Below are 55,797 nucleotides of genomic sequence, written 5' to 3'. Positions count from 1 at the left end.
TTGTTGCTTGACCATATCAAATCGCAATTTTCTGATTTTTTTTGGTATAATGGTCCCTATGAAAATAGTATCTGGAACCTATGGGGGACGTCCCCTCAAAACACTTGAAGGAAAAACAACCAGGCCGACTTCTGATAAGGTCAGAGGGGCTATGTTCAATATGATTGGTCCTTACTTTGATGGTGGAAGAGTGCTGGATCTCTATGCAGGAAGCGGTGGGCTCTCTATCGAAGCCGTTTCTCGAGGCATGTCAGAGGCTGTTCTAGTAGAAAGAGATTGCAGAGCGCAGGAGATTGTAGTAGCCAATATTGCCATGACCAAGGAAAAGGAACGGTTTCAACTGCTAAAAATGGAGGCCAAGCAGGCCTTGGGACTTCTAACGGGCACCTTTGACCTAGTTTTCTTGGATCCTCCTTATGCCAAGGAAGAGATTGTTCGCGATATCGAAACCTTGTGCGAGCGCCAACTCTTGTCAGAGGAGATCATGATTGTGTGCGAAACTGATAAACACGTAGAACTTCCTGAGGAAATCGGACAAGTGGGAATCTGGAAAGAAAAAATCTATGGAATTAGTAAGGTAACAGTATATGTCAGATAGAAATGGATTGTTTACAGGATCGTTTGATCCGATTACCATTGGGCATGTGCAATTGATCGAGCGAGCTAGTCGCTTGTTTGACCGTGTCTATGTCGGAATTTTTTATAATCCGGAAAAAGTCGGACTCTTTTCTATTGAGCAGCGCGTGCGCATGGTGAAAGGGGCCTTGGCTCATTTGGAAAATGTTGAAATTGTGACGTCGACTCAAGAGTTGGCTGTGACAGTGGCGCGCAATCTTGGGGTCATCACCTTGATCCGGGGCTTGCGCAATGCACAGGATCTAGTATACGAAGCCAATATGGATTATTTTAACCACCAGTTGGCGCCTGAATTGGAGACGGTTTATCTCTATGCCCAGCCTCCTTACCAGGCCATTAGTTCAACGCGTATTCGAGAGTTGCTGGCTTTTCAGCAAGATATCTCACCTTATGTACCAAAGAGTGTAATGGAGGAAATCAAAGATGACACAAGCGAATAAACCAAGCTTGCCCACTAAAAAGAAAAAAGGACGATTGAAAGAATACCGATGGCCGATTGCAGGCGTTCTTTTCTTGCTCCTCTTGCTAGCTGCTTTTGTGATTCGCCTTCCCTATTATATTGAAATGCCAGGAACGGCCGAAGACATTCGATCGGTCATGACAGTGGATGGAAAAATGGATACCAAGTCAGGATCTTATGACTTTGTAACCGTGGCAGTGAAAGAAGCAACCCCGGCTGATTTGATCTATGCTTGGGCGACACCTTTTACAGATATCTACTCTGCCAAGGATATGACAGGTGGTAGTTCGAGCCAAGAATTTACGCGGATTAACCAATTCTATATGGAAACCTCGCAAAATATGGCTATCTACCAAGGGTTAAAGACAGCTGGAAAAGAAACCCAGATGGACTTTCTTGGTGTTTATGTCATGCAGGTAGCAGATGATTCGACCTTTAAGGGAATCTTGAACATTGCAGATACCGTAACCGGTGTGAATGGCAAGACCTTTAAGAGTTCCAAAGAATTGATTGATTATGTTGGTTCTCAAAAAATTGGCGACCCCGTTTCGGTGACCTATATTGAGGATGGACAAACCAAGACCGCAGACGGAAAGATCATCAAATTATCCAACGGGAAAAACGGGATCGGGATTAGCCTGATCGACCGGACTGAAGCCAAAGGCGATGTTCCTGTCCAGTTTGCGACTCAAGGGATTGGTGGACCAAGTGCCGGCATGATGTTTAGCCTAGCCATCTACACCCAAGTGGCTGATCCAGATCTTCGTCAGGGACGCCATATTGCAGGGACAGGAACCATTAACCAAGATGGAACGGTTGGTGATATCGGTGGGATTGACAAGAAAGTCGTCGCAGCCGATAAAGAAGGAGCAGAAATTTTCTTTGCCCCTAATAACCCTGTTTCCAAAGAAGAAAAGAAAGCCAATCCCAAGGCCAAATCGAACTATGAAACAGCTAAAGAAGCAGCAAAACAAATTCATTCGAAGATGAAAATTGTACCCGTCAAAACCCTTCAAGATGCCATTGATTATTTGAAAAAGAAGTAGAAGTATCTTGCTAGATCAGTCTCGTACTTGAAAGTACGAGGTAGAGTTGGCAGATAGGAAGAATCACCTTCTAATCAAATTCAAGTTTTTGCTTATCAATCTCTCTATTTTTAGAGGGATTTTTTCTTTATACTGGTATCAGAAAGAAAGGGAGGTAGTGAAATGATTCAAACCAGTTTGTTTTCCATTTCAGTATTCTTAGCGGGAGTTCTATCCTTTTTCTCCCCATGTATTTTGCCACTGATGCCAGTCTATGTAGGGATTCTATTGGATTCTGAACGTGTGAAAACTGTTCGAATTTTTGGAAGAGAAATTTCTTGGTATGGCTTGGTGAAGACTCTTTGTTTTATCGCAGGTCTATCAACTGTTTTCCTGATTCTAGGATACGGTGCAGGGGCCCTTGGGCAGGTGCTTTATGCTCCATGGTTTCGCTATCTGCTAGGAGGGATTGTGATCCTATTAGGGATTCACCAAATGGAAGTGATCAATCTGAGACAACTCCAAAAACAAAAGACCATCCAACTCAAAAAGAATCGGGAGCGCAATGAATTCTTCAATGCTTTTCTGATAGGGGTCACCTTTAGTTTTGGTTGGACCCCTTGTGTCGGACCAGTTTTGAGTTCGGTTCTAGCCATTGCCGCTTCTGGAGGAAATGGTGCTTTGCAAGGCGCTCTCCTGATGCTGGTCTATACATTAGGCTTGGCGCTCCCCTTCTTAGTCTTGGCTCTAGCTTCTAGCTGGGTTCTACAACATTTTGCTAAACTCAAGCCCCACATGGGAACCTTGAAAAAAATTGGTGGTGCCCTCATCATCTTGATGGGTATCTTGCTGATGCTTGGAAATCTTAATAGCCTCGCATCCCTGTTTCACTAATCTTGAATGATTAAAGGAGAAAAATCATGAAAAAAATTCTTGCACTTTCTATTGCTACACTTAGCATCGTCACTTTAGCAGCTTGTTCTGGACAGAAATCAGATTCAGACATGAAAAAAACGGACGATAGTAGTATGATGAAGAAGGACGATATGAAGAAGGACGATATGAAGAAGGACGATATGAAGAAGGACGATATGAAGGATTCATCCATGTCCGATGATAAAATGAAAAAAGAAGACATGAAAGATTCATCTATGATGTCTGACAGCAGTTCGGAAATGAAGGACGATATGAAAAAAGATGAGATGAAATCTAGCGATTCAGAAATGAAAAATGAAAAGAGTGAATCATCTGATATGAAATCAGACAAGGAATGAAAGAAGGGAGAGGTCATCTGAGGATGACTTTCTCCTTGTTTAAAGAGGTGATAATGATGAAAAAATTAGCTTTACTAGCTACAGGATTTGTATGCGCTGGACTTTTGGGGGCTTGTTCGAGTCAAGGAATGGCTACTTCCAATAAGGATATGGGCCAACAAACAGCCAAAGCTGGGGATAGGCAAACATCTGGCAAGAAAGTGAAGGATTTTAACCTGCAAGGAGTGGATGGCAAGACCTACCGCTTATCCGATTACAAGGGAAAGAAAGTTTACCTCAAATTTTGGGCTTCCTGGTGCTCTATTTGCCTGTCGACATTAGAGGATACCAATGAGTTGGCAAAGGAAGAGGCAGGTAAGGATTATGTGGTTTTATCTGTTGTAGCACCAACCTTTAATGGCGAAAAATCAGCAGCAGATTTCAAAAATTGGTACCAGTCTTTGGACTACAAGGATTTCCCAGTCTTGCTAGATAGTAAAGGGGAGCTACTCAAAGAGTATGGGATTCGTTCTTATCCATCGGCTCTCTTTATCAATAGTGATGGGACGTTATCAAAGAGCCAGATTGGCTTTATGAATAAAGAGGATATCCTCAAGACCCTAGAGAACATGCAGTAAGGAGATAGACAATGGAAACAAAGTGGAAAGTGTTTGCTATCCTTCTCGTTGGCTTACTATCGATTGGTTTCTTTTTCTTTAGTAAGGGAGCAAACGGAATGGATCGATCAGAAACAAGTACGGAGAGTATCAAAAAAGCATCGATGAGTCAGACTCCAGTAGCCAAAAAGGAAACAAAGGAAACGGTTGATCCAAAGGATCAGCGTGAAATTTATTTGGCTGGTGGTTGCTTCTGGGGCGTAGAGGAATATTTCTCCCGTGTTCCAGGTGTGATCGATGCTGTATCAGGTTACGCCAACGGAAAGGGAGAAACGACCAAGTATGAATTGGTCCCTCAAACAGGCCATGCTGAAACAGTTCACATCACCTACAATGTCAAGAAGGTATCTCTGAAAGAATTGCTCCTGCATTATTTCCGGATTATCGACCCAACGTCGAAGAATCGACAAGGAAATGATCAAGGGACTCAATACCGAACAGGTGTCTATTATGTCTCCCAAGAAGACCTTCCAACCATTAACCAAGTCTTTGAAGAAGAAGCAAAAAAATACGACAAACCGTTAGCAGTGGAAAAAGAGCCACTGACCAATTTCATCAAGGCTGAGGACTACCACCAGGATTATCTAAAGAAACATCCGAATGGGTACTGCCATATCGATGTCAATCAGGCTTCTTATCCTGTTATTGAGGCTAGTCGCTACTCTAAGCCAAGCGATGAGGAGATCAAAAAGAAGTTATCTCCTGAAGAGTATGCGGTGACACAAAAAAATGATACCGAACGGGCCTTCTCCAATCGTTACTGGGATCAGTTTGATGCCGGTATTTATGTAGATATCGTGACCGGTGAGCCCCTCTTTTCTTCTAAGGATAAATTTGATTCGGGTTGTGGTTGGCCAAGTTTCAGTCGGCCTATTAGTCCTGATGTGGCCATCTATAAGGAGGATAAGAGTTTCAATATGACCCGGACAGAAGTTCGGAGCCGTGTAGGAAATTCTCATCTGGGCCATGTTTTTACCGATGGTCCCAAGGAAAAAGGCGGTCTTCGCTATTGCATCAATAGTTTGTCTATTACCTTCATCCCCAAAGCAGAAATGAAAGAAAAGGGCTACGGTTATTTATTGGACTATGTCTGAGACAATTCAGCCCATAATTTGCTATAATAAGTATAGCAAAAAACAAGTGGGTGAAAGACATGTATGCGATCATGATTGTGGAAGATGAAGAGCTTATTCGGCAGGGTCTGACTTCCTTAGTGGATTATGAACAGTTTGGAATGACCGTCATCAACCAGGCTAAAAATGGGCGTGAGGCTTGGGAGAAGTTTCAAGAGCAACCAGCCGATATCCTTCTAACCGATATCAATATGCCACAAATGAATGGCTTGGATCTGGCTCATCTCGTCAAAGAACAATCTCCGTCTTGCCATATCATTTTTTTGACAGGTTATGATGACTTTGAGTTTGCAAGGAAAGCCATCAAGTTAGGTGCAGATGATTATTTGCTGAAGCCTTTTTCAAAAGATGATATTGAAGAGATGTTAGCAAAGGTGAAAGGAAAACTTGATCAAGAGCGTAAGAAAGCGCAAGTCGAAGATTTGGTCAGTCAGGGTTATTCGACAGACTTGGAAGAAGCCATTCATGCTCGTTTAGCAGACTCTCAGTTAACTCTAAAGGATCTGGCCTATCAACTTGGTTTCAGTCCCTCTTATCTAAGTGTATTGATCAAGAAAAAATTGGGACTCCCCTTCCAAGACTACCTCATTCAAGAGCGAATGAAGAAGGCTCAACTCTTGCTTCTCACGACAGATTTAAAAATTTATGAGATCGCCGATCAGGTTGGTTTTGAAGATATGAACTATTTTTCTCAACGCTTTAAGCAGGTTGTTGGGGTGACACCAAGGCAGTACAAAAAAGGAGAGCATGAATGAAACGATATCCCTTGCTGATTCAGCTGGTCCTCTACTTTTTTCTCTTCATTCTCCTACTTTTTGGTCTTATTGGTGGCCTCTATTATCAAACGAGTTCAGGGACGATCCGCCAGCAAACGGAGCGGACGACAAGAAATAGTATCGATCAAAGCAGTCAGTTTATCACCTCCTATCTAAAAAAATTAAAGCAGACCACAACGGTACTTAGCAAGGAACAGGCTGTTCGCCAATTTGCCCAAGACAAGAGTGCGAATCAAGAAACAGTTCAGCACTTGATGCGAACGATGATTGAAACGGATCCGGACCTGGTCTCTGCGGTCTTGGTGACCAAGGATGGACGTCTGGTAGCGACAGATTCCAAAATCAGCATGCAGACTTCCTCAGATATGATGAATGAAAGTTGGTATCAAGAGGCGATTAAGGAAAGAGCCATGCCAGTTTTGACGCCAGCTCGAAAGGAATCCTTGACCTCGGAAAAAGAAAAATGGGTGGTTTCTATTACCCAAGAAGTGGTCGATCAGGCTGGTCAAAATCTCGGAGTAGTACGCTTGGATATTGGCTACGATAGCCTTCAGGCTTACTTGGATCACCTGCAACTAGGGAAGCAAGGCTTTAGTTTTATCATTAATCAAAAGCATGAGTTTGTCTATCATCCTAAAAAAGCGGTCTATTCCTCCAGCCAAGAAATGCAAGCCATGCAGCCCTATATTGCTGTGACAGATGGCTATACAAAAGGAGGACAGAATTTTATCTATCAGGTTCCGATTCCAGATAGCGATTGGACCTTGATTGGAGTGGCTTCACTTGAAGGACTTCAGATGCTGCAGTCGCAACTCCTGTACTCTTTCATTGGTCTAGGATTACTAGCTTTGATCATGTGTTTGATAGGGATCGGCTTTGTTCTGCGTTTGTGGATCAAACCCTTACAAGACCTTCAGACTATCATTTTGAGGATTGGAGCAGGAGATGCTCACGTGAGGGCTGCAGCCAAAGGATCTCCAGAATTGGTGGCCCTCGCTCAAGCGTTTAATGCCATGTTGGACCAAATCGATAACCTCATGCAACAGGTCAAGGAAGAGGAACAGAACGCACGGCGGTACGAGTTGCGGGCACTTTCTGCTCAGATAAATCCGCATTTCCTCTACAATACCTTGGATACGATTGTCTGGATGGCGGAGTTTAATGATAGTCGGCGCGTGGTCGACATCACCAAGTCTCTGGCTCAATATTTTCGACTGGCTCTCAACCAAGGCCAGGAACAAATCCTACTGAGAGATGAAATCGACCATGTCCGCCAATACCTTTTCATTCAGAAGCAACGTTATGGTGAAAAGCTCAACTATGAAATTCTAGAAGATGAACGGTTGGGCGATTATCAGCTTCCTAAATTGGTACTTCAACCCTTAGTGGAAAATGCGATTTACCATGGCATTAAAGAGATCGATCGGCCAGGTCTCATTCGAGTGACAACTGAAGTCAGTGGGGACTACGCCTGCGTATCGATTTTTGACAATGGACGAGGCTTTGACCGATCAGAATCAACAGACCAAACCCTTCTTCGTTTAGGAGGTGTTGGCTTGAAAAATGTGGACCAACGATTGCATCTTCAATTTGGCGAAGCCTATCATATGGAGATTGATTCTAAGGCCAATAGCTATACGAAAATCACTCTTTATTTGCCCCTTTCATCCGGCAATGAATATTCATAGAGAGTGGGACAGAAATCGGTAATTCGTTAGAATTCGATTTCGTCGTCCCGCCTCCGCACAGTTGAGTAGGGCTGTAAAAGCTGATGAAATCAGCGTAGTAGAGCCCACTCAACCACTGCGTCTTACTCGACAATCCAAAAACAATTGAGAGGCTAGGACTTCTGTCCCTCTCTCTTTTTGCTCTCAAAGGAATTTCGACTCTTTTCTAGTCAAATCTGACGCAAGTCATCAAATTTATGATAAAATAAAGTGTTACAGTAAATAGATTTTGATGAAGGAACACTATGCGAAAAGAGATTGACCCTGAATTATATAATTACAATAAATTTCCTGGACCTGTCTTTCATCAGGTAGGAGACCAAATCCATTCAGAAAACCTCTCCTTTGAGCTGTTGAAAAATGAGAAGGAAGCATTTGATGCGACCGTTTTTGGTCAGCGATTTTCTGAGATTTTAACTAAGTTTGATTACATTGTTGGTGATTGGAGCAATGAGCAGTTGCGCTTGCGTGGCTTTTATAAGGAAGAGCGCGATGTTGCAACGATGGATAAACTAAGTCGCTTAGACGATTATTTGTTAGAATATTGTAGCTATGGTTGTGCTTATTTTGTCCTTGAAAATAAGGAACCTCATCGTGCTTCCTTTGATAAGAAATCACCGGTCAAAAAAGCTCAATCAGAAGAAAGAGAGCCTAAGAAGCGTTCGCGCAATCGCAAACAAAAAGATCGTTTCCAAAAACGAGAACGCGACAAGGGACAACCAGCCAAAAACTCGAAAAAAACAAGACCGTCTGCTGAGACTAAAAAGACAACGAAGACAGACAACAAACGTCATTTTGTGATTCGACAAAAAGAGGAGTAAGAAAGAATGAAACCATCCATTTATAGTTTAACACGCCAAGATATGATTGATTGGGCGGAAGAGAACGGCGAAAAGAAATTCCGTGCAGCACAAATCTGGGAATGGCTCTATCGCAAACGCGTCCAGTCCTTCGAAGAAATGACCAACCTTTCTAAGGACTTGATTGCAAAGTTAAATGATCAATTCGTCGTCAACCCACTCAAGCAACGAATCGTGCAAGAGTCAGCAGACGGAACGGTTAAGTATCTTTTTGAATTGCCAGATGGCATGTTGATTGAAACCGTCTTGATGCGTCAGCACTATGGTTTATCTGTCTGTGTAACGACTCAAGTAGGATGCAATATCGGTTGTACCTTCTGTGCTTCTGGTTTGATCAAAAAACAACGCGATTTGAACAATGGGGAAATCGTGTCTCAAATCATGTTGGTTCAAAAATACTTTGACGAACGTGGCCAAGATGAACGGGTCAGCCATATCGTTGTCATGGGGATCGGAGAACCATTTGACAACTATAACAATGTCTTGAAATTTATCCGGACGGTCAACGATGACAAGGGATTAGCGATTGGTGCTCGTCATATTACCGTGTCAACTTCTGGTTTGGCTCATAAAATTCGTGACTTTGCAAATGAAGGTGTGCAGGTCAATTTGGCAGTGTCCCTTCATGCTCCAAACAATGACTTGCGCTCTAGCATCATGAAGATCAACCGGGCCTTTCCAATTGAAAAATTGTTTGCGGCGATTGAATACTATATTGAGACTACGAACCGTCGGGTGACCTTTGAGTACATCATGTTGAATGAAGTCAATGATGGAGTCGAGCAAGCCTTAGAGTTGGCAGAATTGCTCAAGAATATCAAGAAATTGTCTTATGTTAACTTGATTCCTTACAATCCTGTCAGTGAGCATGACCAATATAGCCGGAGTCCAAAAGAACGGGTCATGGCCTTCTATGATACCTTGAAAAAACAAGGTGTTAACTGTGTAGTGCGTCAAGAGCACGGTACAGATATTGATGCTGCCTGTGGCCAATTGCGTTCAAATACCATGAAACGGGACCGGGAGAAAGCGATTGTTGAACATGCTCAACCTTAAACAAGGGCTGATGGATCATACAGAACTAACAAAAAGAGGAAGAAGGCTGTTACGGAGTGGCAGCTTCTTCTATTTTATCCTCTTGTGTTTGATGTGTTTTTTGCCCCAACAGCCAGAGCCAGGTATGGAAACACCGGGTATTCAACATTTCGGTCGCATCGTCGTCCTGCTGGTTCCTCTTAATTCGGTGATGAATCTTGGCCAGATCACCAGTGTCCTCCAACTCATTAAGGTCATTCTCCAAAACATAGCCAATATCTTTTTGTTAAGCCCGCTAGTCTTTCAACTCCTCTGGCTATGGCCCTGGTTGAGGAGTCGCAAACGGGTCTTGTGCTTCGGTTTTGCGATGAGCTTGTGGATTGAATGCAGCCAAGTTCTGTTAGATCTCTTGTTTGATGCCAATCGTGTCTTTGAGCTAGATGATTTGTGGACCAATACCTTAGGAGCTTACCTAGCCTATCTGGGCTTTCAGTATTGCAGAGCACGATTGCTAGCAAAAAATGGGGAAATGTAAAATCCGAACATTTTAGTGTCTTTTTGAAATTTTTGTTGACAAAGTCAGAAGCGGGAGCTATAATAGCTTCAAGACATCAGAAAAGTAGAGATTTTTCTCACTTCCAGGGAGCTTGTGGTGATTGCGAACAAGCAGTGGTGAATCTTGAAATGGGCTGATGCGTTTATGATAATGAATTTGAAACAATAAAAATTCGGTGAGCACACCTTATCGTGCACCCTGTTGTTAGACAGGTCAGAGATGTAGGAGAAAGAATATCTTCCTACAATTGAGGTGGCACCGCGGTATCGAATCGTCCTCACACAGATTTTTCTGTGTGAGGTTTTTTGTATCTCAAAGGAACCCAGTGAGACTGCAGCTCAAAGGGCCCGCGAGAGAAAAAGATCATAAACAGGATTGAAGATATAGAAAAGAGGACACAATCATGACAGAAACAAAAGGCTATTTCGGACAATTTGGTGGATCTTTCGTACCAGAACCCATTCAAAACTTGCTCAATCAATTAGAGGAAACTTTTGAACAATATAAAAATGATCCAGAATTTATCGCAGAATACAAACATTATTTGAAAGACTATTCTGGACGGGAAACACCGCTCTACTTTGCGGAAAGTTTGACGGAGCATTTAGGTGGGGCAAAAATTTATTTGAAGCGCGAAGACTTGAATCACCTAGGTTCACATAAATTGAATAACGTTTTGGGGCAAATCCTCTTGGCTAAACGCATGGGCAAAACGCGCGTGATTGCTGAAACAGGAGCCGGTCAACACGGTGTAGCTACAGCAGCTGCGGCAGCTAAGTTCGGTATGGCCTGTGATGTCTACATGGGGGCAGAAGACGTGGAACGCCAACGCTTGAATGTCTTCCGCATGGAAATGATGGGGGCAACCGTCCATGCGGTTGAAACCGGGACTAAGACCTTGAAAGACGCCGTTGATGCTGCGTTTGGAGCATGGATGGCGGATTTGGATGCCTTTTACGTATTAGGTTCTGCTGTTGGCCCTCACCCTTACCCAACCATTGTGCATGAATTCCAAAAGGTAATCAGTGAAGAGTCTAAACGTCAAATCTTGGAAAAAGAAGGTCGTTTGCCGGATTATGTGATTGCCTGTGTCGGTGGTGGCTCTAATGCCATTGGTGCCTTTTCTGAATATGTCGCAGAAGAGGAAGTCGGATTGATTGGGGTAGAAGCAGCTGGACATGGCTTGGACACCGATCAACACGCAGCGACCATGACCAAAGGGACTATCGGTGTGGTTGATGGTATGAAGACCTATGCAGTCTTTGGCGAAGACGGAAAAGTAGCGCCAGTTTACTCGATCTCTGCTGGTTTGGACTACCCAGGGGTTGGCCCGGAGCATGCTTTCTTTAAAGATTCTGGTCGTGTCGAATATGTAGCAGCGACAGATGATGAAGCAGTAGAAGCCCTTCTTCTTCTCAGTAAGACAGAAGGAATTCTCCCAGCCATTGAAAGCTCACACGCGATTGCAGAAGCGGTTAAACGTGCTCCAAAACTGGATAAAGACAAGATCATCATCATCAATGTTTCCGGACGTGGGGATAAGGATGTGGCTGCCATCGCCGATTATCTAGAAGCGAAGGTTGCAAAGTAAGAAGAACTTATCTGCAAAATATCGTATAAAGCAGTAAAGCGTGATAACTGAGAAAGAGACAGGGAACAAAGGGGATCCGGTCTCTTTCTTTTTTGAGAGCAAAGACGAGAATGCCTAAGATGGATGCGATCTGAATGAGAATGAGGATCTTGGTAGAAGAAAAGCTTAGCGAAAAGGTAGCTAGTAAGAGAAAATCTCCTGCTCCTATTCCGATAAAGAAAAAGTGAGCTCCGATCGCAAGGAGTAAAAAGACCAGCATGAAGAGATTACTACCGGATAAAAAGAGGACCAAGGCATGGAGACAGCACCAGATGAATAAAGGGTATTCCATAAAGCGTAGGTCATAGATGGCTAAAACGGCAGCTCCCAGTAGTGTTAGAAGTTGAGGCAGAGAAAGGAAACCATTGGCGCAGGCTAAAAAAAGTAGGCCACTCCAGACCTCAAAAAGGCAGTACCAAAATGGGTAGGTCTGATGACAATAGCGGCAGCGAAAACGATGGAGTAGTTGCGAGATAATAGGGATGAGATCCCAAACGCCAAGGACGTGCTGGCAGTGATCACAATGACTGCGAGGAGCAAGAATGGATTGGTTTGGGAAACGATCGACAACTAGTCCCAAAAAAGAGGCGATACAAGTACCGATGGTAAAAAAATAAAAGTTGATCATACTTATTTATTCGTAAAGCAATCGGAAAATGTCATCATTTGCTTGAAAATCTTGTAAAGCCTTTCTAAATTTGATACAATAATGAACATGAAAAACCTGTATGATGTTCAACAATTTTTAAAACGTTTTGGAATCATCATTTACGTAGGGAAGCGCCTCTATGACATCGAATTGATGAAAATTGAGCTTCAACGTCTTTATGATGCAGGCCTGATGGAGCGGCTCGATTATTTAGAAGCCGACACCGTTTTAAGAAGAGAACACAAGCAAGAATTAGAATTTTTGAAAAAGAGTGAGGTAGAGTGATGGGAAATATCATTGTTTGGTTGGCTATTTTAGGAGCATTTGGATGGATGGCGTTTAATTATTTTCGCATCCGTAAAGCTGCTAAATTTGTGGACAATGCTACTTTTGAAGAGCTGATTCGTAAAGGTCAGTTGATTGACTTGCGAGAGCCAGCTGAGTTTCATGCCAAGCATATTTTAGGAGCACGCAACATTCCTTCTACTCAGTTGAAGTTGAGTCTTGCAGCCTTGCGCAAAGATAAACCAATTTTGCTCTATGAAAATAGCCGTAGTTCGCGTGTAACCAATGCGGCTCTCTATCTTAAGAAGCAGGGCTATACAGACATTTATGTCTTGTCTTATGGTCTCGATTCTTGGAATGGGAAAGTGAAAAAAGACGCCTAATAAAAAGAGCTCTAACTGCACAATGTATGTGGTTAGAGCTTTTTTATCTCGTTTTTTCAAGGTAATCTTTGACCCATGTGAGCTCTACCTCATTCAAAGGTCGGCTTTCTCCAGGGGCTAACTGAGGATCCAAGGTGAAGGGGCCAAAAGACAAGCGTTTTAAGGTCATTACTTTGACCCCAATGGCTAAAAACATCTTTTTCACTTGGTGGTATTTTCCTTCTGAGATTCGGACCTGGGCCTTGCTGTAGCTGGGGGTACTTTCTAGAATGGTCAAGGAAGCCGGCTTGCAGATAGGACCGTCTGTGAATGAAATCCCATTCTGAAATTGCTCGATGTGGGCTGCGTAAAGCGAACCATTGACTTCTACCTCATAGACTTTCTCCACATGGTATTGAGGATGGAGCAGTTGAAAGCCTAAGGGACCATTATCTGTGAGGAGGAGCAGACCACTGGTATCGCGATCGAGGCGACCAAGTGGATAGAGGTCGAGGTACTCTTGCTGGGGGTCTACTAGCTCGATCACCGTTAGATGGTGGGCGTCTCTTTTGGCGGTCACGGCTCCAATTGGTTTATGGAGCATGTAGTAGTGGTGACGCGGTTCTTGAATGATTCGTTCTCCGATTTGAATCTGTTGGAGTCCAGGGTCGATGTTTTGGGATAGCTTTTGAGCTGGTAGGTGATCGACCAAGATTTGCCTTCGGGCCAAAAGTTGTTTGATGTCTTTACGAGCGTACTGATGGTCTGCCATCAATTGATCTAATCTCATGGGAGCCTCTTTTTCTGAAAGTCTAATAATCAGTGTATCATGAAAAGAAAAGGAAATCGAGTCGGAGAAAAGAAATAAAGATGAAAACATTTACAACTAGCTGAACTGTGTTTTTTAGATAGGACTGTGGTATAATTGTTCAGTTAGAAATATTATTTAAATTTTATAGAGGAAATCATGACAAAATTAAGAGAAGATATTCGTAACGTTGCGATCATTGCCCACGTTGACCATGGTAAAACAACCTTGGTAGACGAATTGTTGAAACAATCGCACACCTTGGATGAACGTAAAGAATTGCAAGAACGTGCAATGGACTCAAACGATCTTGAAAAAGAACGTGGGATCACGATTCTTGCTAAAAATACAGCCGTTGCTTATAACGGAACTCGAATCAATATCATGGACACACCGGGACACGCGGACTTCGGTGGAGAAGTGGAACGGATCATGAAAATGGTTGACGGAGTTGTATTGGTCGTTGATGCCTACGAAGGAACCATGCCTCAGACGCGTTTCGTATTGAAAAAAGCCTTGGAACAAGATCTTGTTCCGATCGTTGTAGTCAACAAAATCGATAAACCATCTGCTCGTCCAGAAGAAGTTGTAGACGAAGTTCTTGAACTCTTCATCGAATTGGGTGCGGATGATGACCAATTGGAATTCCCGGTTGTTTATGCATCAGCGATTAACGGAACATCTTCACTTTCAGACGATCCAGCTGATCAAGAGCACACAATGGCACCGATCTTTGATACTATCATTGATCACATCCCAGCTCCAGTTGATAACTCAGATGAGCCTCTTCAATTCCAAGTATCCCTGCTTGATTACAACGACTTCGTTGGACGTATCGGTATCGGACGTGTCTTCCGTGGTACTGTAAAAGTTGGGGACCAAGTAACCCTTTCTAAATTGGATGGAACGACTAAGAACTTCCGTGTTACCAAACTCTTTGGTTTCTTTGGTTTAGAACGTCGTGAGATTCAAGAAGCTAAAGCGGGTGACTTGATTGCTATCTCTGGTATGGAAGATATCTTCGTTGGAGAAACCATCACACCGACAGACGCAGTTGAAGCTCTTCCAATCCTTCACATCGATGAACCGACGCTTCAAATGACCTTCTTGGTTAACAACTCACCATTTGCTGGTCGCGAAGGAAAATGGGTAACCTCTCGTAAAGTTGAAGAACGCTTGCAAGCGGAATTGCAAACAGACGTCTCTCTTCGTGTTGACCCAACTGATTCACCTGATAAATGGACCGTTTCAGGACGTGGGGAATTGCACTTGTCTATCTTGATCGAAACCATGCGTCGTGAAGGATACGAATTGCAAGTATCTCGTCCAGAAGTTATCATCAAAGAAATTGATGGTGTCAAATGCGAACCGTTTGAACGCGTGCAAATTGATACACCAGAAGAATACCAAGGATCTGTTATCCAAAGTCTTTCTGAACGTAAAGGTGAAATGTTGGATATGATCTCAACTGGTAACGGTCAAACTCGTTTGGTCTTCCTTGTTCCAGCGCGTGGTTTGATTGGATACTCAACAGAGTTCTTGTCAATGACACGTGGTTACGGAATCATGAACCACACCTTTGACCAATACTTGCCAGTGATTCCAGGAGAAATCGGTGGACGTCACCGTGGTGCTCTTGTTTCAATCGATAACGGAAAAGCAACCACTTACTCTATCATGTCTATCGAAGAACGTGGTACGATCTTTGTCAATCCAGGTACAGAAGTTTACGAAGGAATGATCATCGGGGAAAACTCTCGTGAGAACGACTTGACCGTAAACATTACGAAAGCTAAACAAATGACCAACGTTCGTTCAGCTACTAAGGACCAAACAGCGGTTATCAAGACTCCTCGTATCTTGACCTTGGAAGAATCTCTTGAGTTCTTGAACGACGATGAGTACATGGAAGTAACGCCTGAATCTATCCGTTTGCGGAAACAAATCTTGAACAAAGCAGAACGCGAAAAAGCAAATAAAAAGAAAAAATCAGCAGCTGCTGAATAATACGGAAAGAAAGGAGAAACAAAATGGTCTATTTTATCTTAGGGATTTTGATTCTCCTTTTTTACCTTTTTATGACCCCCAAAAGTATTCGTGGTACCTTAAACAGTGTCACAATGGTGGTCTTAATCGTCTCCATTATCGTACTGACTTGTCTCGCCATTTTTCAGATATTCCAACTACCGTCTGAGTTTTTTGTCGGTGCCTTTCTTGCCTTTGTTGGCTACCTGGCTTTGGTGGATATTTCCAAAATGACGACCAAACAGAAAAAATAAACGCTGACGTGATTTTTAAAGCCCTTTGGGCTTTTTAATTTTGCTAAAAAAAGGTAAAATAGAGAGTGATAAAAATGGAGCGAAGAAATCATGAAATTTGTGAAACAATTTGAAAATAAAAAGGTTCTTGTATTAGGTTTGGCTAAGTCAGGCGAGTCAGCTGCCCGTTTGTTGGATCGCTTAGGAGCGATTGTGACCGTCAATGATGGCAAACCTTTTGAAGAAAATCCAGCAGCACAAAGTTTACTGGAAGAAGGGATTAAAGTTGTGACAGGAGGTCACCCTTTGGAATTGTTGGATGAAGACTTTGCAGTCATGGTCAAAAATCCAGGAATCCCTTATTCTAATCCAATGGTTGAAAAAGCGCTTGAAAAAGGCATTCCCGTCCTCACTGAAGTGGAATTGGCCTATCTGATTTCGGATGCGCCAATTATTGGGATTACAGGATCAAACGGAAAAACGACGACGACAACCATGATCGGGGAAGTCTTGACGGCTGCCGGTCAAGGTGGTCTATTGTCTGGAAATATCGGTTTTCCAGCTAGTCAAGTTGCACAAACAGCAACAGAAAAGGATGTTCTGGTCATGGAATTGTCTTCTTTCCAATTGATGGGAATTGAAGCCTTCCATCCAGAGATTGCAGTGATTACCAACCTCATGCCGACCCATATCGACTATCATGGTTCTTTTGAAAATTATGTAGCTGCCAAATGGAATCTTCAAAAGAATATGACAGAAAAAGATGTCATTGTCTTGAACTTCAATCAAGACCTGGCCAAAGAACTCGCTACAAAAACCAAGGCAAGGGTCCTTCCATTTTCAACGGTTGAAAAAGTGGATGGGGCTTATTTGGAAGATGGACTTCTCAAGTTTAAGGGAGAAGTTGTTATGCGAGCAGATGAACTGGGAGTTCCAGGTAGCCACAATGTAGAGAATGCCTTGGCAACGATTGCGGTCGCAAAAGTCCGGGGAGTAGAGAATGAGGTCATTAAAGAAACCTTGTCAGCCTTTGGAGGAGTGAAACACCGTCTTCAATATGTGGATGAGATTCAAGGTGTCAAATTCTACAATGATAGCAAATCGACTAATATTCTAGCAACACAAAAAGCTCTTTCTGGTTTTGATAACAGCAAGGTGATCTTGATTGCAGGGGGGCTCGATCGTGGCAATGAATTTGATGAATTGGTGCCTCACATTACTGGTTTAAAGGAAATGGTGATTCTAGGGGAATCAGCTCCTCGAGTGAAACGCGCAGCAGATAAAGCTGGCGTCTCTTATGTTGATGCGGCAGATGTAGCGGATGCTACAAAGAAAGCCTTCGACTTGGCTAGCCCTGGAGATGTTGTGCTACTAAGTCCTGCCAATGCTAGCTGGGATATGTATCCGAATTTTGAAGTGCGTGGGGATGAATTTCTTGCTACAGTAAAAGGGTTGAAATAAGATGAAAAAAATAATGTTTACTGGTGGGGGAACCGTGGGACATGTGACCCTTAATCTCCTCTTGATTCCAAAATTTATCGAAGATGGATGGGAAGTCCATTATATTGGGGACAAAAAAGGAATCGAATACCAAGAGATAAAAAAGTCTGGCTTAGACGTGCGCTTCCATTCAATTGCAACGGGGAAATTGCGCCGCTATTTCTCTTTCCAAAATATGATGGATGTGTTCAAGGTGGCTTGGGGAACGCTCCAGTCCATTGCAATCCTGCTTCGTGTGCGTCCACAAGTTCTCTTCTCAAAAGGGGGATTTGTCTCTGTGCCACCAGTGATCGCAGCTAGATTCACGCGTGTCCCTGTCTATATCCATGAGTCCGATCTCTCGATGGGATTGGCCAATAAAATTTCTTATAAATTCGCCACCAAGATGTACACAACTTTTGAGCAAGCACATGGTTTGACAAAGAGTGCGCATATCGGTGCAGTAACCAAGGTTACAGATCATATTCCGACAACTTCTGAAGAATTAGAAGAAAAAACAAAAGGTTTCCGAAAAGACTTGCCGACCCTTCTCTTTGTCGGAGGATCAGCCGGTGCGCGTGTCTTTAATGAATTTGTGACAGAGCACAAAGCAGAGCTCTTGCAGCACTACAATATCATCAATTTGACGGGCGATTTAACATTGAATCAGGCTGAGGGTGGCTTGTATCGAGTGGATTATGTAACCGATCAGTATTTGCCCATGCTCCAGAAGGCTGATTTAGTGGTGACTAGGGGTGGAGCCAATACCTTATTTGAACTCTTAGCCATGAACAAACTCCACCTGATCGTACCGCTAGGAAAAGAAGCCAGCCGTGGCGATCAGATTGAAAATGCCCAATATTTTGTGGATAAAGGTTATGCAGAGCAATTGCAGGAAGATCAATTAACGCTCGAAACCTTTAATGAAACCATTCAAGAAATGTTGAAGCAAAGCCAAGTCTACCACCAAGCAATGGAAAAATCGACAGAACTCCTTTCACTAGACGATTTTTATGGCCTGCTTCAAAAAGATATCAGTAAGGGAAAAGATGACGGACGACAATAAAAAAACGCCAACGGATGACAAAGTTACAGAATTGTCAGCCTGGCAAAAAAGAAACAAAGAATATTTAGAAAAAAAAGCGCTTGAAAAAGCGGAAGAAGCTGAGACAGAGAAAATTGAAAGCGAAGAAGCAAAAGAAGACGAAGACCTTTCAGAAAAAGAAACAGCTTCCGTCTCAGAGGAAGAATCTGAAGAAATAGAAGAGTCTGAAGAGGAAGATGAATCTGAGGCCGAAGAGGATCCAGATGCGGATGGAGAAAGTTCAGAAGGAGAAGAGGATGATCCGGCTGTAAAGGAGCTAAATCCTTCAGAGAAACAAGAGAAAAAGCCTTCATTTTTTAAAGGCTTAAAGACGAAAAAACCAAAGAAGGAACCGACGGTGGCAAAACGCCATATCTATCGTGCCCTTCCGGTTATCGGAATCAGCTTGATTGTCGCCCTTCTCTCAATCTACTTTTTAAGCCCCTTATCCACACAGAAAGTGATTGAATTTTCAGGGAACAAAGCGGTTGATCAGCAACTCTTGTATGAAAAAAGTCGCATCAAAGAGGAAGATTATACTCTGACGACCTTCCTTCATAAATCGGTCTATGAACAAAATATGAAAACGGCTAGTCCATGGATCAAAGAGGTTCACATGCATTATCAATTTCCTGTGACTTTTAAAGTCAATATCGTGGAACACAAAGTGGTTGCCTATTATGTGACCGGAGAAGACCACTATCCAGTATTGGAAAATGGAGAAGTAGTGGAGACAGTAACTCCAGCTTCGGAATTGCCGTCCTCCTATATTAGCTTAAAATTCTCAGATCGAGAATTGGTTAGACAATTTGTCCAAGAAATGAAGTCTATTTCTTCTTCCATTACTGATAAAATTGTTTCGGTTGATCTGACACCGAGTAAGGTCACCAAGGATCTGGTGACCATCACCATGAAAAACGATAATAAAATCTTGGTGCCTGTTTCCCAAATTACCCGCAAGCTTCCTTATTATAAGGCGATCAGTAAGCAATTAGACGATGATTCCACCATTGATATGGAGGCTGGAGTCTTCAGCTATAGTGAACAATCCATCGCAGATGCCAAAGAGCAAGCTGAAAAAGAAAAGGCTGAAAGTACAGAAAAGCAAGAAGAACATTCTGAGGAAGCAAGCCAAGAACAGAATCAAGAACAGAATCCAGAAGGAGAAAATTCTTCTGGGAATGAGTAAAGCCCATAAATTATCTCAAATAATTGAAGAAAAAATGTCCATTTTAGGCTTCTTTGTGATATAATGAAGTTTGGATAGTTCCAACTAAAAGGGCTATAAATAGATGTAAAGTGAAAACAAATAAAGAGAGAGGACTGGTGTAATGGCTAGAGACGGCTTTTTTACAGGTTTAGATATCGGTACTAGTTCAATAAAAGTATTGGTGGCAGAACATGTCAATGGAGAAATGAATGTAATTGGAGTCAGCAATGCAAAAAGTGCTGGCGTCAAAGATGGAATTATAGTAGATATCGAAGCTGCTTCAAATGCAATTAAAAATGCAATCAGCCAAGCTGAAGAAAAAGCAGGGATTTCAATCAATCTAGTCAATGTTGGGTTGCCTGCAAACTTACTACAAATCGAAGCAACTCAAGGAATGATTCCAGTCACAAGTGATTCGAAAGAAATCACAGATGCAGATGTTGAAAATGTTGTCAAATCTGCACTCACAAAAAGTATGACACCGGATCGTGAAGTAATCACCTTCATTCCTGAGGAATTCACAGTTGATGGTTTCCAAGGAATCCGCGATCCACGCGGAATGATGGGGATCCGACTTGAAATGCGTGGCCTTCTTTATACAGGACCTCGTACAATCTTGCACAATTTGCGTAAAACTGTTGAACGTGCAGGCTTACAAGTTGAAAACATCATCATTTCACCGCTTGCGATGATCAAAACAGTCTTGAATGAAGGCGAACGTGAATTCGGAGCAACGGTGATCGATATGGGTGGTGGCCAAACAACGGTGGCATCTGTTCGTAGCCAAGAACTTCAATTTACAAATATCTACCAAGAAGGTGGCGATTATGTTACCAAAGATATTTCTAAAGTATTGAAAACTTCTCAAAAATTGGCAGAAGGCTTGAAGTTCAACTATGGTGAAGCCTATGTGCCATCTGCTGGAAACGAAGTCTTCCATGTAGAAGTCATCGGTGAAGTAGAGCCAGTTGAAGTGACTGAGAAGTACTTGGCTGAAATCATTTCAGCACGTATCAAACACATCTTTGAGCAAATCAAGCAAGACCTTGAGAGAAGACATCTGTTGGATCTTCCTGGTGGAATTGTGATTATCGGTGGAGGAGCGATCCTTCCTGGTGTTGAGGAATTGGCTCAAGAAGTCTTTGGTGTAAATGTGAAATTGTTTGTTCCAAATCAAATTGGAATTCGCAATCCAGCTTTTGCCCATGTAATTAGCTTGTCTGAATATGCAGGCAATTTGACAGATGTGGATATTATTGCTCAAGCTGCGGTTCATGGAGACGAAGTCTTGCGTCAACAACCGATTCAATTTGATCGTCCAGTGCAACCACAAGTACAACCACAACCTGCTGCTCCAGCACAACCGGTAGTACCTGCATACAATGCTGAGAAGATTGAATCTCCAGTGGATGCTCGAGAAATTCCAGCAGCAAGCAATGATAGCAAACAAGAACCAAAAGCTACATTCACAGACCGAATGAAAAATTTGATCGGTAATATGTTTGATTAAGGAGTGTAAGTATTTATGACATTTTCATTTGACACAGCAGCGGCACAAGGTGCAGTAATTAAAGTAATCGGTGTCGGTGGCGGTGGCGGTAACGCCATCAATCGTATGATTGACGAAGGCGTTGCCGGTGTAGAATTCATCGCGGCTAATACAGATGTTCAAGCACTTTCAAGTGCAAAAGCTGAAACAGTTATCCAATTGGGTCCAAAATTGACTCGTGGATTGGGTGCTGGAGGTCAACCTGAAGTTGGTCGTAAGGCAGCTGAAGAAAGCGAAGAAGTGTTAACAGAAGCTTTGCAAGGTGCAGACATGGTCTTCATCACTGCAGGGATGGGTGGAGGATCTGGTACAGGTGCTGCACCAGTCATCGCTCGTATTGCCAAAGCTGTAGGTGCTTTGACAGTAGCCGTTGTGACTCGTCCATTCGGGTTTGAAGGTTCAAAACGTGGCAACTTCGCTATAGAAGGGATCAACGAACTTCGCGAACATGTAGATACATTGTTGATTATTTCTAATAACAACTTGCTTGAAATTGTAGACAAGAAGACACCGCTTCTTGAAGCTTTGAGTGAAGCAGATAACGTTCTTCGTCAAGGTGTTCAAGGGATCACTGACTTGATCACAAGTCCTGGATTGATCAACCTTGACTTTGCAGACGTGAAGACTGTTATGGAAAACAAAGGGAATGCCCTCATGGGTATTGGTGTTGGTAGCGGTGAAGAACGCGTTATCGAAGCGGCTCGTAAAGCCATTTACTCTCCACTTCTTGAAACTACAATTGATGGTGCAGAAGACGTGATCGTCAACGTAACAGGTGGTTTGGATATGACATTGATCGAAGCTGAAGAAGCTTCAGAAATTGTGAACCAAGCTGCAGGTCACGGAGTGAATATCTGGTTGGGTACATCTATTGATGAATCTCTTAAAGATGAAATCCGCGTGACGGTTGTTGCAACTGGTGTCCGTCAAGACAAGGTAGAACGCGTTAGCGGAATTGCTTCCTCACAACGTCCTTATAAAACAGGACCACGTGAACAACGCCCACAAGCTGCACCATTTGACCGTGAATTTGATTTGAAACAAGATGTTGAATTGCCAACAACTCCAAGTCGTCCAGCGGTAGAACCAAACCGTGGCTCAGCCTTTGGTGATTGGGATATTCGTCGTGAGAATATCGCCCGCCAAACTGAACCAACATCAACACATCAAGTTGATCGTTACGTAGATTCATCTTCAGATGATGATGAATTGGAAACACCACCATTCTTCCGGAATCGTTAATCATGAATCTGGTAGAGAATGCTGATCTTGTTCGGCAACAAGTAGAAACAGCAAGAAACAAAGCTAACCGTCAAGATCAAGTTAATGTGATAGCTATCACCAAGTATGTGGATGTTGCTACAACAGAAGCACTGGTGAAAACAGGTATCCAACATATCGGTGAAAATCGTGTCGATAAATTCCTAGAAAAGTATCAAGCTCTAAAAGAGTATGATCTCACTTGGCACTTGATTGGGAGCCTCCAACGGCGGAAAGTAAAAGATGTGATTAATCTCGTCGATTACTTTCATGCCTTGGATTCGGTGAAACTGGCTCAAGAAATTCAAAAGCGAGCAGAACACCCGATCAAGTGTTTCCTCCAAGTGAACATTTCTGGTGAAGAAAGTAAGCATGGATTTGCACCCGATGAACTGGATGATGTTTTAGCGGAAATCGCACAGCTGGACAAAATTGAAATTGTTGGTTTAATGACGATGGCTCCTTTTGAGGCTAGTCAAAAAGAGTTGCAGGATATTTTTTCAAAAACTCACCAACTTCAGAAACAACTAGAAAAGAAACAATTAAAAAATATGCCTTTTTCAGAACTAAGTATGGGTATGAGTCGTGACTTTGAAGTAGCCATTGCGAACGGAGCGACTTATGTTAGAATTGGGACATCATTTTTTAAATAGGAAAGAACTATGTCATTAAAAGATAAATTTAACAACTTTATTGACTACTTCACAGAAGACGGTGAAGAAGTAGAAGTTCGCGAGGCAAAAGCAGCTGGGGCGGAAACTCAACCAGTTCCACAGCCACAGCCGACTCCTCAAGTGACTTCTCCACGTCCACAGATTAGTCAAAGAGAACCAGTAAAACCAAAACCGACTCCTGTCGCACATGTTACGACTCCAGTGTCTACAGCGGCAGTGAAGGAACCTGTTCCAACAACGAAAAATACATCTGAAAATATTACTCGCTTGCATGAACGTCAACGTGAATTGGCTGCTAATCGTGCGAATACAGATGAAAAGATTACCATTGATGTACGCTATCCCCGCAAATACGAGGAAGCGACTGAAATTGTTGATCTATTACTATCTAATGAGAGTATCTTGATTGACTTCCAATATATGACAGAAGTACAAGCACGTCGTTGTTTAGATTATTTGGATGGGGCTCGTTATGTTTTAGCAGGAAATCTTCGTCGTGTTGCAAGTACCATGTACTTGTTGACTCCAATTAATGTAGTCGTTAACATTGAAGATATCCGCCTTCCAAATGATGTGGAAGTGACAGAATTTGACTATGATATGAAACGTAATCGTTAAGATGATTATCTTTCAATACTTATCAAATATCATTCAAATCTATTCCATCATTCTTGTCATCTATGCCTTACTATCTTGGTTCCCTGGGGCACCTCAGAGTACTCTTGGACAAATGGTTCACCGCCTAGTTGAACCATTTTTGAGCCTTTTTAGAAAGTTACCATTGCAGTTTGGGGGCTTGGATTTTACAGTTCTAGTAGCACTTTTGGTCTTGAACTTGATGAATCAGTTATTAGCCCGCTTGTTCCTATTTTTGATTGGATAGAATATGATGGGACAGACAGAGATTTATCAACATTTCAATCGCGAAGATCACGAATTCATTGATCGCTGTATTGAATTGTCTGAAAGAGTGGTGGAACGCTATTCTGTTGAGGTGACGGGTTTTTTAAACCCTCATCAGGTCACTATTTTACGAAATGTTGCGGCAAGCTACCAATTACAGGTCTTTGCTTCCAGTGATGAGCAGAAAATGGAGTATGCCAAGGTTATTGTTGCTCCGGATTATTACCAATTGGATCCAAGTGACTTTGATCTGGCCCTATTGGAAATGGTCTATGCTTCAAAATTTCATCACTTGACCCATTCCCAGGTACTGGGGACCATTGTTCACCAATTGGGTGTGGAGCGCAAGTCCTTTGGAGATATTCTGACGAGTGATGGAAAGATCCAAGTATTTGTTGAACAGCGTTTTGTTCCCTATTTCATGGATCACATCCAGAAAATTTCTCGGGTACCTGTTAAGCTGAGGGAAGTTCCTCTATCTGAACAAATGATCATAGAGGAAGAAAGCCAGCAGCGAGATATTCTCGTGTCGAGTTATCGGTTAGACAAGGTGATTGCTGGGACCTTCAAGCTTTCGCGCTCACAAGCTAGTCAGTTGATTAGTTCTGGTCTAGTGAAAGTTAACTATGCGACTACTTCCAATGTTAGCTATGCTGTAGGTCTGAATGATTTAGTTAGTGTCCGACGCTTTGGGCGTCTTAAAATTGTTTCTGAAAATGGTATTTCAAAGAGTGGAAAATATAAAGTAACTGTTGAAGTACTCTTAAGTAAAAAATGAGGAGGAGTTATGGCTCTTACTGCTTTAGAAATTAAAGATAAAACTTTTGGCGTTAAATTTAGAGGGTATGATGCGAACGAAGTAGAAGAATTTCTAGATATCGTTGTTCGCGATTATGAAGATCTTGTTCGTTTAAATCATGATCAAGAAGCAAAAATTCAAGCTCTTGAAGAACGCTTAAACTATTTTGATGAAATGAAAGATTCATTGAGTCAATCTGTTTTGATTGCACAAGATACTGCGGAACGTGTGAAACAAGCCGCTAACGAACGTTCTGAAAATATTGTTCGTCAAGCTGAACAAGATGCACAACACTTAGTAGATGAAGCAAAACAAAAAGCAAATGAAATCCTTCGTCATGCAACGGATAATGCCAAGAAGGTTGCCGTTGAAACAGAGGAATTGAAGAACAAGACACGCGTCTTCCATCAACGTTTGAAATCAACAATCGAAAGCCAATTGAGCATTATCGATACACCTGAATGGGATGAAATTCTTCGTCCAACAGCTATGTACATTCAAACAAGTGATGAAGCTTTCCGTGAAATTGTGGAGAAAGCTTTGGGTGAATCAGTTCACCATCATCATGCAGAAGATGATAACATTGATTTGACTCGTCAATTCTCTCCAGCTGAAATCGAAGAATTGCAAAAACGCATCGAAGCTGCTAATTTAGAATTGGGTGCAACACAAGCGTTTGAAGGTTTGAATGAAAAAGTTCAATCCGCTTTAGAAGAAGCAGAGCACGCTCGTCATGAAAATGAAGAAGTTGTTGCGGTTGAAGAAACTGTTCAACCTGAAGATGATGTAAGACGTGAATCTGTCAATATTTTATAATTTTGTAAAAACAGGTCCATTAATGATAGGTCTAGCGAGCAGATGATGGTGGAAGATCTGCACTCCCTCTTAATGGATGATCCTTTTACAGTATTCGTTCTGAACCTTTGAGTAAGAACGGACGTTTCCCTCGTTACGGGATGAGAGGAGAAGGTCGCTTGCGACTTCTCGAACAAAGGTGGTACCACGAGCAATCGTCCTTTTTAGGATGCTCGTGTTTTTTTATAGCTTTTAAATCAATAAGGAGACACAATGAAACTTAAAGAAACATTGAATCTTGGGAAAACAGCCTTTCCAATGCGGGCTGGTCTTCCAACGAAAGAGCCCGTTTGGCAAAAGGAATGGGAAGATGCAAAACTCTATCAACGCCGTCAAGTGTTGAATGAAGGGAAACCGCATTTTACCCTTCATGATGGCCCTCCCTATGCCAACGGAAACATTCACGTAGGACATGCTATGAACAAGATTTCAAAAGATATCATTGTTCGTTCTAAGTCTATGTCAGGTTTTTATGCACCGTACATCCCAGGTTGGGATACCCATGGTTTGCCAATTGAGCAAGTCTTGGCTAAACAAGGTGTGAAACGTAAAGAAATGGACTTGGTTGAGTATCTGAAACTCTGCCGTGAATACGCTCTTTCTCAAGTAGATAAACAACGCGAAGACTTTAAACGCTTGGGTGTTTCAGGTGATTGGGATCATCCTTATGTAACCTTGACGCCTGACTATGAAGCAGCGCAAATCCGCGTCTTTGGTGAGATGGCTAACAAGGGCTATATCTACCGTGGAGCTAAGCCAGTTTACTGGTCTTGGTCTTCTGAATCAGCCCTTGCTGAAGCGGAAATTGAATACCATGATTTGGTTTCTACTTCCCTTTACTATGCCAACAAGGTTAAAGATGGTAAGGGTGTCCTAGATACAGACACTTACATCGTTGTCTGGACAACAACTCCATTTACTATCACTGCTTCTCGTGGTTTGACTGTTGGTGCAGATATTGATTATGTATTGGTGCAACCAGCCGGTGAAACTCGTAAATTTGTTGTCGCTTCAGAATTGTTGAACAGCTTATCTGAGAAATTCGGTTGGGCTGATGTTCAAGTTTTGGCGACTTATCGCGGTTCAGAATTGAACCAAATCGTGACAGAGCACCCATGGGACACTGCTGTAGATGAGCTCGTTATTCTTGGTGACCACGTTACAACAGATTCTGGTACAGGTATCGTCCATACAGCCCCTGGTTTTGGTGAGGACGACTACAATGTCGGTGTTGCCAATGGTTTGGAAGTCTTTGTTACGGTTAACGAACGCGGTATTATGATGGAGAATGCTGGTCCTGATTTTGCAGGTCAGTTCTACGACAAGGTTGTACCAACTGTTATTGAGAAACTTGGAGATTTGCTTCTTGCTCAAGAAGAAATCTCTCACTCCTACCCATTTGACTGGCGGACGAAAAAACCAATCATCTGGCGTGCAGTTCCACAGTGGTTCGCTTCTGTATCAAAATTCCGTCAAGATATCTTGGACGAAATTGAAAAAGTGAAATTCCACTCAGAATGGGGGAAAGTGCGTCTTTATAACATGATTCGTGACCGTGGTGACTGGGTCATCTCTCGTCAACGTGCCTGGGGTGTGCCCCTTCCAATCTTCTATGCAGAAGACGGAACACCAATCATGACAGCTGAAACCATCGAACATGTAGCTCAACTCTTTGAAGAGCATGGTTCGATCATTTGGTGGCAGCGTGAAACGAAAGACCTCTTGCCAGAAGGATTTACGCATCCAGGTTCACCGAATGGCGAATTTACAAAAGAAACAGATATCATGGACGTCTGGTTTGACTCAGGTTCATCATGGAATGGGGTTGTGGTTAATCGTCCAGAACTCAAATACCCAGCTGATCTTTACCTTGAAGGTTCAGACCAATACCGTGGTTGGTTCAACTCATCTCTTATCACATCTGTGGCGAACCATGGTGTTGCACCATACAAACAAATCTTATCTCAAGGTTTCGCTTTGGATGGTAAAGGTGAGAAGATGTCTAAATCTCTTGGAAATACCATTGCTCCAAGTGATGTTGAAAAGCAATTTGGTGCTGAAATCTTGCGTCTCTGGGTAACCAGTGTAGACTCAAGTAATGACGTGCGTATCTCAATGGATATCTTGAGTCAAGTTTCTGAGACTTACCGTAAGATCCGGAATACTCTTCGTTTCTTGATCGCGAACACTTCTGACTTTAACCCGGCTGAGGATACAGTTGCTTACGACGAGCTTCGTTCAGTTGACAAGTACATGACGATTCGCTTTAACCAGCTTGTCAAGACTATCCGTGATGCTTATGAAAACTTTGAGTTCTTGACGATCTACAAGGCGCTAGTTAACTTTATCAACGTTGATTTGTCTGCCTTCTACTTGGATTTTGCCAAGGATGTTGTATACATCGAAGGAGCTAAATCACTTGAACGCCGTCAAATGCAAACGGTCTTCTATGATATTTTGGTGAAAATCACGAAACTCTTGACGCCAATTCTTCCTCACACTGCTGAAGAAATCTGGTCCTATCTTGAGTTTGAAGCGGAAGACTTCGTTCAATTGTCAGAATTGCCAGAAGCAGAAACGTTTGCCAACCAAGAAGAAATCTTGGATACTTGGTCAGCCTTCATGGACTTCCGTGGTCAAGCGCAAAAAGCCTTGGAAGAAGCGCGGAATGAAAAAGTGATTGGTAAATCACTTGAAGCTCATTTGACAGTTTATCCAAATGAAGTTGTGAAAACCCTTCTTGGAGCTGTAGATAGCAATGTTGCCCAACTCTTGATTGTTTCTGAATTAACTATCGCAGAAGGCCCAGCTCCAGAAGGTGCAGTTACCTTTGAAGATGTAGCCTTCACAGTTGAACGTGCAACTGGTGAAGTTTGTGACCGTTGCCGTCGCATCGATCCAACAACGGCTGAACGTCACTACCACGCAACCATCTGTGATCACTGTGCAAGCATCGTCGAAGAGAACTTTGCGGACGCAGTCGCAGAAGGATTTGAAGCTAAATAAGAGCCATTATTAGAAGTTCCATAAAGGAACTTCTTTTTTAATGGCTAGAATGGTGTAGAGATTCATCCATTAAGGAAATAAAAAAAGTAAGGCAAATTGGCCTTACTTTGTAATTGGAAAGGAAATTTCAATTAGTTTATCGGAGTAGAGGGTTTTAATAGTGGATTGGTCAATGATTTGAAGATCAATCTTACGTTTTAAAAAGAACTCACGAATTTTTTCTACTTCAGTTTCACGAATAGCTCGGTGTTTGTTACTGATCAATAATTCATAGTGTGTTGGGGCCTGTGTAAAAACAACATCGGTATTGCCCGCAGAATAAACCTCGACAAGCAAGGCGTCAGTGCTGGCAAGTTGGCTTTTGACCAGTGCAGCATGACTATTTGTGGTATTAATGAGCTTCATATGAGTTCCTCCTAACCTCTATCTTCATTTATTATAGCGCTTTTTTATTTTTTGTGAAAGAATTCCTTTATTTTTTGTGGGTATTTTTCCACTGTTCAATGCCCCATTTGTGACTGCCACGTTTAAGTTTTTCAATAGCTTCATCTACAGGAAACCAAGCAAGATTGTTAAAATCTTCCAGTGGTTTTTGAGCCTCTGTATAGTATACCACTTCATAAATATAGGCAGGATTGTAGTAGTAGGTGTCGCGATGACTGGAATAGAAATACTCATCTGCTTGGCCATAGTATTGCCCTAAAACAGCGGTAAAGCCTAATTCTTCGATCAGTTCCCGTTTCAGAGCTTGCAAGTGATCTTCACCTGCCTCGATTTCCCCGCCAGGTAAGAACCAAGCCCCATTTGGAGCTTGAACGAGGATGATCTGATCCTTGTCCTTATTGGGAATAACAGCGTAGACACCATAGCGATTGACGTAGGTAACGTCTTGTTTCTTATCACCAAAACTAGGAATGGTCATGCTTTTCTCTTTTCTTATTTTTTCATCATTATAACATATTTTTTAGCAAAAATCTGGAGGGAAAAAAGAAAGAGAGTGGGAAAAAAGTCCTAGCCTCTTAATTGTTTTTGGATTGTCGATCAAGACGCAGTGGTTGAGTGGGCTCTACTACGCTGATTTCATCAGTTTTTACAGCCCTACTCAACTGTGCGGAGGTGGGACGACGAAATCGAATTCTAACGAATTACCGATTTCTGTCCCACTCTCTGAATGTACATTTACTGATTATGATTCTGACTTCTTTTCGGCCGTCTTGTGAACAGCTTTGATGCTAATATTCCCATTGCTGGTCATGACGGCTTTGAGTTGTTTTTCACTTGGATGTTCCAGGTAATAATCGGTAATGGCATCTTCGATATGGTCTTGGATGGTACGACGGAGTGGGCGGGCCCCCATTTTTGGATCGTATCCCAGATCGACCAATTTTTCTTTGACCTTCTCTGTCACATCCAGATGAATCTCATTTTGTGCGAGACGTTGATTGACTTCATCGAGCATGAGGGTAACGATTTGAAGAAGGTTTTCTTTTGATAGAGGTTGGAATTCAATGATGCCATCAAAACGGTTCATGAATTCAGGGCTAAAGAAGTTACCGAGTTCTCCAAGTACAGAGTTGGTTCGACCTTCGCGAGCAGCTCCAAAACCAACATTGGCCTCAGCTTTGCCGGTTCCAGCATTAGAGGTCATGATGATAATGGTATCTTTAAAGCTGACGGTCCGGCCTTGACCATCTGTCAAACGGCCATCATCCAAGACTTGCAAAAACATGTGCATGACGTCTGGATGGGCTTTTTCCACTTCATCCAACAACACGAGGGAGTAAGGATTGCGACGGACTTTTTCAGTTAGTTGTCCAGCTTCATCGTAGCCCACATAGCCCGGAGGAGCTCCGACTAGTTTCGCTACGCTATGTTTTTCCATGTATTCACTCATATCAAAGCGGATCATATTATCTGCAGAGCCAAAGAGCTCGATCGCCAATTGTTTAGACAGTTCGGTCTTCCCGACACCGGTTGGTCCGACAAAGAGGAAGCTTCCGATCGGACGGTTAGGCGATCCTAGGCCGACACGATTGCGTCGAATGGCTTTTGCAATTTTATCTACTGCATCATCTTGACCGATCACATGAGCTTTCAAATCAGAAGCCAGATTGATTAATTGAGACTGTTCTTTTTCTTTCAAATCGCCAACAGGAATATTAGTCTTTTGTTCAACGATGTGTTCAATAGTTTTTTCGCTGATGACAGGGGTTTCCTGATCGGTGACATGTTGACCTTGCATTTCCTTGTATTTCGCGATTTGGTCACGGAAGTAGGCTGCTTTTTCAAAGTCTTCTTCGCGGGTTGCTTGAGCTTTGAGGTTTTCAGCTTCAATCAAGCGCTGATCAATCACTTTTGGATCCACAAAGTTCAGAGTCAGGTTCATCTTAGACCCCGCTTCATCCAACAAATCAATGGCCTTGTCTGGCAGGAAGCGATCTTGGATGTAGCGGTTTGAAAGAATAGCTGCTGCTTCGATAGCTCCGTCTGTATAGTGGACGTGGTGGTAGTCTTCGTATTTTTTCTGGATACCCTTGAGGATGGTGATGGTTTCTTCAACCGTTGGCTCATCGACTTTAACAGGCTGCATCCTACGTTCCAAGGCCGCATCTTTTTCAATGATACGGTATTCATTGAGGGTAGTAGCACCGACTAATTGGAGTTCTCCACGCGCCAAGGCTGGTTTGAGGATATTTCCAGCGTCCATATTGCCCTCACCAGCTGATCCTGCGCCAACAATTTCATGGATTTCGTCGATGAACAAAATCACATCTTCGCGTTGACGAATTTCATCCATTAATTTTTGCATGCGTTCTTCGAATTGACCACGGATGCCTGTGCCCTGAACGAGGCTGACGACGTCTAGGCGGATGACTTCTTTTCCTTGCAATTTATGTGGAACGTCGCCATCGACGATTTTTTGAGCCAGGCCTTCCACAACAGCAGTCTTTCCGACCCCAGGTTCTCCAATCAGAACCGGATTGTTCTTGGTTCGACGGTTGAGAATTTCGATGACACGGATAATCTCCTCGTCACGGCCAATGACAGGGTCAATATCCCCTTTGCGGGCAATTTCTGTGACATTGATGCCGAACTCTTCTAACAGTCCTTTTGGCTTTTGAGGGCGTGCTTGACGAGGGTCTTGACCACCACCACGGTTATTGTTTTGGCCGTAGCCGCCACCTCCATAACTGCCTCCAGATTGAGTTGGAGGAGTTTGAGGTTCTTGCGGACTTTGGAAGTTTCCAAGGTTATTGAAGAAATCTTCAAAAGGATCTCCAGTCAGTTGGCTCCGTTGGGTCATGCCTTTCAAGAAGCTGTTATTTGGGTCTGTTTTCATAATTTTATAGCAATTTTGACAGAGGTCTACTTGCTGCTGACGTCCATTTACATTTGTATATAAATGGATGGTTGATTCATTTATTTTACAATTTTGACAAAGCATATACATACCTCACAGTAGGTTTTTGATGGTTTTCCATCAAGAGACGAGCCTATTTTTAAAAGGTCAAAAATAGTCAAAGTTTTATAGTTTCATTATATCAGTATTCTAGAAGTTTGCAAGAATTTGCTACGGAATGTCGCTCAGGAGTGAAGAAGAGAGTAAATCAATGGAAAAATGTGAATTTTTATTGGAAGAGCTTTCTCTTTTATGATAAAATAGGAGAGTAGAAAGTAAAGAGGAGAAATAAAATGGAATCACATTTAGTACGGATTATCAACCGTTTGGAGACGATGACAAAAGACGGTGGAAACTTAAAACGTAATTTTGAACGTAACGGTGTTGTTGTCGCTGAAGTAGCCTACAACCACAATGAAGAAGAAGGTTCAACCTTTACACTTCGTGATGTCAAAGCGCGTGAAACCTATACATTTGATAGCATTGATTTAATTGCAATGGAAATTTATGAATTACTTTACTAAGTAGCTGAGTGGATGAGTTTGGGGTGGTCTCAAGCTCATTTTTTGTCCATCTGGTTATAGTTTTCGTCTATAGGAAATTCTAAATAGGAACAGTTAGGTTTGAGAGTTGAAATCTGCTATAATAGAGAGGACTATTTTCATTACTTGACTAGAAAGAGAATTGATATGACGACACTCATTGATGGGAAGGCGCTCGCTACAAAATTACAGGGTGAGATTGCGAATAAAACAGCACGATTAAAAGAAGAGACAGGAGTTGTGCCTGGACTCGTTGTGATTTTAGTAGGAGAGAATCCAGCTAGTCAGGTTTATGTCCGTAATAAAGAACGTTCTGCTATTGCGGCAGGCTTTCGGAGTGAAGTGAGACGACTTCCTGAAAGCATCAGCCAAGCTGAATTATTAGAAGTGATCGAACACTACAATCAAGATCCCCTTTGGCATGGGATTTTGGTGCAGTTGCCACTGCCTAAGCATATCGATGCGGATGCAGTCCTTTTAGCCATTGATCCGACAAAAGATGTGGATGGCTTTCATCCATTGAATATGGGACGCTTGTGGGCTGGAAATCCTCTCATGGTGCCTTCAACTCCCGCTGGGATCATGGAGATGTTCAAAGAGTACGGGATTGATCTAGAAGGGAAGCGAGCAGTCGTGATTGGTCGTTCCAATATCGTTGGAAAACCAATGGCACAGTTGCTCCTCGCCAAAAATGCGACGGTAACCTTGACCCATTCTCGGACCCATCATCTGCCTAAAATTGCTAGAAGAGCAGATATCTTGGTTGTTGCGATCGGTCGTGCGAAATTTGTAACAGCAAACTTCGTGAAAGAAGGTGCCGTCGTCATTGACGTTGGAATGAATCGCGATGAGAATGGCAAATTGTGTGGGGATGTCGATTTTGAATCCGTTGCCCCTTTGGCCAGTCATATTACTCCGGTACCAGGAGGGGTTGGTCCTATGACCGTCACCATGCTGATGGAGCAGACCTACGAAGCAGCTGTTCTTGCCTTAAAAAAATGAAAGTGTGAACAAGATGAAGTTTGTATTTGATTTAGATGGAACCCTGTCATTCGATGGTGTCACTATCGATGATGAAATCAAACAGGTCTTATTGAGAGCAGAAGAATTTGGCCATGAAGTTGCCTTTGCTTCTGCACGTTCTTACCGGGACTGCTTGGGCCTTTTAGGGGACCCATTGAGTCAGCAACTCGTGATTGGCTTAAATGGTGGATTGGCCTATCGTCAGGGGCAATTGGTATATGAGGAACAATTGGACAAGGATGTGTATCGTGAAGTCCTTGGCTTTTGCCGCCATTACAATCTACCATTTTTTGTGGATGATACCTTTGATTATAGCGGACAGATTTTGGAAAAGATTCCTTTTGTTGCTAATGTAGACCCTCTCAAGAAAGCCCAGTATCGTTCGTTAGAGGAGCTGACAGATCCGATTAAGGTCGTGATCTATATGGGTGGCCATGAGGAGCTCGTGGATGAGATTATCGGGCGGATCGAAAAGACAGATAAGGCCCATATCCGCTATCATGCGCATGAAAAATGCATCTATCTCAATCCAGCAGACACGCATAAAGCGACAACGGTAGAAGAACTCTGTGGAGAGAATTTCGTGGCTTTTGGCAATGATCAAAATGATATCGAGCTCTTTGAAAAAGCTCTTTATGCAGTTCAGATTGGTGATTTTCCAGCCCTTCAGCCTTATGCGGATGATCAATTAGTGGCCAAACAAAATCAGCCACAAGCTGTGGCTGCTAAGATCTTGCAAGTCTTCGCAGAATTTAGAGGAAAATAAAAGAAGGAGGGGGAGTCGTGGCTTCTCCTTTTTCGCTAGAAATGAGGAAGGTATGAAAACAATTCAAAAAGATGAGATTCAGCGTGTCATTGTGAAGCGAGAGGCAAGATCTTATAAGGGCGATTTTGGTCGCCTGCTCTTGGTTGGCGGGACTTACCCCTATGGGGGAGCTATTATTATGGCGGCGTTTGCTGCGGTTCATAGTGGTGCGGGGTTGGTCACTATCGCAACAGATCCTGATAATCTGACAGCCCTTCATAGCCATCTTCCTGAAGCTATGGGCTTTGATCTAGCCGATCACCAACTCCTTTGTGAGCAAATTCAAAAAGCCGGTGTGATTCTTGTCGGTCCAGGCTTAAAGGAAGCAAGAGAAAACCATGCAATCTTGAATATGATTTTTGAACAAGTCTCTAGCCAGCAGGTCTTGATCTTAGATGGAGGAGCTATTAGTCTTTTTGCAGCCTCTCAGTTTGACCTGCCAGAGGCTCAGTTGGTCTTTACCCCTCATCAAAAAGAATGGGAAAAACTGTCAGGGATTGATCTAGCAAGCCAGACTGAAGATAGAAGCCGAGAAGCGGTTCAAAGTTTTCCTAAAGGAACTGTCATTGTAGAAAAAGGGCCTCACACCCGCATTTGGACAAGTGGGCAAGAAGAGGGCTATCAGCTAGATGTTGGAGGCCCCTATCAAGCAACAGGTGGGATGGGGGATACCTTGGCAGGGATGATCGCAGGGTTTGCGGGTCAATTTCCACAGGTCAGTCTCTATGAGCGCGTGGTGGTTGCGACCTATCTCCATTCAGCCATTGCAGAAGACTTGAGCAAGGAGGCTTATGTGGTTCTACCGACGACCATCAGCCAAGAAATCCCCAAATGGATGAAGAAGTGGAGTGACAAAGATCAGGTTATCAGCATTGAAAATAGAAAATAGGTGAAAAAGATGAAGGAAAGCATTCGAAAAGTAAATCAGTATATCGATGAAAACAGGGAGAAGGTTGACCAGCAATATAGAGGAGCATTTCATTTGCTACCTCCAATCGGCTGGATGAACGATCCAAATGGTTTTGTTTACTTCCGTGGGGAATATCATTTGTTTTACCAATTCTATCCCTATGATAGTGTTTGGGGTCCCATGCATTGGGGGCATGCCAAATCAAAAGATCTTCTCCATTGGGAAGAATTGCCAGTAGCTTTAGCACCAAGTGAAAGCTATGATAAGGATGGCTGCTTCTCGGGTAGTGCTATTGTGAAAGATGACAAGCTCTATTTGCTGTATACGGGTCATGTAGACGATGAGGAAAAGCGCGAGGAGACTCAGTGTCTTGCGGTTTCGACAGATGGCATTACCTTTGAAAAGTTGCCTACTAATCCAGTGATCCATGCTCAACATATTGAGGGGATCGCAGATATTGCAGATTTTCGTGATCCTAAAGTATTTGAATATCAAGGAAGCTATTACGCTGTCGTTGCTTCTAAGACGCCAGATGACAGAGGTCAAATTCTTCTATTTGCATCAAGTAATCTAATAGATTGGACCTTTACATCACTCCTTCTAGAAGGTGAAAAAGGGCAAGGGATTATGTGGGAGTGTCCCGATTTCTTCCCTTTAGATGGCAAATGGGTCTTGATCCTGTCTCCCATTGAAATGGAAAGGCAGCAAGAAAAATACTGGAACATAAATTCGACGGTTGCCTTTATCGGTGACATGAATTGGGAAACAGGGCACTTTCATGTCGATTCCTATGATGAAATGGATGGCGGTTTGGATTTCTATGCCCCTCAAACTTGTCAAGGACCAAATGGTGAACGATACCTGGTTGCCTGGATGCAAATGTGGCACCGGTCTATCCCCAGTCATGATTTAGCTCATGGGTGGGCAGGTAGTATGACTCTTCCAAGAAAATTGTCTCTGAAAGACGGACGATTGGTTCAGGAGTTACCTGAGTCAGTGAACGAACACTTTTTTGTAGAGCATGCCTCTGAAACCATTGTTAAAGGTAATCAGATCACGATTCCGGCTAGAGGGAAACAAACCTTGTTTGAGCTAGATGCCAAACCGGGTCGCTCGTTTATCCTTGGATATGGCGATGAAACCGATCCTGATAGTGTCTTGCAATTGGTTTACGACGCCTCTCAAAAACGCTTTAGCTTAAGTCGAGACCAATTTGGGCACCCCATTTCTGGAAAAGAAAATCCAGTATTTCAATCGAGATGGATTCAGTTAAATGCTGAAAAGGATCATCATTTTTCGATCATTCGCGATACCAACTCCATCGAAGTATTCGTGGATGGCAAAACTCTCTCGATGACCTTTTATGAAACGACTAAGAATCCCGTCTATACTCTCACGGCAGATGAAGGGGTCAATTGGGTCGTGAAAACCTATCAAAAATAGGAAATCAATAGCCTCCTAAAGAAGAAAATTTGGGAATTGGCCTCATGACCGATCTGACTCTTTTTCCAGAATATCCAAATCTTGTCAAAATTCCGCTGGTTGAAGAGGAAAAAACAGTCTTCTATATTAGCTATGCCTATCCAAATGAAGGGGAACCTCAAGCGCTTCTTAGCTCCTTTATTGAACGGTTAGAGAAGTGTGAAAAATAGGGAAGCTGGTGTTAAACAGACAAGTAGAGGGTAACTTGAATAAAATGAGGCTTGTAGAGAAAGGAAATTCATGATTTCGCTTTGTCTGCCAGCCTTTTTTGGTGTTTTTTGGTATAATTAAACTTGATCATATTCTGCAGAAAGGAGTTCCTATGTCCAACTATTTATCCGTATCAAGTTTGACCAAATATTTGAAATTAAAATTTGATAAGGATCCCTATTTGGAAAGGGTTTATCTGACAGGGCAGGTCTCCAATTTCCGAAAACGTCCCAACCACCAGTATTTTTCATTAAAAGATGAAAAAGCGGTCATTCAGGCAACGGTCTGGGCTGGGGTTTATCGAAGCTTTGGTTTTGAGCTAGAAGAAGGCATGAAGATCAATGTCATCGGTCGCATTCAGCTCTATGAGCCAAGTGGGAGTTATTCCATTGTCATTGAAAAGGCTGAGCCAGATGGAGTAGGGGCCTTGGCCATCCAATTTGAGCAACTCAAGAAAAAGTTGACCGAAGAAGGGCTCTTTCAGGATCGGTGGAAGCAAGCTCTGCCACAATTTCCAAGAAAGATCGGGGTCATCACCAGTCAAAGTGGGGCCGTGATTCGCGATATTATCACAACGGTGAGCCGACGCTTTCCTGGTGTAGAGATTGTGCTCTACCCGACCAAGGTTCAGGGTGAAGGAGCTTCTAGTGAGGTGGTTGCTAATATTCAAAGGGCCAACCAACGGGATGATTTGGATGTTTTGATTATCGGTCGTGGGGGTGGTTCGATTGAAGATCTCTGGGCCTTTAATGAAGAAGCAGTGGTGCGAGCCATCTTTGAATCGCGGATTCCGATTATCTCCAGTGTTGGACATGAGACAGATACGACTCTGGCCGATTTTGTAGCAGACCGACGAGCCGCTACTCCGACAGCCGCTGCTGAATTGGCCACTCCAGTAACCAAATTGGATCTCTTGTCCCATTTACAAAAGCAGGAAAATCGCATGGCAACAGCGATGTCCAATCGCTTGGCCTATAATCGTGAACGCTTGGCCAAATTAAGTCAATCGGTTATTTTTAGACAGCCTGAAAGACTCTATGATGGCTACCTGCAAAAGATTGACCAGTTGAAATTGCGCTTGAAACAAGGGATGCGCGATGCTTATGGACAAGGGGCGAATCAGCTGCAAGGGCTGAGTCATCGCCTAGAAGCTATGTCTCCTTTGCATCGCATCGAGCGCTACCAAGATCGCCTGCTCCAAGATAAGAGAATCTTAACCAACCGAATGGAACAAGTCCTAAAAGAGCAAAAGATCAAGGTGCAAGGCTTATCAGAAGCTCTCTTGATGCTCGATACCAGTCGGATTATTGCGCGTGGCTATGCCATGGTTAAGCAAGACGATCAGGTCCTAGACTCGGTTGCGAAAGTAAAAGAAGGGGACCCGCTATCACTCATCATGAGAGATGGCCAGTTAGAAGTAGAGGTAAAACATGTCGAAAGAAAAGAAATTTGAAGAAAATTTAGCAGATTTGGAAGCCATCGTCCAAAAATTGGAGAGTGGAGATGTGGCTCTTGAAGAAGCCATTACAGAATTCCAAAAAGGAATGAAGTTGTCAAAAGAATTGCAAGATACCTTGGATCAAGCAGAGAAAACCTTGGTCAAGGTCATGCAAGCAGATGGTACTGAAGCGGATCTAGCATGAGACAAGAAGAAAAACGAAATAGAGTAGAGCAAGCGGTTCGCTCTTTTTATGAGAAGAAAGCCGTTGCCCCCCATTTAGTGGAGTCGGTCCTTTATTCGATCCAGGCAGGTGGAAAACGCCTGCGCCCCTTGCTCCTTCTAGAATTGTTAGAGGCCTTTGGACAGGAATTGACAGAGGCTCATTTTCAAGTGGCAGGGGCTTTGGAGATGATCCACACAGGAAGCCTTATTCACGATGATCTGCCAGCCATGGACAATGACGATTACCGTCGGGGGCAATTGACCAATCACAAGAAATTCGGAGAAGACCTGGCGATTTTAGCAGGGGATGCGCTTTTTCTCGATCCCTTTGGGATGATAGCTGCGAGTGCCCTTCCTGATGCGGTCAAGGTCTCCTTGATTCTTGAATTGTCAGATGCTTCCGGTAGTCGTGGAATGGTAGCTGGCCAAGTCCTTGATATGGAAGGGGAACACAAACAGCTCACGCTAACAGAGTTGCAAACCATCCATGCCAATAAGACAGGACGCCTCCTTGCCTATCCTTTTATCGCAGCAGGTTTGATTTTAGAGTTGCAAGCAGACTTTGCTCAGCTCTTAGAAAAAATTGGGAAAAAATTAGGCCTGGCTTTTCAAGTGCGGGATGATATTTTGGATCTGGTCGCTGATTTTGAAGCTTTGGGTAAGACCCCTCAAAAGGACTTAGTAGCTGAAAAATCGACCTATCCAGCCCTGTTGGGATTGGAAGAATCAAAAGCTTTGCTGACAAGTGAATTAGACGCTTGCGAGGACTTGTTGGATCAGATTACAACTGCTTGCGACTTTGATCCGCGAGCGATCAAGAAATTAATAGAAGGATTACGAATAGATGGCTAAGGAAAGAGTGGATGTATTAGCCTATAAACAAGGCCTATTTGATACCCGCGAACAAGCCAAAAGAGGGGTGATGGCAGGTCTTGTCGTTGCCGTCATCAATGGTGAGCGCTTCGATAAACCGGGTGAAAAAATTGATGAAGCAACCGAGTTGAAATTAAAGGGTGAAAAGCTCAAATATGTCAGCCGGGGCGGTCTTAAATTAGAAAAAGCCCTGAACCAATTTGGTTTATCTGTAGAAGGTAAAATTGCGATTGATATTGGAGCTTCTACAGGTGGCTTTACAGATGTCATGCTGCAAAACGGAGCCAGCCAGGTCTTTTCGGTGGATGTCGGGACCAATCAGTTGGCCTGGAAATTGCGCAATGATCCTCGAGTGGTCTCGATGGAACAGTTCAATTTCCGCTATGCCGAGCCAGATGATTTTGAAGCGACACCGAGCTTTGCGAGTATCGATGTCAGCTTTATTTCCTTGGACTTGATTCTGCCAGCCCTTCACCGGATTTTGGCAGAAAATGGACAAGTCGTGGCCTTGGTCAAACCTCAGTTTGAGGCAGGACGCGAACAGATCGGGAAAAATGGGATCATTAAGGATCCTAAGATTCATTTAGCAGTTCTTGAAAAGGTCGCTACTTTTGCAGGGACACATGGCTTTGCGGTAATGGGAGTAGATTATTCCCCTATCCAAGGAGGCCATGGCAACATCGAATTTTTGATGTATCTAGAAAAAAAAGAAGAGAAAACAAAGCCGACTACAGAGCAGCTGGAGGCTGTTGTGGAGCTGGCACACAAGGAATTTAAACATGAAGAGTAAGAATATCAGATTAGAAAAAATTCGTCGCTTTATACGTGATCATGAGGTAGGGACCCAAGAAGAGATCGTCGAACATTTGAAAGAAGAAGGCATCTCAGCAACCCAAGCGACAGTATCACGGGATATCAAAGAATTGGGCATCGTAAAACGCCCTTTAAAAGATATGACTTATGTCTATGAATTGCCACGCAAGCATCACCAAGGAATCGGGATGATTGAAAGCAATATCTTGTCTCATCGCCGAATGGGTGAATATGTTAATTTCACCATGGTTCCGGGGACAGCGCCTTTAGTTAAACGTCGCTTGCGGGAGATTTATAAGGAGCATATCTTTAGTATTGTTGCAGATGATGACACGATCTTACTGATCGCCTATTCAGCTCCAGAAGCAGAGAATATCCTCAAATCAATCTTTGGGTGGTAAGAGCCTATGCTATTAGAAATTTCGATTAAGAACTTTGCCATTATCGAAGAGATTTCCTTAAATTTTGAAAAGGGAATGACGGTACTGACAGGGGAAACAGGTGCAGGGAAATCCATCATTATCGATGCTATGAACATGATGCTGGGAAGCCGTGCAACGACGGATGTCATTCGACACGGAGCCCCAAAAGCGGAAATCGAAGGTCTCTTCACCGTTGAGAGCAATCGCCACCTGACAGCTCTTTTTGAAGAGCAAGGACTAGAGTGGACCGATGAATTGATCATTCGCCGAGAGATCCTGCAAAATGGACGAAGTGTCAGTCGGATCAATGGTCAAATGGTGAATTTGTCTGTCTTAAAGGCAGTCGGTCAACATTTGGTGGATATCCATGGCCAGCATGATCAGGAAGAACTCATGCGGCCCCAATTGCATATCGCTATGCTGGATGAATTTGGGGATGCAGCCTTTTTCCAAACCAAAGACGCTTATCGTCAGACATTTGAAGACTACAAACGCCTGCGCAAACAAGTAGTGGAACTCCAGCGCAACCAGCAGGAAAACAAGGCTCGTATCGAGATGTTGGAGTTTCAGATTGCAGAGATTGAGGCAGCTGCCTTGGAAGTGGATGAGGACCTGCGTCTGGAGCAAGAACGCCAACGCCTGCTCAATCACAAGATGATTGCAGATACCTTAACCAATGCCTATACCATGCTGGATGCAGAAGAGTTTTCGAGTCTAGCCAATGTTCGCTCAGCCATGAATGATCTGGAAAGTATTGAAGAATATGATCCCAGCTACAAAGAGCTCTCAAGCCAGTTATCTGAAACCTTCTATGCCCTTGAGGATATTACCAAGCGCTTAGAAGATGTGGTCGATGGTCTGGAGTTTGATGGTAATCGCCTCATGCAGGTGGAATCGCGTTTGGATTTGATCCACTCCATCACGCGCAAGTATGGTGGCCAAGTCAAGGACGTCTTGGAATACCTGGCGCAAATCACCAAAGAATATAGCCTCCTCACCGGAAGTGACCTCTCGTCTGAGGATTTGGAAAAAGAACTCAAACGTTTGGAAAAGAGTTTGGTTACTTTGGCTCAAGATTTGAGTGATCAGCGGCATGCCCTGGCCCAAGCTTTGGAAAATGAAATCCAGCAAGAATTGGCAGATCTCTACATGGACAAGGCGCGTTTCCAAGTGCGTTTTAGCAAGGCTAAGTTTAATCGTGAGGGAAATGAAGCCGTCGAATTTTACATTTCGACCAACCCAGGTGAGGACTTTAAACCTCTTGTCAAGGTAGCATCCGGCGGAGAATTGTCACGCTTGATGTTGGCCATTAAGTCTGCTTTTTCTCGAAAAGAAGGAAAAACCAGTATCGTCTTTGACGAGGTGGATACAGGGGTCTCTGGGCGCGTGGCCCAAGCCATCGCAGCGAAAATTCATAAGATTGGTCAAAATGGCCAAGTGCTTGCCATTTCTCACCTGCCTCAAGTCATCGCTGCAGCAGATTATCAATTCTATATTGAGAAAATCAGTGATGAACACTCAACTGTATCTACTGTGCGTTTGCTCAATAGAGAAGAACGAATCGAAGAAATTGCCAAGATGCTCGCAGGAGAGGATCTAACGGAAGCTGCCCGTCAACAAGCAGAGCAACTTCTCAAGCGTTAAGAGAAAGAAGGTTTGAAACAATGTCAACATACTTTGTAGTCGGAGATATTCACGGAAAAGCACAAATGCTAGAAGAGCTCATGACAGAGTGGGATGGAAAAGCTCAATTGGTCTTTTTAGGGGATTTGATAGATCGAGGCGAAAACAGCAAACGATCAATTGAAATCGTAAAGGACTACGTAGACCATCACGGAGCGGTTTGCCTTTCTGGAAATCACGAGTACATGTTTTTAGCCTGGTTGGACAATCCAGAAGAGCGTTATGACCACTACCGAAGAAATGGTGGCGATACGACCATCAACTCTCTGTTAGGCCGGCCACTCGATGCTCCTGTAGATGGCATTGCAGATGCGCAAGCAGTAGAAAATGCCGTTCCTGACTTGGTGGCCTTCATCCGTAGTTTGCCTTTTGACTACGAGACAGAGACCTATTATTTTGTCCACGCTGGTGTGGATCTAACCCTTGAAAATTGGCGAGAAACCAGTGATTACCAAAAAGTCTGGATCCGAAAACCATTCCATGAAGCGGAGAATCATACAGGCAAATGGATCGTCTTTGGCCATACACCAGTCTATGGACTGCTCAATGAGCCAGTCGGCACCGAAAATCTTTGGATTTCAGATCAGAAGATGGGTGTCGATGGGGGCGCTGTCTTTGGTGGAGTCCTCCATGGATTGCTCTTGGATGATCAAGGCATTGTCCATGACCATGTCCTTCATAATACAGGTTTTTCTGCCGCAGACGACTGAGGAAGCAGGAATGGATATCTTTCACTGCAAAACCCCGTGTTTTTTGATATAATGAAAGCAGAACATTCTTAGGAAGAGTATAGAAATATATGGCAAATATTAAAATAGTTACAGACTCATCTATTACAATTGAGCCTGAAGTGGTTGAAGAATATGGCATTACCATTGTGCCACTTTCTGTTATGGTGGATGGAGTCCTTTATTCCGACAGTGAGTTGGGCGAAGGGGACTTCTTGCGCTTAATGCAGTCTAGCAAAAATCTTCCAAAGACCAGCCAACCACCCGTTGGAGTCTTTGCGGAGGTGTATGAAAAGTTAGCAGCAGACGGAGCTCATATCGTTTCGATTCATATGTCTCATGCCTTGTCAGGAACCGTAGAGGCGGCTCGTCAAGGGGCAACCTTGTCAGGGGCAGAAGTAACTGTGATTGATAGTGGCTTTACAGACCAAGCTATGAAGTTCCAAGTGGTTGAGGCAGCTAAGTTGGCTAAAGAAGGAGCAGATCTAGACACCGTTTTAGCTCGTATCGAAGAAGTCAAAGAAAAGACAGAGTTGTATATCGGCGTATCTACCTTGGAAAATCTAGTTAAAGGTGGTCGGATTGGCCGTGTTACCGGACTTTTGAGCTCGCTTCTTAACATCCGTGTGGTGATGCAAATGAAGGACCATCAGTTGGAACCAATCGTCAAGGGCCGTGGAAACAAGACCTTTAAGAAATGGTTGGATGAATTGGTAGAGAAACTTTCCCATAGTAAGGTGGCTGAGATCGGGATTTCTTACGCAGGGACACCAGAGTGGGCCAATGAAATGAAGGCTCAGTTGCAATCTCTCGTTGAAAAAGCAATCCCAGTTCTCGAAACTGGATCGATTATTCAAACCCATACAGGTGAGAATGCATTTGCAGTTTTGGTACGCTACGAATAAGCTGAATAAATGTTTGAAAAAACAGGTTTAGTACTTGACCTAAAGGCTTTTTTTAGATATTATAGTACTGTTAAGGCGTAAAGCCTAAAAAAATTTGGAGGATTTGTTAAATGGCTAACAAACAAGATTTGATCGCAAAAGTGGCAGAAGCTACAGAATTGACTAAAAAAGATTCAGCAGCAGCTGTTGATGCTGTATTCGCAGCAGTTTCAGAATACCTTTCAAAAGGTGAAAAAGTTCAATTGATCGGTTTCGGTAACTTCGAAGTTCGTGAACGTGCAGCTCGTAAAGGTCGCAACCCACAAACTGGTAAAGAAATCAAAATCGCAGCTTCTAAAGTTCCAGCATTCAAAGCTGGTAAAGCTCTTAAAGAAGCAGTTAAATAATTGCATTTTGAAAAGCCATCCTAGATTTCTAGGATGTTTTTTTTGTTGGACAGCTCTATAGGATAAGGGTATAATAGGAAAAAAGAAGGAGAGAGAAAAGACCATGCGATTCATTTTAGGCCTCTTTGCCTTGTTGTTTATCCGACCTATTTTGTATCTACTGAAAGGGCTGTGGTTTGTACTGGAATTTTGCTTTATGATCCTCGTGGTCAAAATGATCCTAGGAACCGTGCGCTGGATGACCAGTTGGATCGGTTGAGAGTAGATGAATCTATTTCAGGCTCGTGAATCAATGTCCCCTGGACATAAGCTCGCTTTTCCATTTTTAGGCTCGTGAAAAAAATGTCCCCCGGACATTTTTTTTAATTAAAAGCATTCTAAATAGTGATTTATTTTGAAACATGATATAATAAGGGTAACGAATCGGTTAAATCATATTGGAAAGGGGGAATCATAGTGAACGCATTGCATCGTCATGAAGAAGAGCGCGTGGAAGAAGTCTTGCAAAATTTGCGTGCTAAGGGCATTCGGATTACCGATACCCGCAGAGCAGTTCTTTCCTATTTAGTGGCGAGTCATGAACATCCAAGCGCTGAGAAGATCTATCGTGATTTATTGCCTCAGTTTCCAAGCATGAGTCTAGCAACTGTCTACAACAATATCAAGGTTTTAATTGATGAGGGGGTTGTCTCTGAGATCAAGGTTCGCAATGATACCACGACCTATTTTGATTTCATGGGGCATGACCATTTGAATGTGGTATGTGAAAAATGTGGTCGTATCGCAGATGTGGACATTGAAGTCCCAGATCTTCGCGAAGAAGCAGCCAGTCAAAGTGGCTACCAGATCACCAAGACCCAGATGACCGTCTATGGCATTTGCCCCGACTGTCAGAAAAATTAGTGTGAGAGAAAGCAGAGCCGTCAGGCTCTTTTTTGATGCAATGAAAGCCTGCCTATATTTTATACCGGGAGAAAAATAGGGAAAATCATGATATAATATACTTTTACGATCAAACAAAAGGAGAACGAGATGAAGAAGCTGGAGAATTTTTCTTGGAAGATGTGGCAGGTCTATGCCTTAGCGGCAGTGACCATTTTTATGATTGGTGCTATATGGTCTTTCTTTTTCTTGAAAACGGCCCCTCATATAGTTGGATAGAGTAACAATGTTTGTGAGATAAGGACTTATAGAAAGATTTAAAAAATGAAGATAAAGAGTGAAAAACTAAAAAGTTTACTGGTCATTGTTGGTTTTTTTATCCTTTTAACTATTTGTTTTTATAAAAATTTAGAATCAAATATCAAGGAAATCTACAAGAATAATCATTATTCAGGAGAGGTTCGGATCACGGGCCTTTCGATTACAAGTGAATCAAAACTAGTGATTAATGCTAATTATACCTATTCTGAAACGATTAATGGGAAAGTCATCTCTATTCCATTGAAGAAACAAATGATGTTGGAACAAGTCATTTTGCCATATTATCCACCTGTAGCTAAAGAAGTACGTTTTGGATTGCTTGGTGATTCAATAGGAATGTATAGTGAGCCTCCTAGCACGTATGTACCCATTCTTGAAAAAGCCCTAGAATTGAATCCTGAGAGAAAAAAGTTGGAGCAGGAATTAAAGAAAAAAATAGATCAAAATTCTATCTTAAAAGGATCGAAGGTTGAATTAAAACTTGGTATTTCAAGTAAAATAAAGTATATTGGCGGGATACATTGGCTTGAAGATTACGAGAAACAATCGGCGAAGAAGGGACGGACTGTTCTTGGAGGATGGTATGGTTTTCCGGTAAAAGAAGCTTTAGATAATGATGTCCTATATGTTCAAGTGACATTACCTAAAGGTGTGAAGAGGGATCATATCCGATTTAAGGATGAATTAGAAGCGATTGTACAAACATCGAGTTTGCCAAATGGTCTCTATGTCTTAGGAACTGTGACAGATTCGAATTTCGATGAGGTTGAGATTGAAGACAGAGTGGTTAAGGAAAGGAATTAAAGATGTCAGAAACAAAACAAGAAAGTAATCTTAGTTTAGTCTGGGAGCTTGCGTTGTATATTGTTCTAGTTCTATCAATTGTTGGATTTCCATTTTTGAATGGTCTTTATTATTCGTATTCAGATGATTCACAGGTTTTTCTATTTCGAAAAAGCAACTCAGTATTTTGGGGGCAAGAATTTAAAGGTGTGGTGAATTCTTACTTTATTATTTCTCTCATACTATTAATTGTTTTACCTGTTATAGCCTATATTATTCATGATTCTTTTGAAAAAAAGGGGTATCCATTTTTGGCTAGCCTGCAATCTTTTTTGATTCACCTATCTTGTAGTGTTATTCTAATATATGCTGCATTTTCATTAACAATTCAAAAAGTTTATTATAATTTGGGGTTTGGTGTTTATCTTTGTCTGCTAATTTATATGGTTCATATGTATAGTGATTTAAAAGATTTAAGAAAAATGATTGAACAACGAAATTCCTTGACTGAAGAGAATCAAGCAACAGAGTAGCCTGTCTAAGTGAAAGAAGAAACATTCCTCATTTTCAAACCAGAGCCGTCAGGCTCTTTTTTGTGAGAAATTGCACTTTTCTATGGTCGCCACTAGATTTTTTACTGAAAATCTAGTAGAATAGAATAGATAAACGGGGGAAACCTCGGAGAATAAAAAGGAGATCCATCTAATGGTAAAATTGGTTTTTGCTCGCCACGGTGAGTCTGAATGGAACAAAGCTAACCTTTTCACTGGTTGGGCTGATGTTGATTTGTCTGAAAAAGGTACACAACAAGCGATCGACGCTGGTAAATTGATCAAAGAAGCTGGTATCGAATTTGACCAAGCTTATACTTCAGTATTGAAACGTGCGATCAAAACGACTAACTTAGCTCTTGAAGCTTCTGACCAATTGTGGGTTCCAGTTGAAAAATCATGGCGCTTGAACGAACGTCACTACGGTGGTTTGACTGGTAAAAACAAAGCAGAAGCTGCTGAACAATTTGGTGATGAACAAGTTCACATCTGGCGTCGTTCTTACGATGTATTGCCTCCTGCAATGGACCGTGATGATGAACACTCAGCACACACTGACCGTCGTTACGCTTCACTTGACGATTCAGTGATCCCAGATGCTGAAAACTTGAAAGTTACTTTGGAACGTGCCCTTCCATTCTGGGAAGATAAAATCGCTCCAGCTCTTAAAGACGGTAAAAACGTATTCGTAGGAGCACATGGTAACTCAATCCGTGCTCTTGTAAAACACATCAAACAATTGTCAGACGACGAAATCATGGATGTGGAAATCCCTAACTTCCCACCATTGGTATTCGAATTTGACGAAAAATTGAACGTTGTAAAAGAATACTATCTTGGAAAGTAAGATAGCGTGATTCGTTATCAATCATAGAAAGCTGACTTCGGTCAGCTTTTTTGCTTGTCTTCCTTAGATCCTAGCTGGTTTTGGGTTTTCAGGGTCTCCTAAAAATGTTATAATAGAGTGTTACTAAATTGGGTTCCATTAGCCCTGAAAGGAAAAGAAAATGACAAAATCATTCTACATCACAACCCCTATCTATTACCCATCTGGTAAATTGCATATTGGTTCAGCTTATACAACGATTGCCTGTGACGTTTTGGCGCGTTACAAACGCATGATGAACTACGATGTTTTCTACCTGACTGGTCTCGATGAGCACGGTCAAAAGATCCAGCAAAAAGCAGAAGAAGCTGGGATTACACCGCAAGCTTACGTAGATGGGATGGCCGTTGGAGTGAAAGAACTCTGGCAATTACTCGATATCTCATATGATAAATTCATCCGTACAACAGACGACTACCATGAAAAAGTGGTGGCCCAAGTCTTTGAACGTTTGCTGGCTCAAGACGACATCTACCTTGGTGAATACTCTGGTTGGTATTCAGTCTCTGATGAAGAGTTCTTTACAGAAAGCCAATTGGCTGAGGTCTACCGTGATGAGAATGGCAAGGTCATCGGTGGGGTAGCCCCATCAGGCCACGAAGTAGAATGGGTTTCTGAAGAGTCCTATTTCCTCCGCCTCAGCAAATACCAAGACCGCTTGGTTGAGTTTTTCAAATCCCAACCTGATTTCATCACGCCAGATGGCCGTCTCAATGAAATGTTGAAAAACTTCATCGAGCCCGGTTTGGAAGATTTGGCGGTATCTCGTACTACCTTTACCTGGGGAGTCCCAGTTCCATCCAATCCTCGACACGTTGTCTACGTTTGGTTTGATGCTCTGCTTAACTATGTGACGGCTCTTGGTTATGGCCAAGAAGATCATGAAAACTTTGACAAATTCTGGAACGGAACGGTCTTCCACATGGTCGGAAAAGACATCCTTCGTTTCCACTCCATCTACTGGCCAATCCTTCTCATGATGTTGGATATCAAATTGCCAGAACGTTTGATTGGCCATGGTTGGTTTGTCATGAAAGACGGCAAGATGTCTAAGTCTAAAGGGAATGTCATCTACCCAGAAATGTTGGTGGAACGCTTCGGCTTGGATCCACTTCGTTACTACCTCATGCGTAGCCTTCCAGTTGGTTCTGATGGGACTTTCACCCCAGAAGACTACGTGGCTCGCATCAACTATGAATTGGCTAATGACCTTGGAAACCTCCTCAACCGGACGGTAGCTATGATCAACAAATACTTTGGTGGTCAAGTTCCGGCTTATGTCGAAAATGTCACAGCATTTGATGCAGATTTGGCCAAGGTGGTTGAAGAAAACATCGCTGAATACCACAAGCAAATGAACGCGGTTGATTACCCACGCGCTTTGGAAGCCGTATGGAACATCATCTCTCGTACCAACAAGTACATCGATGAGACTGCTCCTTGGGTCCTCGCTAAAGAAGATGGTGACAAGGAACAATTGGCAGCGGTCATGGCTCACTTAGCAGCTAGCCTTCGTGTTGTGGCTCACTTGATCCAACCATTCATGATGAACACCTCAAATGCCATCATGGAACAACTAGGATTGGGCTTGGACTTCGATCTTGAAAACTTGACCCTAGCAGGCTTCCCTGAAAATGTCACAGTGGTTGCCAAAGGAACTCCAATCTTCCCACGTCTCGACATGGAAGAAGAAATTGCCTACATCCAATCTCAAATGACTGCTGGAAAACCACAAGAAAAAGAATGGATTCCAGAAGAAGTGGAACTCAAGTCTGAAAAAGACGAGATTAAATTTGAAGACTTTGACAAGGTTGAAATCCGTGTAGCAGAGGTCAAAGAAGTGGAACGCGTCGAAGGCTCAGACAAATTGCTTCGCTTCCGCCTAGATGCAGGAGATGGCGAAGACCGTCAAATCCTTTCTGGTATCGCGAAATTCTATCCAAATGAACAAGAATTGGTCGGCAAGAAACTCCAAATCGTAGCCAACCTTAAACCACGTAAGATGATGAAGAAATATGTCAGCCAAGGCATGATTCTTTCCGCAGAATACGGAGATCAATTAACAGTCTTAACGGTTGATCCATCTGTTCCAAATGGAAGCATTATTGGGTAGAAAATATTATTCATCCTATATGCAGGTACATTTTTTGAATTCTATCATTTGTAATGAGAAATAGTAAATGTTTGAAAGGAAATTATTTTTGAAAAGACGATATATTCGTGGATTCGATGGCCTCAGATCTTTAGGAGTCATATTTGTTATTCTTTACCACATGTTTCCTCAACAGGTAAAAGGCGGCTATCTAGGAGTTGTTCTATTTTTTGTAGTTTCAGGTTATTTAATAACAGATTTATTGTTACAAGAGTATAAGGATAATAAACAGATTGATGTAATTGGTTTTTATAGGAGACGTATAAAAAGACTATATCCGGCTATGATATTCGTTATTCTTGTCAGGGCCTTTATACTTTCTTGTTTCAGTCCAATTTTTTAAACCACTTACGAATGGTATTTGTTTCTAGTGTTTTAATGTTTAATAACTGGTGGCAGATTGATAAGGGGGCATCTTATTTTACAAGATTAATGGCAGAAGCTCCATTTAGCCATTTTTATAGCTTGGCAATTGAAGCTCAGTTCTATTTAGTCTGGCCAGTTGTCTGTCTGTTTTTAATTCGCAAAGTAAAAGATAGATGGAAAATATTTAGAGCTCTAGTCCTATTTGCAATCATTTCAGCCTTAGAGATGGCAGTTTTGTACCATTCCAATCAGGATCCGTCAAGAATTTATTATGGAACAGATACACGCTTATTTAGTATTTTACTGGGGGCTGCCCTTGCATTTATTTGGCCGAGTGATAAAGTTATAGGACTACGGCCCAATGAAAAAGGAAGACGCTTCATTTCTAAATTCTTTATTGGACTCTTTTCAATTATTTTAGTATTTCTGTTTTTATTACCCGATCGTTCATGGATTACCTATCGAGGAGGTATGTTATTTTTTAGTTTCTGCTCAATATTACTTGTTGCCTTAGTCGTTTCTCCAAATTTTGGTATTGAAAAATTATTTTCTAATAGATTATTTGATTATATTGGAAAACGTTCATATGGTATATATTTGTGGCAAATGCCAGTGTTGGTTTTAATGGAAACTCGATTAGGACATGGGATATTTTACTATTTCTTTTCTTTAGTACTGATCATTGGATTGTCTGAACTTTCTTTTAGATTTGTTGAAGTACCTTTACGTCGTGTAAATTATTGTAAGCTATTTTGTAAAATAAAAAATGTCATCTCAAAAAATGGCTTTTCAAAAGATAAAGTTCGAATCTATGCTATGGCTTCTTTAGTAGCCATTTCAATGGCTATCGTATTTCTTTCACCGAATTCAGATAAGGCCCAAAACAAGATCGTGCAAGATATTAAGTCAAATCAAAAAGTGATTGAAGCTGCAAAAAACAAGAAAATTAAAACTACGAAGCTAATAAAAAATAAAGTTAGTAATGAAGATCTTGCTCCATATGAAGAATTAGCTAAAAAGTATGATGTGACAACTTATCAACTCTACCAAGCTAGTCAAACCCCTATCCTAGCTATTGGAGACTCAATTTTTACTAAGACTTATAATAATCTCTCAGAAGTATTTCCGAATATGGTTATGGATGCTACATTTGGAATTGCACCTGAAGATACTATCTCTCATATTCAGTCTCTTGTTGAACAACATCCAGATGTTAAAACTGTCATTCTATCGATTGGAACAAATCAAGGAGGACAAGGTGTTCTAAACGAGTCACAAGTATCGCAGATAATGAAAATTCTTGATGGGAAGAAAGTTTACTGGACAACGATCAATCTTCCAAGTTCGACTTACTGGTGGACGAATCAAGTGAATAAATTACTTGAAGATTCAGCAAAAAAATATAAAAACTTGACACTAGTACCATGGTATCAGCTATCGGCTCCCCACGATACAGAATGGTTTGAAGCTGATGGTTTCCATCCCAATGAGGTGGGTGCTATTCAGTATAGTAAGTTGTGGGTTGATAATCTGTTTAAGAATAAGACTCAGTAAAAATGAGAAAAGTTCATTTAAGAACATTCAATAGATTGCTTGGTTTTTTTGAGTATCTTTTTAATACTGGACAACCTTTCTTTAACATTATAAAAATGCATAGTGATATGGTCTTTAAATACCATATCACTATGCGTTTTTTTATAGAAAGAATTAGTTAGTTTTACTTAAAATAATATTTTAAGTATATTTTCTTATTCCTATTCATCTGGCCGGTATTCCAAGATGTCTCCTGGCTGGCAGTCGAGTTCTTTGCAGATGGCTTCAAGGGTGGTGAAGCGGATGGCTTTGGCCTTGCCGGTTTTGAGGATGGAGAGGTTGGCTGTGGTGATGCCGATTTTGTCGGCTAGCTCGTTGGATTTCATCTTCCGCTTGGCCAGCATGACATCTAGATTGACGATAATCATGGTACCCTCCTTAAATGGTTAGCTCATTTTCTTCAGCAATCTCAATCCCTCTCTCTAAAATCTTTCCAGAGACCCAGACGATTGGAACGGCAAGGAGAAGCCCTGTGTTAAAGGTAAATTGGAAAGTGAAGGGAAGGAGATAAGCATTTCCACTGGTTTCAAGTGTGCCAGACATAAAGGACAAGACCAAGAGAATCTTCCAAGCTCGGTTGCAAAGATCAATGTTGGAGTGAGAAAAGATCTTTTCTTGGTAGAGATTTTGGAGGAAGCTGCGAATGGTGATGAGAAGGTAAATATAGATAGCGCTTGAGGCTAGTGGGAAGAGCAACTGCCAGAGAGGTTGCGGATGTTTGGGGAAGAGTTGGATGCCATTCGCATCAAAGGACAAGCGACCTGATTGAATGAGATCTTTGAAAAGCCCCATGCGGGAAAGCAGGTGGACGACCAGTGCAGCCAGGGTCATAAAGCCACAGAAGTAAATGAAAGCCGTCAAGACTTCAATGACATTTTTTAAGGTTTTTGAGTTTTTCATCGCAAGCCTCCTTGAAGTTTATTTATTTTTCACTTATAGTATACTCCTTATAAAAAAATAGTCAATAAAAAAGTATCGAAAAACGATAAAAAAATAATGATAAACAAAATATTATTTTTGAGAAACAGGTATTTTCTACTAAAACTAGTCAGTTCAAACCTGGGAAACCACTACATAGAGGGGAATTTTACTATACTTTCGATTTAGGGTATACTAGTGTAAAGATCTTATTCCATGGAGGTAGTAAAATGAATCTTAAGTGGAAGAAAAAATACCTGGGGCCGATTTTGGGGCTTGTCGGAGCAGTTGTTCTGATCGGTGGAGTCTATCTCTACTCTAGCTCCAACATCCAACCAGACCATAAAAAGGAATTTAACCAGACCAGTAAGAAGGTCACCAAGCCAAAGGAAAAAGCTATTGACCTGAGTGGTGACTATGTCTCTAATGAACGGGATGAAGCCAAAATCGAGAAAAAAGGCAAGGCCTGGAAGATCGATTACCAAACGGCTGACGGCAAGGTATCCGCTGAATTTAGTACAGATTGGAAGGTCGAAGGGTCTAACAAAGTTTCGACAGGCAAGATGAAAAAGTCCGATGGCAATACTGACTTTACAGTCACTGTTCGTGTCTTCAAATACAAGACAGACAAGAAGCCTTTGATCACGGTCACCATGTCTGATAAAAATCCTGACCACGAGATGGTCTTTGCCAATCGGGAGGATTTTTTCAAATCGACAGATCCCAATGATGTCGTCCTTGATGGCAATCTCTCACCGTTTGAGGGTGCTTATTCCAATGAGGCCTATGAAAAGGAAATCGCAGATTCCGGTTTTAAACTTTATGGCTATACTCCAGAAGAATATTACCAAAACAAGACCAATGCCTTTCCAAGTATTGTAAATGGGGAGACTGGCTGGACTTTCTGGAGTGGAGGCACTCGGGCAAGTTACTTGTTCAATAAAGAAAAAGATCCCAAGAAGCGAAAAGGCTATTATGAAGTTTATTTCACAGGGGCAAATGCGACTGCGATCCAAGGGCAAGAGCAAACCTTGTACTTGATCCCAGCGGGTGTGACAGGTCCTGACGGAGTAGCTTCCCAAGAACGTCGGATTCTCTTTGGGGATGCGGCCTACCGTGATTACCATCTAGAGTGGTGGAAAGCTTACCCACAACCGAAAAAAGAGAAAGACTTGGATATTGCGGCCATTAACGGAGGCGACTTCTCAAGCTTAGCTGGAACCTGGCGCAATGGCAAGGGTGCTGAAATCGTCATCCAAGCAGACGGAAAAGTCAAGGGCCAAGGCAGCCTCAAGGCTGTTGCGGACTCGGATAAGAAGAGCAAGATCCCTTATGTTGAGATGAAGATGGGTGAGACTGGTGCTGCGATTGGACTTCTGAAAATCGGTTTCCAAAATCCAGATGGAGACCAGTCTGATACCAGCAAGCTACGTCTAGTGGTCACTCAATCTGCAGGCAACTACCCGGCTGATCAATATTTCTACCGTCAATAAAAAAGGAGATTAATCCATGGGCCATCATATCAACTATAAGTGGGCTAGTCTTGGAACTGGCGTTATTGCCAATGAATTGGCGCAAGCCCTTGAAGCGCTTGGTGGGAAACTCTATTCCGTTGCCAATCGTACCTATGACAAGGGGGTAGCCTTCGCTGAGAAATACGGGATCGAAAAGGTGTATCATGAAATTGACCAAGTCTTTGAGGATCCTGAAGTGGATATCATCTATATCTCAACCCCTCACAATACTCATATCCAGTATCTCCGCAAGGCCCTCGCAGCTGGCAAACACGTGCTCTGCGAAAAGTCCATCACTCTCAACAGTGAGGAATTGGCAGAAGCGATAAAGCTTGCTGAAGAAAACCATGTCAAACTGGCAGAAGCCATGACCATTTTCCATATGCCTATTTATCGGAAACTCTCTGAAATTGTGGCAAGTGGCAAGCTAGGCCCTCTCAAGGTCATCCAGATGAACTTCGGCTCCTATAAAGAATACGATATGACCAATCGCTTTTTCAATCGCAATCTGGCAGGTGGTGCTCTACTGGACATCGGTGTCTATGCCCTATCTTTCGTCCGTTGGTTTATGACCTCACAGCCGACAGAGATGGTTTCACAGGTCAAGCTGGCACCGACTGGTGTTGATGAACAAGCAGGGATCCTTCTTACGAATCGTGAAGGGGAAATGGCGACGGTGACGCTGAGTCTTCACGCCAAACAACCGAAACGTGGGACAATCGCTTATGACAAGGGCTATATCGAACTCTACGAATACCCGCGTGGCCAAAAAGCGGTCATCACCTATACGGAAGATGGTTCACAAGAAGTGATCGAAGCAGGAGAAACTGCCAAAGCCCTCCAGTATGAAGTCCTTGATATGGAAGCAGCAGTCGCAGGAAGGGAAAATCATCTCTACCTAAACTACAGCCGCGATGTCATGGACCTCATGACTCAACTCCGCAAAGACTGGGGCTTGGTTTACCCAGAAGAAGAATAAAGTTCGGAAAGAGGCTGGGACAAAAGTCCTAGCCTCTCAATTATTTTTGGATTGTCGA

The 55,797-nt window shown here is 42.5% G+C and carries 60 protein-coding genes and 1 other annotated feature; of the genes, 53 read left to right on the top strand and 7 right to left on the bottom strand.

Annotation, left to right across the window (positions count from 1 at the left end; all coding sequences use genetic code 11):
- The first annotated feature begins 58 nt into the window (after positions 1–58).
- From rsmD to trpB, 13 genes are all read left to right on the top strand, one after another.
- Positions 59–598, top strand: coding sequence for a 16S rRNA (guanine(966)-N(2))-methyltransferase RsmD (gene rsmD / locus O3605_RS09040; protein ID WP_350007736.1), 540 nt, complete (start codon positions 59–61; stop codon positions 596–598).
- On the top strand, positions 588–1,076 hold the full coding sequence (coaD, locus tag O3605_RS09035) for a pantetheine-phosphate adenylyltransferase (RefSeq protein ID WP_070659858.1): 489 nt from the start codon (positions 588–590) through the stop codon (positions 1,074–1,076). Before rsmD ends, coaD begins: the two co-directional genes overlap by 11 nt.
- Positions 1,060–2,142: a SepM family pheromone-processing serine protease gene (locus O3605_RS09030; protein WP_045763983.1), complete on the top strand. Its 1,083-nt coding sequence runs from the start codon at positions 1,060–1,062 to the stop codon at positions 2,140–2,142. The genes coaD and O3605_RS09030 overlap by 17 nt, the downstream gene beginning before the upstream one ends.
- A 162-nt stretch (positions 2,143–2,304) precedes the next feature.
- Entirely contained in the window at positions 2,305–3,015 is a 711-nt protein-coding gene (ccdA2, locus tag O3605_RS09025) for a thiol-disulfide oxidoreductase-associated membrane protein CcdA2 (protein ID WP_320909395.1), read from the top strand.
- Positions 3,016–3,041: 26 nt separating this feature from the next.
- Entirely contained in the window at positions 3,042–3,395 is a 354-nt protein-coding gene (locus O3605_RS09020) for a hypothetical protein (protein WP_371585956.1), read from the top strand.
- Positions 3,396–3,451: 56 nt separating this feature from the next.
- The gene (locus tag O3605_RS09015; RefSeq protein WP_350007765.1) at positions 3,452–4,012 is read left to right on the top strand and encodes a redoxin family protein; all 561 of its coding nucleotides are present in this window, start codon (positions 3,452–3,454) and stop codon (positions 4,010–4,012) included.
- A gap of 11 nt (positions 4,013–4,023) precedes the next feature.
- Entirely contained in the window at positions 4,024–5,145 is a 1,122-nt protein-coding gene (gene msrB / locus O3605_RS09010; RefSeq protein ID WP_350007739.1) for a peptide-methionine (R)-S-oxide reductase MsrB, read from the top strand.
- 59 nt (positions 5,146–5,204) lie between these two features.
- Entirely contained in the window at positions 5,205–5,939 is a 735-nt protein-coding gene (locus O3605_RS09005) for a response regulator transcription factor (protein ID WP_350007766.1), read from the top strand.
- Positions 5,936–7,648, top strand: a complete 1,713-nt coding sequence (locus tag O3605_RS09000; protein WP_350007741.1) for a cache domain-containing sensor histidine kinase — start codon at positions 5,936–5,938, stop codon at positions 7,646–7,648. The genes O3605_RS09005 and O3605_RS09000 overlap by 4 nt, the downstream gene beginning before the upstream one ends.
- Before the next feature lie 284 nt (positions 7,649–7,932).
- Complete coding sequence (locus O3605_RS08995) at positions 7,933–8,508, top strand: YutD family protein (RefSeq protein ID WP_003011853.1); 576 nt, start codon at positions 7,933–7,935, stop codon at positions 8,506–8,508.
- Positions 8,509–8,514: 6 nt separating this feature from the next.
- Positions 8,515–9,603: a dual-specificity RNA methyltransferase RlmN gene (gene rlmN, locus O3605_RS08990; RefSeq protein WP_003005918.1), complete on the top strand. Its 1,089-nt coding sequence runs from the start codon at positions 8,515–8,517 to the stop codon at positions 9,601–9,603.
- Entirely contained in the window at positions 9,590–10,117 is a 528-nt protein-coding gene (locus O3605_RS08985; RefSeq protein WP_350007743.1) for a VanZ family protein, read from the top strand. The genes rlmN and O3605_RS08985 overlap by 14 nt, the downstream gene beginning before the upstream one ends.
- A gap of 67 nt (positions 10,118–10,184) precedes the next feature.
- Positions 10,185–10,420 (top strand) — a binding site (T-box leader).
- Positions 10,421–10,541: 121 nt separating this feature from the next.
- Entirely contained in the window at positions 10,542–11,729 is a 1,188-nt protein-coding gene (trpB, locus tag O3605_RS08980) for a tryptophan synthase subunit beta (RefSeq protein WP_371585953.1), read from the top strand.
- A 7-nt stretch (positions 11,730–11,736) separates the two neighbouring features.
- Here trpB and O3605_RS08975 read toward each other — a convergent pair whose 3' ends face one another.
- Positions 11,737–12,396 (bottom strand): prepilin peptidase, encoded by a 660-nt coding sequence (locus O3605_RS08975; protein WP_155125255.1) that lies wholly within the window; start codon positions 12,394–12,396, stop codon positions 11,737–11,739.
- Between the two features lie 87 nt (positions 12,397–12,483).
- Between O3605_RS08975 and O3605_RS08970 the strand changes: the two genes are divergently transcribed.
- Together O3605_RS08970 and O3605_RS08965 are read left to right on the top strand one after the other, a co-directional pair.
- Entirely contained in the window at positions 12,484–12,702 is a 219-nt protein-coding gene (locus tag O3605_RS08970) for a YqgQ family protein (RefSeq protein WP_003017930.1), read from the top strand.
- Complete coding sequence (locus O3605_RS08965; RefSeq protein WP_024055336.1) at positions 12,702–13,085, top strand: rhodanese-like domain-containing protein; 384 nt, start codon at positions 12,702–12,704, stop codon at positions 13,083–13,085. The genes O3605_RS08970 and O3605_RS08965 overlap by 1 nt, the downstream gene beginning before the upstream one ends.
- A 43-nt stretch (positions 13,086–13,128) precedes the next feature.
- Here the strand turns inward: O3605_RS08965 and O3605_RS08960 are convergent, their stop codons facing one another.
- The gene (locus O3605_RS08960; RefSeq protein ID WP_155125256.1) at positions 13,129–13,854 is read right to left on the bottom strand and encodes a 16S rRNA pseudouridine(516) synthase; all 726 of its coding nucleotides are present in this window, start codon (positions 13,852–13,854) and stop codon (positions 13,129–13,131) included.
- A 177-nt stretch (positions 13,855–14,031) separates the two neighbouring features.
- Between O3605_RS08960 and typA the strand changes: the two genes are divergently transcribed.
- The 13 genes from typA (at position 14,032) to ileS (ending at position 28,949) form a co-directional block, all read left to right on the top strand.
- Positions 14,032–15,879, top strand: coding sequence for a translational GTPase TypA (typA, locus tag O3605_RS08955; protein ID WP_003017941.1), 1,848 nt, complete (start codon positions 14,032–14,034; stop codon positions 15,877–15,879).
- A gap of 23 nt (positions 15,880–15,902) precedes the next feature.
- A complete protein-coding gene (locus O3605_RS08950) occupies positions 15,903–16,151 on the top strand; it encodes a DUF3165 family protein (protein WP_004219693.1) in 249 nt (82 codons plus the stop codon).
- Positions 16,152–16,241: 90 nt separating this feature from the next.
- Complete coding sequence (gene murD, locus O3605_RS08945) at positions 16,242–17,591, top strand: UDP-N-acetylmuramoyl-L-alanine--D-glutamate ligase (protein WP_049472967.1); 1,350 nt, start codon at positions 16,242–16,244, stop codon at positions 17,589–17,591.
- A gap of 1 nt (position 17,592) precedes the next feature.
- Entirely contained in the window at positions 17,593–18,675 is a 1,083-nt protein-coding gene (locus tag O3605_RS08940; protein WP_049498356.1) for a UDP-N-acetylglucosamine--N-acetylmuramyl-(pentapeptide) pyrophosphoryl-undecaprenol N-acetylglucosamine transferase, read from the top strand.
- A complete protein-coding gene (locus O3605_RS08935; RefSeq protein WP_070505286.1) occupies positions 18,659–19,882 on the top strand; it encodes a cell division protein FtsQ/DivIB in 1,224 nt (407 codons plus the stop codon). The genes O3605_RS08940 and O3605_RS08935 overlap by 17 nt, the downstream gene beginning before the upstream one ends.
- Before the next feature lie 142 nt (positions 19,883–20,024).
- Positions 20,025–21,413 (top strand): cell division protein FtsA, encoded by a 1,389-nt coding sequence (gene ftsA, locus O3605_RS08930; protein WP_049498360.1) that lies wholly within the window; start codon positions 20,025–20,027, stop codon positions 21,411–21,413.
- A 15-nt stretch (positions 21,414–21,428) separates the two neighbouring features.
- Positions 21,429–22,694: a cell division protein FtsZ gene (gene ftsZ / locus O3605_RS08925; protein ID WP_049498361.1), complete on the top strand. Its 1,266-nt coding sequence runs from the start codon at positions 21,429–21,431 to the stop codon at positions 22,692–22,694.
- A gap of 2 nt (positions 22,695–22,696) precedes the next feature.
- Positions 22,697–23,365, top strand: a complete 669-nt coding sequence (locus O3605_RS08920; RefSeq protein WP_049498363.1) for a YggS family pyridoxal phosphate-dependent enzyme — start codon at positions 22,697–22,699, stop codon at positions 23,363–23,365.
- Between the two features lie 9 nt (positions 23,366–23,374).
- Positions 23,375–24,004, top strand: a complete 630-nt coding sequence (locus O3605_RS08915; protein ID WP_049498364.1) for a cell division protein SepF — start codon at positions 23,375–23,377, stop codon at positions 24,002–24,004.
- 1 nt (position 24,005) lies between these two features.
- The gene (locus O3605_RS08910; RefSeq protein ID WP_070505285.1) at positions 24,006–24,269 is read left to right on the top strand and encodes a YggT family protein; all 264 of its coding nucleotides are present in this window, start codon (positions 24,006–24,008) and stop codon (positions 24,267–24,269) included.
- A 6-nt stretch (positions 24,270–24,275) separates the two neighbouring features.
- Complete coding sequence (locus O3605_RS08905; protein WP_080979003.1) at positions 24,276–25,067, top strand: YlmH family RNA-binding protein; 792 nt, start codon at positions 24,276–24,278, stop codon at positions 25,065–25,067.
- Between the two features lie 9 nt (positions 25,068–25,076).
- Positions 25,077–25,904 (top strand): DivIVA domain-containing protein, encoded by an 828-nt coding sequence (locus O3605_RS08900; RefSeq protein ID WP_049498368.1) that lies wholly within the window; start codon positions 25,077–25,079, stop codon positions 25,902–25,904.
- Between the two features lie 252 nt (positions 25,905–26,156).
- Positions 26,157–28,949, top strand: coding sequence for an isoleucine--tRNA ligase (ileS, locus tag O3605_RS08895; RefSeq protein WP_350007752.1), 2,793 nt, complete (start codon positions 26,157–26,159; stop codon positions 28,947–28,949).
- 102 nt (positions 28,950–29,051) lie between these two features.
- On the opposite strand, the gene O3605_RS08890 is transcribed toward ileS, so the two are convergent.
- From O3605_RS08890 to O3605_RS08880, 3 genes are all read right to left on the bottom strand, one after another.
- A complete protein-coding gene (locus O3605_RS08890) occupies positions 29,052–29,354 on the bottom strand; it encodes a DUF1827 family protein (RefSeq protein ID WP_049498372.1) in 303 nt (100 codons plus the stop codon).
- Between the two features lie 67 nt (positions 29,355–29,421).
- Complete coding sequence (locus O3605_RS08885) at positions 29,422–29,871, bottom strand: NUDIX hydrolase (protein ID WP_155198941.1); 450 nt, start codon at positions 29,869–29,871, stop codon at positions 29,422–29,424.
- A 264-nt stretch (positions 29,872–30,135) separates the two neighbouring features.
- Positions 30,136–32,394, bottom strand: coding sequence for an ATP-dependent Clp protease ATP-binding subunit (locus O3605_RS08880; protein ID WP_151191023.1), 2,259 nt, complete (start codon positions 32,392–32,394; stop codon positions 30,136–30,138).
- Positions 32,395–32,642: 248 nt separating this feature from the next.
- Between O3605_RS08880 and O3605_RS08875 the strand changes: the two genes are divergently transcribed.
- The 23 genes from O3605_RS08875 (at position 32,643) to O3605_RS08765 (ending at position 52,289) form a co-directional block, all read left to right on the top strand.
- On the top strand, positions 32,643–32,873 hold the full coding sequence (locus O3605_RS08875; RefSeq protein ID WP_049497037.1) for a DUF1797 family protein: 231 nt from the start codon (positions 32,643–32,645) through the stop codon (positions 32,871–32,873).
- A gap of 165 nt (positions 32,874–33,038) precedes the next feature.
- Complete coding sequence (locus O3605_RS08870) at positions 33,039–33,893, top strand: bifunctional methylenetetrahydrofolate dehydrogenase/methenyltetrahydrofolate cyclohydrolase (protein ID WP_173018720.1); 855 nt, start codon at positions 33,039–33,041, stop codon at positions 33,891–33,893.
- Between the two features lie 13 nt (positions 33,894–33,906).
- A complete protein-coding gene (locus O3605_RS08865; RefSeq protein WP_371585948.1) occupies positions 33,907–34,680 on the top strand; it encodes an HAD-IIB family hydrolase in 774 nt (257 codons plus the stop codon).
- 52 nt (positions 34,681–34,732) lie between these two features.
- Positions 34,733–35,608, top strand: coding sequence for an NAD(P)H-hydrate dehydratase (locus O3605_RS08860; protein WP_049497044.1), 876 nt, complete (start codon positions 34,733–34,735; stop codon positions 35,606–35,608).
- A gap of 9 nt (positions 35,609–35,617) precedes the next feature.
- A complete protein-coding gene (locus O3605_RS08855; RefSeq protein ID WP_155198944.1) occupies positions 35,618–37,072 on the top strand; it encodes a glycoside hydrolase family 32 protein in 1,455 nt (484 codons plus the stop codon).
- A 361-nt stretch (positions 37,073–37,433) separates the two neighbouring features.
- Entirely contained in the window at positions 37,434–38,774 is a 1,341-nt protein-coding gene (gene xseA / locus O3605_RS08850) for an exodeoxyribonuclease VII large subunit (RefSeq protein WP_371585947.1), read from the top strand.
- A complete protein-coding gene (locus O3605_RS08845) occupies positions 38,752–38,964 on the top strand; it encodes an exodeoxyribonuclease VII small subunit (RefSeq protein ID WP_003006013.1) in 213 nt (70 codons plus the stop codon). Before xseA ends, O3605_RS08845 begins: the two co-directional genes overlap by 23 nt.
- Positions 38,961–39,836 carry a polyprenyl synthetase family protein gene (locus O3605_RS08840; RefSeq protein WP_371585946.1) on the top strand — a complete coding sequence of 292 codons (876 nt, stop codon included), beginning with the start codon at positions 38,961–38,963 and terminating at the stop codon, positions 39,834–39,836. Before O3605_RS08845 ends, O3605_RS08840 begins: the two co-directional genes overlap by 4 nt.
- A complete protein-coding gene (locus O3605_RS08835) occupies positions 39,829–40,647 on the top strand; it encodes a TlyA family RNA methyltransferase (protein WP_070673771.1) in 819 nt (272 codons plus the stop codon). Before O3605_RS08840 ends, O3605_RS08835 begins: the two co-directional genes overlap by 8 nt.
- Positions 40,637–41,071 carry an arginine repressor gene (locus O3605_RS08830; RefSeq protein WP_003006022.1) on the top strand — a complete coding sequence of 145 codons (435 nt, stop codon included), beginning with the start codon at positions 40,637–40,639 and terminating at the stop codon, positions 41,069–41,071. The genes O3605_RS08835 and O3605_RS08830 overlap by 11 nt, the downstream gene beginning before the upstream one ends.
- 6 nt (positions 41,072–41,077) lie before the next feature.
- Positions 41,078–42,736, top strand: coding sequence for a DNA repair protein RecN (gene recN / locus O3605_RS08825; RefSeq protein WP_371585944.1), 1,659 nt, complete (start codon positions 41,078–41,080; stop codon positions 42,734–42,736).
- A gap of 20 nt (positions 42,737–42,756) precedes the next feature.
- A complete protein-coding gene (locus O3605_RS08820; RefSeq protein ID WP_021152788.1) occupies positions 42,757–43,485 on the top strand; it encodes a metallophosphoesterase in 729 nt (242 codons plus the stop codon).
- An 89-nt stretch (positions 43,486–43,574) separates the two neighbouring features.
- Positions 43,575–44,408 (top strand): fatty acid kinase binding subunit FakB, encoded by an 834-nt coding sequence (fakB, locus tag O3605_RS08815; RefSeq protein WP_049472934.1) that lies wholly within the window; start codon positions 43,575–43,577, stop codon positions 44,406–44,408.
- Between the two features lie 110 nt (positions 44,409–44,518).
- Complete coding sequence (gene hbs, locus O3605_RS08810; RefSeq protein ID WP_003006038.1) at positions 44,519–44,794, top strand: non-specific DNA-binding protein Hbs; 276 nt, start codon at positions 44,519–44,521, stop codon at positions 44,792–44,794.
- Positions 44,795–44,897: 103 nt separating this feature from the next.
- A complete protein-coding gene (locus O3605_RS08805) occupies positions 44,898–45,053 on the top strand; it encodes a hypothetical protein (protein ID WP_004219735.1) in 156 nt (51 codons plus the stop codon).
- Between the two features lie 197 nt (positions 45,054–45,250).
- The gene (locus O3605_RS08800; protein WP_003006041.1) at positions 45,251–45,697 is read left to right on the top strand and encodes a Fur family transcriptional regulator; all 447 of its coding nucleotides are present in this window, start codon (positions 45,251–45,253) and stop codon (positions 45,695–45,697) included.
- 129 nt (positions 45,698–45,826) lie between these two features.
- Positions 45,827–45,955, top strand: coding sequence for a hypothetical protein (locus O3605_RS08795; protein ID WP_003006046.1), 129 nt, complete (start codon positions 45,827–45,829; stop codon positions 45,953–45,955).
- Positions 45,956–46,000: 45 nt separating this feature from the next.
- On the top strand, positions 46,001–46,801 hold the full coding sequence (locus O3605_RS08790; RefSeq protein WP_201037338.1) for a hypothetical protein: 801 nt from the start codon (positions 46,001–46,003) through the stop codon (positions 46,799–46,801).
- 2 nt (positions 46,802–46,803) lie between these two features.
- Positions 46,804–47,313 (top strand): hypothetical protein, encoded by a 510-nt coding sequence (locus O3605_RS08785; protein WP_049498167.1) that lies wholly within the window; start codon positions 46,804–46,806, stop codon positions 47,311–47,313.
- Positions 47,314–47,485: 172 nt separating this feature from the next.
- Complete coding sequence (locus O3605_RS08780; protein ID WP_003012031.1) at positions 47,486–48,178, top strand: phosphoglycerate mutase; 693 nt, start codon at positions 47,486–47,488, stop codon at positions 48,176–48,178.
- A 160-nt stretch (positions 48,179–48,338) separates the two neighbouring features.
- Positions 48,339–50,330: a methionine--tRNA ligase gene (metG, locus tag O3605_RS08775; RefSeq protein ID WP_049498168.1), complete on the top strand. Its 1,992-nt coding sequence runs from the start codon at positions 48,339–48,341 to the stop codon at positions 50,328–50,330.
- 67 nt (positions 50,331–50,397) lie between these two features.
- The gene (locus tag O3605_RS08770; protein WP_371585940.1) at positions 50,398–50,712 is read left to right on the top strand and encodes an acyltransferase family protein; all 315 of its coding nucleotides are present in this window, start codon (positions 50,398–50,400) and stop codon (positions 50,710–50,712) included.
- Positions 50,713–50,747: 35 nt separating this feature from the next.
- Complete coding sequence (locus O3605_RS08765) at positions 50,748–52,289, top strand: acyltransferase family protein (RefSeq protein WP_371585939.1); 1,542 nt, start codon at positions 50,748–50,750, stop codon at positions 52,287–52,289.
- Between the two features lie 200 nt (positions 52,290–52,489).
- Here the strand turns inward: O3605_RS08765 and O3605_RS08760 are convergent, their stop codons facing one another.
- Positions 52,490–52,696, bottom strand: a complete 207-nt coding sequence (locus O3605_RS08760; protein WP_003006064.1) for a helix-turn-helix domain-containing protein — start codon at positions 52,694–52,696, stop codon at positions 52,490–52,492.
- A gap of 10 nt (positions 52,697–52,706) precedes the next feature.
- A complete protein-coding gene (locus O3605_RS08755) occupies positions 52,707–53,228 on the bottom strand; it encodes a DUF2975 domain-containing protein (RefSeq protein WP_049498170.1) in 522 nt (173 codons plus the stop codon).
- 248 nt (positions 53,229–53,476) lie between these two features.
- On the opposite strand from O3605_RS08755, the gene O3605_RS08750 reads away from it, so the two are divergent.
- Together O3605_RS08750 and O3605_RS08745 are read left to right on the top strand one after the other, a co-directional pair.
- On the top strand, positions 53,477–54,739 hold the full coding sequence (locus O3605_RS08750) for a DUF6287 domain-containing protein (protein ID WP_371585938.1): 1,263 nt from the start codon (positions 53,477–53,479) through the stop codon (positions 54,737–54,739).
- A 16-nt stretch (positions 54,740–54,755) separates the two neighbouring features.
- Positions 54,756–55,739, top strand: a complete 984-nt coding sequence (locus tag O3605_RS08745; protein WP_371585936.1) for a Gfo/Idh/MocA family protein — start codon at positions 54,756–54,758, stop codon at positions 55,737–55,739.
- Positions 55,740–55,797: the final 58 nt, after the last annotated feature.

Source organism: Streptococcus sp. 27098_8_99, from assembly GCF_041431935.1.
Lineage (GTDB): Bacteria > Bacillota > Bacilli > Lactobacillales > Streptococcaceae > Streptococcus > Streptococcus parasanguinis_D.
The sequence above is the reverse complement of the archived record's forward strand: the minus strand, read 5'-3'. Positions and strand labels throughout refer to the sequence as shown.

Bases quoted from the DNA above. Each gene is read 5' to 3' on its own strand.
- rsmD (WP_350007736.1), top strand. From the start codon at position 59: ATGAAAATAGTATCTGGAACCTATGGGGGACGTCCCCTCAAAACACTT.
- coaD (WP_070659858.1), top strand. From the start codon at position 588: ATGTCAGATAGAAATGGATTGTTTACAGGATCGTTTGATCCGATTACC.
- O3605_RS09030 (WP_045763983.1), top strand. From the start codon at position 1,060: ATGACACAAGCGAATAAACCAAGCTTGCCCACTAAAAAGAAAAAAGGA.
- ccdA2 (WP_320909395.1), top strand. From the start codon at position 2,305: ATGATTCAAACCAGTTTGTTTTCCATTTCAGTATTCTTAGCGGGAGTT.
- O3605_RS09020 (WP_371585956.1), top strand. From the start codon at position 3,042: ATGAAAAAAATTCTTGCACTTTCTATTGCTACACTTAGCATCGTCACT.
- O3605_RS09015 (WP_350007765.1), top strand. From the start codon at position 3,452: ATGAAAAAATTAGCTTTACTAGCTACAGGATTTGTATGCGCTGGACTT.
- msrB (WP_350007739.1), top strand. From the start codon at position 4,024: ATGGAAACAAAGTGGAAAGTGTTTGCTATCCTTCTCGTTGGCTTACTA.
- O3605_RS09005 (WP_350007766.1), top strand. From the start codon at position 5,205: ATGTATGCGATCATGATTGTGGAAGATGAAGAGCTTATTCGGCAGGGT.
- O3605_RS09000 (WP_350007741.1), top strand. From the start codon at position 5,936: ATGAAACGATATCCCTTGCTGATTCAGCTGGTCCTCTACTTTTTTCTC.
- O3605_RS08995 (WP_003011853.1), top strand. From the start codon at position 7,933: ATGCGAAAAGAGATTGACCCTGAATTATATAATTACAATAAATTTCCT.
- rlmN (WP_003005918.1), top strand. From the start codon at position 8,515: ATGAAACCATCCATTTATAGTTTAACACGCCAAGATATGATTGATTGG.
- O3605_RS08985 (WP_350007743.1), top strand. From the start codon at position 9,590: ATGCTCAACCTTAAACAAGGGCTGATGGATCATACAGAACTAACAAAA.
- trpB (WP_371585953.1), top strand. From the start codon at position 10,542: ATGACAGAAACAAAAGGCTATTTCGGACAATTTGGTGGATCTTTCGTA.
- O3605_RS08975 (WP_155125255.1), bottom strand. From the start codon at position 12,396: ATGATCAACTTTTATTTTTTTACCATCGGTACTTGTATCGCCTCTTTT.
- O3605_RS08970 (WP_003017930.1), top strand. From the start codon at position 12,484: ATGAAAAACCTGTATGATGTTCAACAATTTTTAAAACGTTTTGGAATC.
- O3605_RS08965 (WP_024055336.1), top strand. From the start codon at position 12,702: ATGGGAAATATCATTGTTTGGTTGGCTATTTTAGGAGCATTTGGATGG.
- O3605_RS08960 (WP_155125256.1), bottom strand. From the start codon at position 13,854: ATGAGATTAGATCAATTGATGGCAGACCATCAGTACGCTCGTAAAGAC.
- typA (WP_003017941.1), top strand. From the start codon at position 14,032: ATGACAAAATTAAGAGAAGATATTCGTAACGTTGCGATCATTGCCCAC.
- O3605_RS08950 (WP_004219693.1), top strand. From the start codon at position 15,903: ATGGTCTATTTTATCTTAGGGATTTTGATTCTCCTTTTTTACCTTTTT.
- murD (WP_049472967.1), top strand. From the start codon at position 16,242: ATGAAATTTGTGAAACAATTTGAAAATAAAAAGGTTCTTGTATTAGGT.
- O3605_RS08940 (WP_049498356.1), top strand. From the start codon at position 17,593: ATGAAAAAAATAATGTTTACTGGTGGGGGAACCGTGGGACATGTGACC.
- O3605_RS08935 (WP_070505286.1), top strand. From the start codon at position 18,659: ATGACGGACGACAATAAAAAAACGCCAACGGATGACAAAGTTACAGAA.
- ftsA (WP_049498360.1), top strand. From the start codon at position 20,025: ATGGCTAGAGACGGCTTTTTTACAGGTTTAGATATCGGTACTAGTTCA.
- ftsZ (WP_049498361.1), top strand. From the start codon at position 21,429: ATGACATTTTCATTTGACACAGCAGCGGCACAAGGTGCAGTAATTAAA.
- O3605_RS08920 (WP_049498363.1), top strand. From the start codon at position 22,697: ATGAATCTGGTAGAGAATGCTGATCTTGTTCGGCAACAAGTAGAAACA.
- O3605_RS08915 (WP_049498364.1), top strand. From the start codon at position 23,375: ATGTCATTAAAAGATAAATTTAACAACTTTATTGACTACTTCACAGAA.
- O3605_RS08910 (WP_070505285.1), top strand. From the start codon at position 24,006: ATGATTATCTTTCAATACTTATCAAATATCATTCAAATCTATTCCATC.
- O3605_RS08905 (WP_080979003.1), top strand. From the start codon at position 24,276: ATGGGACAGACAGAGATTTATCAACATTTCAATCGCGAAGATCACGAA.
- O3605_RS08900 (WP_049498368.1), top strand. From the start codon at position 25,077: ATGGCTCTTACTGCTTTAGAAATTAAAGATAAAACTTTTGGCGTTAAA.
- ileS (WP_350007752.1), top strand. From the start codon at position 26,157: ATGAAACTTAAAGAAACATTGAATCTTGGGAAAACAGCCTTTCCAATG.
- O3605_RS08890 (WP_049498372.1), bottom strand. From the start codon at position 29,354: ATGAAGCTCATTAATACCACAAATAGTCATGCTGCACTGGTCAAAAGC.
- O3605_RS08885 (WP_155198941.1), bottom strand. From the start codon at position 29,871: ATGACCATTCCTAGTTTTGGTGATAAGAAACAAGACGTTACCTACGTC.
- O3605_RS08880 (WP_151191023.1), bottom strand. From the start codon at position 32,394: ATGCTTTGTCAAAATTGTAAAATAAATGAATCAACCATCCATTTATAT.
- O3605_RS08875 (WP_049497037.1), top strand. From the start codon at position 32,643: ATGGAATCACATTTAGTACGGATTATCAACCGTTTGGAGACGATGACA.
- O3605_RS08870 (WP_173018720.1), top strand. From the start codon at position 33,039: ATGACGACACTCATTGATGGGAAGGCGCTCGCTACAAAATTACAGGGT.
- O3605_RS08865 (WP_371585948.1), top strand. From the start codon at position 33,907: ATGAAGTTTGTATTTGATTTAGATGGAACCCTGTCATTCGATGGTGTC.
- O3605_RS08860 (WP_049497044.1), top strand. From the start codon at position 34,733: ATGAAAACAATTCAAAAAGATGAGATTCAGCGTGTCATTGTGAAGCGA.
- O3605_RS08855 (WP_155198944.1), top strand. From the start codon at position 35,618: ATGAAGGAAAGCATTCGAAAAGTAAATCAGTATATCGATGAAAACAGG.
- xseA (WP_371585947.1), top strand. From the start codon at position 37,434: ATGTCCAACTATTTATCCGTATCAAGTTTGACCAAATATTTGAAATTA.
- O3605_RS08845 (WP_003006013.1), top strand. From the start codon at position 38,752: ATGTCGAAAGAAAAGAAATTTGAAGAAAATTTAGCAGATTTGGAAGCC.
- O3605_RS08840 (WP_371585946.1), top strand. From the start codon at position 38,961: ATGAGACAAGAAGAAAAACGAAATAGAGTAGAGCAAGCGGTTCGCTCT.
- O3605_RS08835 (WP_070673771.1), top strand. From the start codon at position 39,829: ATGGCTAAGGAAAGAGTGGATGTATTAGCCTATAAACAAGGCCTATTT.
- O3605_RS08830 (WP_003006022.1), top strand. From the start codon at position 40,637: ATGAAGAGTAAGAATATCAGATTAGAAAAAATTCGTCGCTTTATACGT.
- recN (WP_371585944.1), top strand. From the start codon at position 41,078: ATGCTATTAGAAATTTCGATTAAGAACTTTGCCATTATCGAAGAGATT.
- O3605_RS08820 (WP_021152788.1), top strand. From the start codon at position 42,757: ATGTCAACATACTTTGTAGTCGGAGATATTCACGGAAAAGCACAAATG.
- fakB (WP_049472934.1), top strand. From the start codon at position 43,575: ATGGCAAATATTAAAATAGTTACAGACTCATCTATTACAATTGAGCCT.
- hbs (WP_003006038.1), top strand. From the start codon at position 44,519: ATGGCTAACAAACAAGATTTGATCGCAAAAGTGGCAGAAGCTACAGAA.
- O3605_RS08805 (WP_004219735.1), top strand. From the start codon at position 44,898: ATGCGATTCATTTTAGGCCTCTTTGCCTTGTTGTTTATCCGACCTATT.
- O3605_RS08795 (WP_003006046.1), top strand. From the start codon at position 45,827: ATGAAGAAGCTGGAGAATTTTTCTTGGAAGATGTGGCAGGTCTATGCC.
- O3605_RS08790 (WP_201037338.1), top strand. From the start codon at position 46,001: ATGAAGATAAAGAGTGAAAAACTAAAAAGTTTACTGGTCATTGTTGGT.
- O3605_RS08785 (WP_049498167.1), top strand. From the start codon at position 46,804: ATGTCAGAAACAAAACAAGAAAGTAATCTTAGTTTAGTCTGGGAGCTT.
- O3605_RS08780 (WP_003012031.1), top strand. From the start codon at position 47,486: ATGGTAAAATTGGTTTTTGCTCGCCACGGTGAGTCTGAATGGAACAAA.
- metG (WP_049498168.1), top strand. From the start codon at position 48,339: ATGACAAAATCATTCTACATCACAACCCCTATCTATTACCCATCTGGT.
- O3605_RS08770 (WP_371585940.1), top strand. From the start codon at position 50,398: ATGTTTGAAAGGAAATTATTTTTGAAAAGACGATATATTCGTGGATTC.
- O3605_RS08765 (WP_371585939.1), top strand. From the start codon at position 50,748: ATGTTTAATAACTGGTGGCAGATTGATAAGGGGGCATCTTATTTTACA.
- O3605_RS08760 (WP_003006064.1), bottom strand. From the start codon at position 52,696: ATGATTATCGTCAATCTAGATGTCATGCTGGCCAAGCGGAAGATGAAA.
- O3605_RS08755 (WP_049498170.1), bottom strand. From the start codon at position 53,228: ATGAAAAACTCAAAAACCTTAAAAAATGTCATTGAAGTCTTGACGGCT.
- O3605_RS08750 (WP_371585938.1), top strand. From the start codon at position 53,477: ATGAATCTTAAGTGGAAGAAAAAATACCTGGGGCCGATTTTGGGGCTT.
- O3605_RS08745 (WP_371585936.1), top strand. From the start codon at position 54,756: ATGGGCCATCATATCAACTATAAGTGGGCTAGTCTTGGAACTGGCGTT.